Source organism: Vagococcus salmoninarum, assembly GCF_003987495.1.
Lineage (GTDB): Bacteria > Bacillota > Bacilli > Lactobacillales > Vagococcaceae > Vagococcus_D > Vagococcus_D salmoninarum.
Map to the genome: position 1 here is coordinate 1 of NZ_NGJU01000006.1, position 55,012 is coordinate 55,012.

Annotated in this window: 59 protein-coding genes, 25 tRNA genes, 1 rRNA gene, 1 riboswitch and 2 other annotated features; of the genes, 71 read left to right on the top strand and 14 right to left on the bottom strand. The window is 37.6% G+C overall.

Going from position 1 to position 55,012, the window contains the following annotated elements; genetic code table 11:
- Nucleotides 1–142: 142 nt before the first annotated feature.
- From rrf to CBF35_RS04995, 25 genes are all read left to right on the top strand, one after another.
- Nucleotides 143–258: ribosomal RNA gene (rrf, locus tag CBF35_RS04875) — 5S ribosomal RNA — on the top strand.
- Between the two features lie 10 nt (nucleotides 259–268).
- Nucleotides 269–341, top strand: a tRNA-Val gene (locus CBF35_RS04880).
- A gap of 3 nt (nucleotides 342–344) precedes the next feature.
- Nucleotides 345–417: transfer RNA gene (locus tag CBF35_RS04885), tRNA-Lys, on the top strand.
- Between the two features lie 13 nt (nucleotides 418–430).
- Nucleotides 431–512: transfer RNA gene (locus CBF35_RS04890), tRNA-Leu, on the top strand.
- 20 nt (nucleotides 513–532) lie between these two features.
- Nucleotides 533–605: transfer RNA gene (locus CBF35_RS04895), tRNA-Thr, on the top strand.
- Between the two features lie 5 nt (nucleotides 606–610).
- A tRNA-Gly gene (locus CBF35_RS04900) sits at nucleotides 611–682 on the top strand.
- Between the two features lie 40 nt (nucleotides 683–722).
- Nucleotides 723–808, top strand: a tRNA-Leu gene (locus CBF35_RS04905).
- A 12-nt stretch (nucleotides 809–820) separates the two neighbouring features.
- Nucleotides 821–894, top strand: a tRNA-Arg gene (locus tag CBF35_RS04910).
- Between the two features lie 18 nt (nucleotides 895–912).
- Nucleotides 913–986, top strand: a tRNA-Pro gene (locus tag CBF35_RS04915).
- A 15-nt stretch (nucleotides 987–1,001) separates the two neighbouring features.
- Nucleotides 1,002–1,075, top strand: a tRNA-Met gene (locus tag CBF35_RS04920).
- A gap of 19 nt (nucleotides 1,076–1,094) precedes the next feature.
- Nucleotides 1,095–1,168: transfer RNA gene (locus tag CBF35_RS04925), tRNA-Ile, on the top strand.
- Nucleotides 1,169–1,178: 10 nt separating this feature from the next.
- A tRNA-Ser gene (locus tag CBF35_RS04930) sits at nucleotides 1,179–1,268 on the top strand.
- A gap of 21 nt (nucleotides 1,269–1,289) precedes the next feature.
- A tRNA-Met gene (locus CBF35_RS04935) sits at nucleotides 1,290–1,362 on the top strand.
- Nucleotides 1,363–1,411: 49 nt separating this feature from the next.
- Nucleotides 1,412–1,485, top strand: a tRNA-Asp gene (locus tag CBF35_RS04940).
- A 15-nt stretch (nucleotides 1,486–1,500) separates the two neighbouring features.
- A tRNA-Gly gene (locus CBF35_RS04945) sits at nucleotides 1,501–1,571 on the top strand.
- Nucleotides 1,572–1,599: 28 nt separating this feature from the next.
- Nucleotides 1,600–1,673: transfer RNA gene (locus CBF35_RS04950), tRNA-Ile, on the top strand.
- A 14-nt stretch (nucleotides 1,674–1,687) separates the two neighbouring features.
- Nucleotides 1,688–1,775: transfer RNA gene (locus tag CBF35_RS04955), tRNA-Ser, on the top strand.
- 15 nt (nucleotides 1,776–1,790) lie between these two features.
- Nucleotides 1,791–1,862 (top strand) — tRNA-Glu (locus tag CBF35_RS04960).
- Nucleotides 1,863–1,872: 10 nt separating this feature from the next.
- A tRNA-Ser gene (locus CBF35_RS04965) sits at nucleotides 1,873–1,962 on the top strand.
- 21 nt (nucleotides 1,963–1,983) lie between these two features.
- Nucleotides 1,984–2,056, top strand: a tRNA-Met gene (locus tag CBF35_RS04970).
- Between the two features lie 49 nt (nucleotides 2,057–2,105).
- A tRNA-Asp gene (locus tag CBF35_RS04975) sits at nucleotides 2,106–2,179 on the top strand.
- A 26-nt stretch (nucleotides 2,180–2,205) separates the two neighbouring features.
- Nucleotides 2,206–2,278: transfer RNA gene (locus tag CBF35_RS04980), tRNA-Phe, on the top strand.
- 5 nt (nucleotides 2,279–2,283) lie between these two features.
- Nucleotides 2,284–2,354: transfer RNA gene (locus tag CBF35_RS04985), tRNA-Gly, on the top strand.
- Between the two features lie 31 nt (nucleotides 2,355–2,385).
- Nucleotides 2,386–2,459: transfer RNA gene (locus CBF35_RS04990), tRNA-Ile, on the top strand.
- Between the two features lie 18 nt (nucleotides 2,460–2,477).
- Nucleotides 2,478–2,549, top strand: a tRNA-Glu gene (locus tag CBF35_RS04995).
- Between the two features lie 243 nt (nucleotides 2,550–2,792).
- Here CBF35_RS04995 and CBF35_RS05000 read toward each other — a convergent pair.
- Entirely contained in the window at nucleotides 2,793–3,563 is a 771-nt protein-coding gene (locus CBF35_RS05000; protein WP_126778872.1) for a hypothetical protein, read from the bottom strand.
- 119 nt (nucleotides 3,564–3,682) lie between these two features.
- Nucleotides 3,683–3,776: riboswitch (SMK box riboswitch) on the top strand.
- On the opposite strand from CBF35_RS05000, the gene metK reads away from it, so the two are divergent.
- Together metK and CBF35_RS05010 are read left to right on the top strand one after the other, a co-directional pair.
- Nucleotides 3,774–4,961, top strand: coding sequence for a methionine adenosyltransferase (metK, locus tag CBF35_RS05005; RefSeq protein WP_126778873.1), 1,188 nt, complete (start codon nucleotides 3,774–3,776; stop codon nucleotides 4,959–4,961). Its footprint overlaps the riboswitch before it by 3 nt.
- Nucleotides 4,962–5,034: 73 nt before the next feature.
- Nucleotides 5,035–6,513 carry an MDR family MFS transporter gene (locus CBF35_RS05010; RefSeq protein WP_126778874.1) on the top strand — a complete coding sequence of 493 codons (1,479 nt, stop codon included), beginning with the start codon at nucleotides 5,035–5,037 and terminating at the stop codon, nucleotides 6,511–6,513.
- A 38-nt stretch (nucleotides 6,514–6,551) separates the two neighbouring features.
- Here CBF35_RS05010 and mnmM read toward each other — a convergent pair whose 3' ends face one another.
- The 5 genes from mnmM to CBF35_RS05035 all read right to left on the bottom strand — a co-directional run bounded on the left by mnmM (nucleotide 6,552) and on the right by CBF35_RS05035 (nucleotide 10,549).
- Nucleotides 6,552–7,118 (bottom strand): tRNA 5-(aminomethyl)-2-thiouridylate-methyltransferase MnmM, encoded by a 567-nt coding sequence (mnmM, locus tag CBF35_RS05015; protein ID WP_126778875.1) that lies wholly within the window; start codon nucleotides 7,116–7,118, stop codon nucleotides 6,552–6,554.
- A complete protein-coding gene (gene mnmL / locus CBF35_RS05020; protein WP_126778876.1) occupies nucleotides 7,119–8,078 on the bottom strand; it encodes a tRNA modification radical SAM protein MnmL/YtqA in 960 nt (319 codons plus the stop codon).
- A gap of 22 nt (nucleotides 8,079–8,100) precedes the next feature.
- Nucleotides 8,101–8,760 carry a phosphatase PAP2 family protein gene (locus tag CBF35_RS05025; RefSeq protein ID WP_126778877.1) on the bottom strand — a complete coding sequence of 220 codons (660 nt, stop codon included), beginning with the start codon at nucleotides 8,758–8,760 and terminating at the stop codon, nucleotides 8,101–8,103.
- 119 nt (nucleotides 8,761–8,879) lie between these two features.
- A complete protein-coding gene (locus tag CBF35_RS05030; protein WP_170174714.1) occupies nucleotides 8,880–9,926 on the bottom strand; it encodes a DUF4097 family beta strand repeat-containing protein in 1,047 nt (348 codons plus the stop codon).
- Nucleotides 9,926–10,549 (bottom strand): DUF1700 domain-containing protein, encoded by a 624-nt coding sequence (locus CBF35_RS05035; RefSeq protein ID WP_126778879.1) that lies wholly within the window; start codon nucleotides 10,547–10,549, stop codon nucleotides 9,926–9,928. The genes CBF35_RS05030 and CBF35_RS05035 overlap by 1 nt, the downstream gene beginning before the upstream one ends.
- A gap of 311 nt (nucleotides 10,550–10,860) precedes the next feature.
- Here CBF35_RS05035 and CBF35_RS05040 point away from each other — a divergent pair, with 311 nt between their 5' ends.
- The 5 genes from CBF35_RS05040 (at nucleotide 10,861) to pepV (ending at nucleotide 20,055) form a co-directional block, all read left to right on the top strand.
- Entirely contained in the window at nucleotides 10,861–13,092 is a 2,232-nt protein-coding gene (locus CBF35_RS05040; protein WP_126778880.1) for a LysM peptidoglycan-binding domain-containing protein, read from the top strand.
- A gap of 41 nt (nucleotides 13,093–13,133) precedes the next feature.
- Nucleotides 13,134–13,341 (top strand) — a binding site (T-box leader).
- A gap of 96 nt (nucleotides 13,342–13,437) precedes the next feature.
- On the top strand, nucleotides 13,438–15,852 hold the full coding sequence (gene leuS / locus CBF35_RS05045; protein ID WP_126778881.1) for a leucine--tRNA ligase: 2,415 nt from the start codon (nucleotides 13,438–13,440) through the stop codon (nucleotides 15,850–15,852).
- 295 nt (nucleotides 15,853–16,147) lie between these two features.
- Nucleotides 16,148–17,788, top strand: a complete 1,641-nt coding sequence (locus tag CBF35_RS05050; protein ID WP_126778882.1) for a putative polysaccharide biosynthesis protein — start codon at nucleotides 16,148–16,150, stop codon at nucleotides 17,786–17,788.
- Between the two features lie 55 nt (nucleotides 17,789–17,843).
- A complete protein-coding gene (locus CBF35_RS05055; RefSeq protein WP_126778883.1) occupies nucleotides 17,844–18,569 on the top strand; it encodes a 16S rRNA pseudouridine(516) synthase in 726 nt (241 codons plus the stop codon).
- A 73-nt stretch (nucleotides 18,570–18,642) separates the two neighbouring features.
- Nucleotides 18,643–20,055, top strand: a complete 1,413-nt coding sequence (gene pepV, locus CBF35_RS05060) for a dipeptidase PepV (RefSeq protein WP_126778884.1) — start codon at nucleotides 18,643–18,645, stop codon at nucleotides 20,053–20,055.
- A gap of 39 nt (nucleotides 20,056–20,094) precedes the next feature.
- Here pepV and cbpA read toward each other — a convergent pair whose 3' ends face one another.
- Nucleotides 20,095–20,748, bottom strand: a complete 654-nt coding sequence (gene cbpA / locus CBF35_RS05065) for a cyclic di-AMP binding protein CbpA (protein ID WP_126778885.1) — start codon at nucleotides 20,746–20,748, stop codon at nucleotides 20,095–20,097.
- A 194-nt stretch (nucleotides 20,749–20,942) separates the two neighbouring features.
- Between cbpA and rpmG the strand changes: the two genes are divergently transcribed.
- From rpmG to CBF35_RS05090, 5 genes are all read left to right on the top strand, one after another.
- Nucleotides 20,943–21,095: a 50S ribosomal protein L33 gene (gene rpmG, locus CBF35_RS05070; RefSeq protein WP_126778886.1), complete on the top strand. Its 153-nt coding sequence runs from the start codon at nucleotides 20,943–20,945 to the stop codon at nucleotides 21,093–21,095.
- 19 nt (nucleotides 21,096–21,114) lie between these two features.
- Nucleotides 21,115–21,285, top strand: coding sequence for a preprotein translocase subunit SecE (gene secE, locus CBF35_RS05075; protein ID WP_126778887.1), 171 nt, complete (start codon nucleotides 21,115–21,117; stop codon nucleotides 21,283–21,285).
- Nucleotides 21,286–21,449: 164 nt separating this feature from the next.
- Entirely contained in the window at nucleotides 21,450–21,992 is a 543-nt protein-coding gene (nusG, locus tag CBF35_RS05080) for a transcription termination/antitermination protein NusG (RefSeq protein ID WP_126778888.1), read from the top strand.
- Nucleotides 21,993–22,135: 143 nt separating this feature from the next.
- Nucleotides 22,136–23,032, top strand: a complete 897-nt coding sequence (locus CBF35_RS05085) for an alpha/beta fold hydrolase (protein ID WP_126778889.1) — start codon at nucleotides 22,136–22,138, stop codon at nucleotides 23,030–23,032.
- Nucleotides 23,033–23,893, top strand: a complete 861-nt coding sequence (locus CBF35_RS05090; protein ID WP_126778890.1) for an alpha/beta fold hydrolase — start codon at nucleotides 23,033–23,035, stop codon at nucleotides 23,891–23,893.
- 53 nt (nucleotides 23,894–23,946) lie between these two features.
- Here CBF35_RS05090 and sdaAA read toward each other — a convergent pair whose 3' ends face one another.
- From sdaAA to CBF35_RS05105, 3 genes are all read right to left on the bottom strand, one after another.
- Nucleotides 23,947–24,813: an L-serine ammonia-lyase, iron-sulfur-dependent, subunit alpha gene (sdaAA, locus tag CBF35_RS05095; RefSeq protein WP_126778891.1), complete on the bottom strand. Its 867-nt coding sequence runs from the start codon at nucleotides 24,811–24,813 to the stop codon at nucleotides 23,947–23,949.
- A 17-nt stretch (nucleotides 24,814–24,830) separates the two neighbouring features.
- Complete coding sequence (sdaAB, locus tag CBF35_RS05100) at nucleotides 24,831–25,499, bottom strand: L-serine ammonia-lyase, iron-sulfur-dependent subunit beta (RefSeq protein ID WP_126778892.1); 669 nt, start codon at nucleotides 25,497–25,499, stop codon at nucleotides 24,831–24,833.
- 147 nt (nucleotides 25,500–25,646) lie between these two features.
- Nucleotides 25,647–27,113 (bottom strand): AcpB/EbpR/MafR family transcriptional regulator, encoded by a 1,467-nt coding sequence (locus CBF35_RS05105; protein WP_126778893.1) that lies wholly within the window; start codon nucleotides 27,111–27,113, stop codon nucleotides 25,647–25,649.
- A gap of 488 nt (nucleotides 27,114–27,601) precedes the next feature.
- Between CBF35_RS05105 and CBF35_RS05110 the strand changes: the two genes are divergently transcribed.
- The 12 genes from CBF35_RS05110 to rplL all read left to right on the top strand — a co-directional run bounded on the left by CBF35_RS05110 (nucleotide 27,602) and on the right by rplL (nucleotide 39,875).
- Nucleotides 27,602–28,126, top strand: coding sequence for a recombinase family protein (locus CBF35_RS05110; RefSeq protein WP_126778894.1), 525 nt, complete (start codon nucleotides 27,602–27,604; stop codon nucleotides 28,124–28,126).
- A 146-nt stretch (nucleotides 28,127–28,272) separates the two neighbouring features.
- Nucleotides 28,273–32,346 carry a MucBP domain-containing protein gene (locus tag CBF35_RS05115; protein ID WP_126778895.1) on the top strand — a complete coding sequence of 1,358 codons (4,074 nt, stop codon included), beginning with the start codon at nucleotides 28,273–28,275 and terminating at the stop codon, nucleotides 32,344–32,346.
- A 34-nt stretch (nucleotides 32,347–32,380) separates the two neighbouring features.
- Nucleotides 32,381–32,725: an LPXTG cell wall anchor domain-containing protein gene (locus tag CBF35_RS05120; RefSeq protein ID WP_170174715.1), complete on the top strand. Its 345-nt coding sequence runs from the start codon at nucleotides 32,381–32,383 to the stop codon at nucleotides 32,723–32,725.
- 1 nt (nucleotide 32,726) lies between these two features.
- Entirely contained in the window at nucleotides 32,727–33,506 is a 780-nt protein-coding gene (locus tag CBF35_RS05125) for a WxL domain-containing protein (protein WP_126778897.1), read from the top strand.
- A 47-nt stretch (nucleotides 33,507–33,553) separates the two neighbouring features.
- Entirely contained in the window at nucleotides 33,554–34,324 is a 771-nt protein-coding gene (locus CBF35_RS05130) for a WxL domain-containing protein (protein ID WP_126778898.1), read from the top strand.
- A gap of 61 nt (nucleotides 34,325–34,385) precedes the next feature.
- On the top strand, nucleotides 34,386–35,252 hold the full coding sequence (locus CBF35_RS05135; RefSeq protein ID WP_126778899.1) for a WxL domain-containing protein: 867 nt from the start codon (nucleotides 34,386–34,388) through the stop codon (nucleotides 35,250–35,252).
- 145 nt (nucleotides 35,253–35,397) lie between these two features.
- Entirely contained in the window at nucleotides 35,398–36,483 is a 1,086-nt protein-coding gene (locus CBF35_RS05140; protein ID WP_126778900.1) for a WxLIP family cell surface protein, read from the top strand.
- Complete coding sequence (locus CBF35_RS05145; RefSeq protein WP_126778901.1) at nucleotides 36,483–37,043, top strand: hypothetical protein; 561 nt, start codon at nucleotides 36,483–36,485, stop codon at nucleotides 37,041–37,043. Before CBF35_RS05140 ends, CBF35_RS05145 begins: the two co-directional genes overlap by 1 nt.
- 436 nt (nucleotides 37,044–37,479) lie before the next feature.
- Entirely contained in the window at nucleotides 37,480–37,902 is a 423-nt protein-coding gene (gene rplK, locus CBF35_RS05150) for a 50S ribosomal protein L11 (protein ID WP_126778902.1), read from the top strand.
- 127 nt (nucleotides 37,903–38,029) lie between these two features.
- Nucleotides 38,030–38,719, top strand: a complete 690-nt coding sequence (gene rplA, locus CBF35_RS05155) for a 50S ribosomal protein L1 (RefSeq protein ID WP_126778903.1) — start codon at nucleotides 38,030–38,032, stop codon at nucleotides 38,717–38,719.
- A gap of 53 nt (nucleotides 38,720–38,772) precedes the next feature.
- Nucleotides 38,773–38,897 (top strand) — a sequence feature (ribosomal protein L10 leader region).
- Between the two features lie 40 nt (nucleotides 38,898–38,937).
- Complete coding sequence (rplJ, locus tag CBF35_RS05160; RefSeq protein WP_126778904.1) at nucleotides 38,938–39,438, top strand: 50S ribosomal protein L10; 501 nt, start codon at nucleotides 38,938–38,940, stop codon at nucleotides 39,436–39,438.
- 71 nt (nucleotides 39,439–39,509) lie between these two features.
- Nucleotides 39,510–39,875 (top strand): 50S ribosomal protein L7/L12, encoded by a 366-nt coding sequence (gene rplL, locus CBF35_RS05165; protein ID WP_126778905.1) that lies wholly within the window; start codon nucleotides 39,510–39,512, stop codon nucleotides 39,873–39,875.
- Between the two features lie 91 nt (nucleotides 39,876–39,966).
- Here rplL and CBF35_RS05170 read toward each other — a convergent pair whose 3' ends face one another.
- The 3 genes from CBF35_RS05170 to CBF35_RS05180 form a co-directional block, all read right to left on the bottom strand.
- Entirely contained in the window at nucleotides 39,967–41,106 is a 1,140-nt protein-coding gene (locus CBF35_RS05170) for a site-specific integrase (RefSeq protein ID WP_126778906.1), read from the bottom strand.
- A 131-nt stretch (nucleotides 41,107–41,237) separates the two neighbouring features.
- Nucleotides 41,238–41,672 carry a hypothetical protein gene (locus CBF35_RS05175; RefSeq protein ID WP_244922566.1) on the bottom strand — a complete coding sequence of 145 codons (435 nt, stop codon included), beginning with the start codon at nucleotides 41,670–41,672 and terminating at the stop codon, nucleotides 41,238–41,240.
- Nucleotides 41,673–41,692: 20 nt separating this feature from the next.
- Nucleotides 41,693–42,409 carry a S24 family peptidase gene (locus CBF35_RS05180; protein WP_126778907.1) on the bottom strand — a complete coding sequence of 239 codons (717 nt, stop codon included), beginning with the start codon at nucleotides 42,407–42,409 and terminating at the stop codon, nucleotides 41,693–41,695.
- A 197-nt stretch (nucleotides 42,410–42,606) separates the two neighbouring features.
- Here CBF35_RS05180 and CBF35_RS05185 point away from each other — a divergent pair, with 197 nt between their 5' ends.
- From CBF35_RS05185 to CBF35_RS05220, 8 genes are all read left to right on the top strand, one after another.
- Entirely contained in the window at nucleotides 42,607–42,813 is a 207-nt protein-coding gene (locus CBF35_RS05185; protein ID WP_425330181.1) for an XRE family transcriptional regulator, read from the top strand.
- Nucleotides 42,814–42,815: 2 nt separating this feature from the next.
- Nucleotides 42,816–43,595: a phage antirepressor KilAC domain-containing protein gene (locus CBF35_RS05190; protein WP_126778909.1), complete on the top strand. Its 780-nt coding sequence runs from the start codon at nucleotides 42,816–42,818 to the stop codon at nucleotides 43,593–43,595.
- Between the two features lie 12 nt (nucleotides 43,596–43,607).
- Entirely contained in the window at nucleotides 43,608–43,898 is a 291-nt protein-coding gene (locus CBF35_RS05195; protein WP_126778910.1) for a hypothetical protein, read from the top strand.
- A gap of 158 nt (nucleotides 43,899–44,056) precedes the next feature.
- Nucleotides 44,057–44,236 carry a hypothetical protein gene (locus tag CBF35_RS05200; RefSeq protein ID WP_126778911.1) on the top strand — a complete coding sequence of 60 codons (180 nt, stop codon included), beginning with the start codon at nucleotides 44,057–44,059 and terminating at the stop codon, nucleotides 44,234–44,236.
- Nucleotides 44,237–44,573: 337 nt separating this feature from the next.
- Entirely contained in the window at nucleotides 44,574–45,425 is an 852-nt protein-coding gene (locus CBF35_RS05205) for a tyrosine-type recombinase/integrase (RefSeq protein WP_126778912.1), read from the top strand.
- Nucleotides 45,426–45,449: 24 nt separating this feature from the next.
- Nucleotides 45,450–46,397: a phage replisome organizer N-terminal domain-containing protein gene (locus CBF35_RS05210; RefSeq protein ID WP_126778913.1), complete on the top strand. Its 948-nt coding sequence runs from the start codon at nucleotides 45,450–45,452 to the stop codon at nucleotides 46,395–46,397.
- Nucleotides 46,398–46,585: 188 nt separating this feature from the next.
- Nucleotides 46,586–47,398, top strand: a complete 813-nt coding sequence (locus CBF35_RS05215; protein ID WP_126778914.1) for a tyrosine-type recombinase/integrase — start codon at nucleotides 46,586–46,588, stop codon at nucleotides 47,396–47,398.
- Between the two features lie 148 nt (nucleotides 47,399–47,546).
- Nucleotides 47,547–48,281, top strand: coding sequence for a hypothetical protein (locus tag CBF35_RS05220; protein WP_126778915.1), 735 nt, complete (start codon nucleotides 47,547–47,549; stop codon nucleotides 48,279–48,281).
- A 156-nt stretch (nucleotides 48,282–48,437) separates the two neighbouring features.
- On the opposite strand, the gene CBF35_RS05225 is transcribed toward CBF35_RS05220, so the two are convergent.
- Nucleotides 48,438–49,067, bottom strand: a complete 630-nt coding sequence (locus CBF35_RS05225; RefSeq protein ID WP_126778916.1) for a hypothetical protein — start codon at nucleotides 49,065–49,067, stop codon at nucleotides 48,438–48,440.
- Between the two features lie 133 nt (nucleotides 49,068–49,200).
- Between CBF35_RS05225 and CBF35_RS05230 the strand changes: the two genes are divergently transcribed.
- The 14 genes from CBF35_RS05230 (at nucleotide 49,201) to CBF35_RS05285 (ending at nucleotide 54,928) form a co-directional block, all read left to right on the top strand.
- The gene (locus tag CBF35_RS05230) at nucleotides 49,201–49,542 is read left to right on the top strand and encodes a hypothetical protein (RefSeq protein ID WP_126778917.1); all 342 of its coding nucleotides are present in this window, start codon (nucleotides 49,201–49,203) and stop codon (nucleotides 49,540–49,542) included.
- Nucleotides 49,543–49,574: 32 nt separating this feature from the next.
- Nucleotides 49,575–49,829: a hypothetical protein gene (locus CBF35_RS05235; RefSeq protein WP_126778918.1), complete on the top strand. Its 255-nt coding sequence runs from the start codon at nucleotides 49,575–49,577 to the stop codon at nucleotides 49,827–49,829.
- Nucleotides 49,830–49,852: 23 nt separating this feature from the next.
- Nucleotides 49,853–50,029, top strand: a complete 177-nt coding sequence (locus tag CBF35_RS14850) for a hypothetical protein (RefSeq protein ID WP_170174716.1) — start codon at nucleotides 49,853–49,855, stop codon at nucleotides 50,027–50,029.
- A 105-nt stretch (nucleotides 50,030–50,134) separates the two neighbouring features.
- Nucleotides 50,135–50,893, top strand: a complete 759-nt coding sequence (locus tag CBF35_RS05240; RefSeq protein WP_126778919.1) for a DNA-methyltransferase — start codon at nucleotides 50,135–50,137, stop codon at nucleotides 50,891–50,893.
- Nucleotides 50,894–50,902: 9 nt separating this feature from the next.
- Nucleotides 50,903–51,259, top strand: a complete 357-nt coding sequence (locus CBF35_RS05245; RefSeq protein WP_126778920.1) for an HAD hydrolase family protein — start codon at nucleotides 50,903–50,905, stop codon at nucleotides 51,257–51,259.
- A 396-nt stretch (nucleotides 51,260–51,655) separates the two neighbouring features.
- Nucleotides 51,656–51,862 carry a hypothetical protein gene (locus CBF35_RS05250; RefSeq protein ID WP_126778921.1) on the top strand — a complete coding sequence of 69 codons (207 nt, stop codon included), beginning with the start codon at nucleotides 51,656–51,658 and terminating at the stop codon, nucleotides 51,860–51,862.
- A gap of 37 nt (nucleotides 51,863–51,899) precedes the next feature.
- Complete coding sequence (locus tag CBF35_RS05255; RefSeq protein ID WP_126778922.1) at nucleotides 51,900–52,133, top strand: hypothetical protein; 234 nt, start codon at nucleotides 51,900–51,902, stop codon at nucleotides 52,131–52,133.
- A 68-nt stretch (nucleotides 52,134–52,201) separates the two neighbouring features.
- Entirely contained in the window at nucleotides 52,202–52,609 is a 408-nt protein-coding gene (locus CBF35_RS05260) for a hypothetical protein (RefSeq protein ID WP_126778923.1), read from the top strand.
- Entirely contained in the window at nucleotides 52,610–52,870 is a 261-nt protein-coding gene (locus CBF35_RS05265) for a hypothetical protein (protein ID WP_126778924.1), read from the top strand.
- 144 nt (nucleotides 52,871–53,014) lie between these two features.
- Nucleotides 53,015–53,449 carry a hypothetical protein gene (locus CBF35_RS05270; protein WP_126778925.1) on the top strand — a complete coding sequence of 145 codons (435 nt, stop codon included), beginning with the start codon at nucleotides 53,015–53,017 and terminating at the stop codon, nucleotides 53,447–53,449.
- Between the two features lie 307 nt (nucleotides 53,450–53,756).
- Nucleotides 53,757–53,830: transfer RNA gene (locus CBF35_RS05275), tRNA-Ile, on the top strand.
- A 75-nt stretch (nucleotides 53,831–53,905) separates the two neighbouring features.
- Nucleotides 53,906–54,064: a hypothetical protein gene (locus CBF35_RS14855; protein WP_170174717.1), complete on the top strand. Its 159-nt coding sequence runs from the start codon at nucleotides 53,906–53,908 to the stop codon at nucleotides 54,062–54,064.
- Complete coding sequence (locus tag CBF35_RS05280; protein WP_126778926.1) at nucleotides 54,065–54,274, top strand: hypothetical protein; 210 nt, start codon at nucleotides 54,065–54,067, stop codon at nucleotides 54,272–54,274.
- 327 nt (nucleotides 54,275–54,601) lie between these two features.
- Entirely contained in the window at nucleotides 54,602–54,928 is a 327-nt protein-coding gene (locus CBF35_RS05285; protein WP_126778927.1) for an HNH endonuclease, read from the top strand.
- Nucleotides 54,929–55,012 lie beyond the last annotated feature (84 nt).

A 55,012-nucleotide genomic window follows, 5' to 3' on the forward strand; every position in this document is an offset into this window, starting at 1 on the left:
TGTACGGAGCGGACTAGTACTAATCGGTCGAGGACTTAACCAAGATTTACACGTAGGATTCACGATTATGTTTTGATTAACTTCAACATCCAGTTTTGAGTGAGCAAACTTATAGATTGTTTACTTAGTAACACCATATAAGTGTGGTGGCGATAGCAAGAAGGATACACCTGTTCCCATGTCGAACACAGTAGTTAAGCTTCTTAGCGCCGATGGTAGTTGGGGGTTTCCCCCTGTGAGAGTAGGACGTTGCCACGCTTTAATATTTGGAGGTTTAGCTCAGCTGGGAGAGCATCTGCCTTACAAGCAGAGGGTCAGCGGTTCGATCCCGTTAACCTCCATATGATTCGTTAGCTCAGTTGGTAGAGCATCTGACTTTTAATCAGAGGGTCACTGGTTCGAACCCAGTACGAGTCATTAGATAGATCTTGCGGGTGTGGCGGAATTGGCAGACGCACTAGATTTAGGATCTAGCGCTTAACGGCGTGGGGGTTCAAGTCCCTTCACCCGCACTTTCAGAATTTTGAAATTAGCCGGCTTAGCTCAGTTGGTAGAGCATCTGATTTGTAATCAGAGGGTCGAGGGTTCAACTCCTTTAGCCGGCATTTATGCGAAAGTAGTTCAGTGGTAGAACACCACCTTGCCAAGGTGGGGGTCGCGAGTTCGAACCTCGTCTTTCGCTTTTGTTTTATATAAAGCAATAAGAAGTCCAGTTATATTCAGCCGGGGTGGCGGAACTGGCAGACGCACAGGACTTAAAATCCTGCGGTAAGTAATTATCGTGCCGGTTCGATTCCGGCCCTCGGCATAGTCACAAGTAGCACCCATAGCTCAATTGGATAGAGTACCTGACTACGAATCAGGCGGTTAGAGGTTCGACTCCTCTTGGGTGCATGACCGTAAGGTTATTTACGGGAAGTAGCTCAGCTTGGTAGAGCACTTGGTTTGGGACCAAGGGGTCGCAGGTTCGAATCCTGTCTTCCCGATTCATTTTAATACAACGCGGCGTAGCTCAGCTGGCTAGAGCGTCCGGTTCATACCCGGGAGGTCGGGGGTTCGATCCCCTCTGCCGCGATTCTTTTTGCCTAGAACTTGGACCTTTAGCTCAGTTGGTTAGAGCAAACGGCTCATAACCGTTCGGTCGTAGGTTCGAGTCCTACAAGGTCCATTAAGAATTCGGAGGATTACCCAAGTCCGGCTGAAGGGAACGGTCTTGAAAACCGTCAGATGTGTAAAAGCATGCAAGGGTTCGAATCCCTTATCCTCCTTCATTTTCAATTTAATAATATCGCGGGGTGGAGCAGTTGGTAGCTCGTCGGGCTCATAACCCGAAGGTCACAGGTTCAAGTCCTGTCCCCGCAATCACTTTGAGAAATCAAAGTAAGTTTTATGTGACGTATTACATGAAATTGGTTTGGTAGTTCAGTTGGTTAGAATGCCTGCCTGTCACGCAGGAGGTCGCGGGTTCGAGTCCCGTCCAGACCGTTTTAAAATTGTTTTGCGGGTGTAGTTTAGTGGTAAAACCTCAGCCTTCCAAGCTGATGATGTGAGTTCGATTCTCATCACCCGCTTATACATTGTTTAATGTATAAGTTATATGGGCCTATAGCTCAGCTGGTTAGAGCGCACGCCTGATAAGCGTGAGGTCGATGGTTCGAGTCCATTTAGGCCCATTATATTGAAATTTGGGGAAGTACTCAAGTGGCTGAAGAGGCGCCCCTGCTAAGGGTGTAGGTCGCGCAAGCGGCGCGAGGGTTCAAATCCCTCCTTCTCCGTATTTTTAATAGTCAGGCCCGTTGGTCAAGCGGTTAAGACACCGCCCTTTCACGGCGGTATCACGGGTTCGATTCCCGTACGGGTCATAGTATTTCCGGAGGATTACCCAAGTCCGGCTGAAGGGAACGGTCTTGAAAACCGTCAGATGTGTAAAAGCATGCAAGGGTTCGAATCCCTTATCCTCCTTCATTTTTAATTTAATAATATCGCGGGGTGGAGCAGTTGGTAGCTCGTCGGGCTCATAACCCGAAGGTCACAGGTTCAAGTCCTGTCCCCGCAATCACTTTGAGAAATCAAAGTAAGTTTTATGTGACGTATTACATGAAATTGGTTTGGTAGTTCAGTTGGTTAGAATGCCTGCCTGTCACGCAGGAGGTCGCGGGTTCGAGTCCCGTCCAGACCGTTTTAAAGATTTTAAATTAAGTTTTTGGCTTAGTAGCTCAGTTGGTAGAGCAACGGATTGAAGCTCCGTGTGTCGGCAGTTCGATTCTGTCCTGAGCCATTTTAGCGGGTGTAGTTTAGTGGTAAAACCTCAGCCTTCCAAGCTGATGATGTGAGTTCGATTCTCATCACCCGCTCTTTGTTTTTTTTTTGCGAAAAAGCAGACAAGGGCCTATAGCTCAGCTGGTTAGAGCGCACGCCTGATAAGCGTGAGGTCGATGGTTCGAGTCCATTTAGGCCCATATTTACTTATTATATCTGGCCCGTTGGTCAAGCGGTTAAGACACCGCCCTTTCACGGCGGTATCACGGGTTCGATTCCCGTACGGGTCATCCTTAAGAACTAGTTTAGTTCTTTTTTTTTGCTTAAAAATAAGTATGAATGAGAGCCTGTTGTAGTAGGGGCGAGCAGTGGCGTAGATCCTACGACATAATTAATCAATATTAAAAAGAGCAGCCTGATTTGTTAGACAGATAGCAGCAGTTTGAAAGCATTTAGTCGGAAAGGATGAAGTGGTTTTTAGTTTATTACATAAAAATAGGTGTGAATGATAGCCATCCACACCTAAAGAGTCTTTAATTAAAGTAAAACAGTGCCAAATTAATGATAACACTAGCAATCACAACGATCTGTGCTAAAGTGTTATTTTTTTGTTTCCAGTAAAAAGCTAGTAAAGTAGCAATTAAAAAAAGGCCGATCATAATGATTGTCAAGCTGATGTTCAGCTCTTTCTGAATGTTTTTTGTGATTAAGAAAAGGGCAGTCCCTATGAAAGTTGGGACTAAATAGAGGAAGTCGCTTTTTTTAAGAGTGTGTTGATTTTGGCGAATTAATTTTAGTAAAAGAGAACCGGTTAAAATCATTAAAGTACTAAATATATAAGGTTGAAAGTATAAAAGTTGAAAATTATAAGGGTAACTAATGCTAATAATTAAATTAAAGACAATGCCTTTAAATAAAGCATTCATTAGAAAGTATAAAAAGGACTCTTGATAGTTGAATTGGTCAGAAAAAAGTAAGAAGTGAAAGACCTCATAACTAAGTAAAATTAAGCCATATTGATAAGTGAAGGCGTTACTAATTGTGATAATCATGATCATTGAAATGGCAAACTTAACACTAAAAACTTTTAAAGGGAAAGTATGATTAACAAAATCAGGATGAGTCATCATATACTCAAAAATCTGTGACCATAAGAGGTAAAGGATAAACACAAAGAGTCCAAAAGAAAAGGCAACTTTTTGTTCAATTAAGATGATTCCTGGTAATAAAGAAGCAAATGTTTGGAGAGAGACAACGATCAACAAGAGATAAACGGTGCTCGGTATCTTTTTTAAAATATTCAAAATAGGTCAACCTTTCTTTTCTGCTATTAGTCCATGGTATTAAAACTTTCAAGTAAGGTCAAGTTAAGCTTTTGTTACAATAAAAGATGTGCTTTTAGATTTGAAATTTGTTATACTAGGAATGTTGCAAGTTCCCGATAGGATTCAGAAAAAACATCATTTTTTTTGAAAATGCCTTGTAACCGAAAAGATAGAGGGGGAATAGTAGAAATGAAAGAAAAATATTTATTTACATCAGAGTCAGTCTCAGAAGGACATCCGGATAAGATTGCTGATCAAATTAGTGATGCGATTTTAGACGCCTTGCTAGAACAAGATCCAATGGCCCGAGTAGCTTGTGAAACATCAGTTACGACCGGTTTAGTGTTAGTCTTTGGTGAGATTACAACGACGGCTTATGTCGACATTCAAAAGGTTGTTCGGGAAACAATTAAAGGAATAGGTTACACGCGAGCTAAGTTTGGTTTTGACGGCGATACATGCGCGGTGATGGTGGCAATTGACGAGCAATCACCAGATATCGCCCAAGGGGTAAACGAGTCCTTAGAAGCCAGAGAATCAGCTGAAGAGAGTGCAGATATTGGTGCCGGTGACCAAGGCTTAATGTTTGGCTTTGCTTCAAATGAAACGGCGGAATTAATGCCCTTACCGATCTCTTTGAGTCATAAGTTAACAAAACGGTTAGCTGACTTACGAAAATCTGAAGAACTGGCTTATTTACGACCAGATGCTAAGTCTCAAGTAACTGTCGAATACGATGAAGATGGTAAACCATTCCGAGTGGACGCCGTCGTCATTAGTACTCAACATGATGAGTTAGTTTCTTTAGAACAAATTCACAAAGATGTGAAGGAGTTAGTGATTTTCCCAGTGATTCCTGCCGAATTACTTGACGACAAGACGAAGTATTATATTAACCCAACTGGTCGCTTCGTCATTGGTGGACCTCAAGGGGATTCAGGCTTAACTGGTCGGAAAATTATCGTTGATACTTATGGGGGCTATGCCCGTCATGGTGGTGGCGCATTTTCTGGTAAAGATGCGACAAAAGTTGACCGTTCAGCTAGTTACGCAGCCCGTTACATTGCCAAAAACATTGTGGCAGCGAAATTAGCTGACAAATGTGAAGTTCAATTAGCCTATGCTATCGGCGTGGCGCAACCTGTCTCAATTTCGGTTGATACATTTAACACCGGAGCTGTTAGTCAAGAACGACTAATTAAAGCGATCCGGGAAAATTTTGATTTACGTCCAGCAGGAATTATTGAGATGCTTGATTTACGCAAGCCAATCTATCAAAAAACAGCTGCTTATGGACATTTCGGTCGTACAGATGTTGACTTTACATGGGAACGCACAGACAAAGTAGCGGACTTATTAAAAAGTGTAGCAGAGTAATAGAGGCGACTCCTAGAGAAAGCATCTTTCTTTAGGAGTCGCTATTTTTGAAGAAGAAAGTTAGGAGAATAAGATGAATAGAAAAGAAACAAATGTAAAAATAGTTACTTTAACAGTGTTTATCGCAACCTTTATGACTGCGATTGAAGCAACGATCGTTTCCACAGCTATGCCGACGATTGCCGGTGAGTTAAAAGGTGGGGAAATTATGAGTTGGGTATTCTCAATTTATTTATTAACAAACGCAATGATGACTCCTGTCTATGGGAAGTTAGCCGATCGGATTGGGCGCAAGCCAGTCTTTTTATTTGGTATTATTGTCTTTATTATCGGTTCATCTTTATGTGGTGTCTCAGTTAACATGCTCCAGTTAATTATTTTTAGAGCGATTCAAGGAATTGGGGCTGGGGCGATTATGCCAGTAGCTTTAACGATTATTGCTGATATTTATGCCATTGATAAGCGGGCAAAAATCTTAGGTTTGAATAGTGCCTTCTGGGGAATTGCCAGTGTCGTTGGTCCCTTATGTGGTGGCTTTATCGTTGATACGATCGGTTGGCATTGGATTTTCTTTGTCAATGTTCCAATCGGCATTGTCTTATTGTTCTTAATTATGATTTACTTAGTGGAACCGAAAAATGAACGAGCGAAGCAACCGATTGATGTTGCTGGTAGTTTATTATTAATGGCCTTGCTGTTAACCTTACTTTATGGCTTCCAAACGTTAAGTGAAAGTAGTGGTTTAGCATGGCAAACAGTGGTTTGTTTTGGCTTAACGATTACTTTTGGGATTCTCTTTTGGTTTGTTGAAAAACGAGCAAAAGATCCGGTTATTTCACTCGATTTATTTAAAAATAAAACCTTTATGATTGTCAATGTGATTGCGGCTTTAGTTAGTGGCTTCTTAATGGGAATCGATGTTTATATCCCAATGTGGATGCAAGGAGTTCTAGGCTTAAAAGCAGCTCTCGGTGGCATGGCTTTAGCACCACTCTCATTTACTTGGATACTTGGTTCGTTAATTGCTGGAAGTTTATTAGAAAAAACTACTACAAAACGGGCGTTAACAATGGGGCTAATCATCATTATTATTGGTGGAGTCTTATTAGCTAATGCGCCGGCCACAACACCTTTCTGGGCCTTTTGTGTGATTTCTGGATTCACAGGGATCGGTTTAGGAATTACGATTACGGCAACAACAGTGAAAGCTCAAAGTTCAGTACCACAAGAAAATATTGGGGTGGCAACTTCTTTTAATACCTTGTTCCGAACCTTAGGTCAAACTGTGATGGTTTCAGTTTTTGGTGTCGTTTTAAATAGTCATTTAAATAAAGAAATGGCAATCAATGCTAACTTAGGGATTAAACGGGAAATGATTGATCAATTGTCGAATCGCGATACGTTTAGTCAATTGGCAACGGATTTAGTTGCGCCACTTAGAGAAATCCTTTATACCGGTTTACATAGTGTTTACTTTGTCGGTGTGATTTTGTTAATTGTCGCAATTATTTTAAATCAATTCCAAAAGTCAGAACGCTTAGTTCAACAATAATAAAAAGCTTAAAACCTGCAAATTTGAATCAGCAGGTTTTAAGCTTTTTTTTCAATGGCAATTAAGATCGGTGGTGTGTTTCGTTGGTTTATGAATTGATAAGAGAGAACATTAAAGTCTTCTTGGGGAATGCTTTCGACAAAAGCTAAGACCCCTTCTTTTTCAGCTAAGCCGCCATCGTGGCCATAATAAACCACAACGATAATTCGTCCGCAAGGTACTAGTCGACTTAACAAGGCTTGTAATGCTTGAATAGTTGTCGGGCTAGTTGTAATAATTTTTTTATCACTTTTTGGTAAGTAGCCAAGATTGAAAATCCCTGCCTTAATAGGTGTTTCTACGGGAATGGTTTGCTCAATTGTTTCGTGGCCTTGATTAAAAAGAGTCACACGTGCCGTAAGATTAGCAGCTGTGAGCTTTTCCTGGGTGTTAACAAGACCTTGAGCTTGAATATCGTAACCATAAACGTGACCGGTCGAACCGACTAACTCAGCTAAAAAAAGGGTGTCGTGACCATTACCAACGGTGGCATCGACGACGACATCACCTTCAGTAATGATTTCTGCTAACAAGTCATGGCTATAACGTAAAGCGGTTTTTAACATTTAACGACCAACCTTTCTAATGTTTGCACTACCTTGAAAGGTCTCTCGTCTTTTAAGTTCATCGTCAATGGCATTTAAGACTTCCCATTTTTTCAGACTCCACATCGGTCCGATAATGCTATCCCGAGGGGCATCTCCAGTTAAACGGTGAATGATAATTTCTGGTGGAATCAGTTCTAATTGATCACAAATAACTGAGACATACTCTGCTTGGGACATGAGCTCTAAGCGACCTTCTAAGTAATCACTGACCATCTTAGTATTAGTCATTAAATGGAGTAAATGAAGTTTGATTCCTTGGATGTCTGAGTCGAGAATTGTGCGTTTAACATTTTCAATCATCATTTCCGGCGTCTCGCCAGGTAAGCCATTAATTAAATGGGTACAAACATTGATGTTGTGCTGGCGTAGTTTAGCAACACCCTCAAGATAAGTTTGATAATCATGAGCCCGGTTAATTAGCTTACTCGTATGTTCGTAAGTACTTTGTAAACCAAGTTCAACCCATAAGTAATAGCGTTGATTGAGTTCTGCTAAGTATGCAACCACATCATCAGGTAAACAATCTGGCCGGGTACCAATTGAAATTCCGACGACGCCAGGTTGTTGTAAGACTTTCTCAAAGCGTTCCCGAATCACGGCAACTGGTGCGTGGGTATTCGTAAAGTTTTGGAAATAGACTAAGTATTGTTGAACGCCTGGCCACTTAGCATGCATCCGTTTAATTTCTTCTTGAAATTGGCTTTCTAAGGGGGCTGTGGGGGCGAGTATCATGTCGCCAGAACCAGAGACACTACAGAAGGTACAACCTCCTCTAGCGGCTGTTCCGTCCCGATTAGGACAGTCAAAGCCGCCGTCAATCGGAACTTTGAAAATCTTTTCGCCAAATTCTTGCCGAAGGGCGTAATTCCAAGTGTGATACCGTTTATTAGGATCATTTGAGAAGTTAAATTGAGACATGTTAGTCACCTGTTTTCGTAAATTATTTTTGTTGGCCTTTAAAGCGCCAAACGAAGCGTTGCTTAATAAAAGTAGGGTAAGAACCTAAAAGCCAAGCCCCACCTAGTAAATAGCCGCCGAGAATGTCTGTTGGGAAATGAACACCGGCATAAATCCGGCTTAAACCAATCGAGATTATTAGTAGCCCTAAAATAACTTGGCTAATTAAGATAAGTGTTTTATTTTTTAGTAAGAGTGGTAATAGTAAAATTAGTGTCCCATAGAAAAGCAGACTAGCCATGGCATGGCCACTTGGAAAACTATAATGAGTGGCATGGATTAAATGCTCAATCGTCGGACGAGGCCGTTGGAAAGCAAATTTGATGAGCCAATTACCAAAACCACCAATTAAAGCGGTATTAATAGCTAACCAAATCGCTTCAGCTTTAAATTTTTTCAGCCAGAGAAAGGCAGCAACTAGTAAGAGTAACAGGGCAATAGTCGAGCTATTCCCTAATTTTGTGACGTTTAAAAAGAAGGCGGATTTAGTTGTTGTAATCGTATCTCGGAGTAAATGAGTCAAAGGTTCGTCTAAGATGCTCACGGTGGCGACATAAAATTTAACAATATAGCCGAGAATCACGAAAAGCACGAGACAACAGCTGCCTGCAAAGTGCCAATATAATTGTTTACTTGAGTTCATATATGGATTATTCCTTTCTATTCAGCAAAAAAGCAGTTCTTTAGTTTAACTAAAGAACTGCTTATATTGTAACATGTTTTTAGAGTGTGAGTTTTAAGAAAATCGTAAAAACTAAGGCCTTACTCTTCGTAATAATCGTTCTCATCACTGTCGACATTAATGTCACCGTAAAGAGTTGTTAATTCTAGATGAGGAGCATCTGCAGTTTTACTGAAATTCTCAGTTTCTTTACCAAATAATGTCACATTCCCTGTTTTACTTTTACCAGTAATTGAGAGCTTTGTATTTACTTCATGGAGATAAACATAAATATCCCCATTAACGGTCTCAAGTTTCATATCATCTCGGGGTTTGCCAAGATTCCAAGAAATATCACCATTTTTCGTCGTGGCGTTAATTTTTCCAGCAACGGAAGCTAAATTAATATCACCATGATCACTAGTGATCTGGCCATCGCCAATTAAATCGCTAGCAGAGATGTCGTTATTCTTAGTTTTTAAGCTGAAATTGGGTGCTCGGGTATCATTAATTGACAGATAACCGTCATCACTAGTTACGTCTAAGTCTTTTTCAACAGTTGTGTTGTAAACTTCAAAACCGCCGCGTTTGACATCAGCAGTAATTGTTTCAGCATTCACATTGTAGAGATGGACTGTTCCAGTTTGATTATCAAAAGTTAGAGACTTAGCGTTAAGGTCACTAACGTTGATTGATTTATGACCAGAACTATTGTTTGTTTTTAAGTGAATCGTTTCGTAAGACTTAGGAATATTTAAGTTGATGTACTCATAGCGGCCTTCCCAAATATCAAACCCAAAGGTGAAGGTCGATTGTTTCCGTTTTTTACGGTTGAAATCAACAGCTAACGTGGTTTTGCCATCAGCTTCTTGAGGGAGCCAAGTGACTGTCGAGTTTTGATCTTTTGAAAAGGTCTCGCTATTTAAATGAAACTGATCATCATCAGAGCTTGAGATCGCATAAGGGATGTTACCTTGAATCGTTAATTCCAGAGTCGTTGCATTTTTCTCGTTTTTTACTTTAAACGTTTCCCGGGTCGTTGTGCGAATCTCTTTATCAGCTAAGTTGTAATAGTAAGCTGACCCAGCACTGCCTACGACTATCAGTAAAATTCCAAAGACAATTAAGGCAATTATTTTCTTTTTCATTAATGTCTCCCCCTTAAGGTGTTGAAGGTCCATTCAACATACAGTTTATTAAAGCGTAGACTGTATTTGGTCAATGGAATTAAAATGGCTAAACCAATTAACCCAACCCCACAAAAGAGGATACTGAAAAATAGTTGGAAAAGACCAAAGGCACCGCTGGCGGTAATAAAAGCGATAATTCCAGCAATCGGCAGTAGGAGGAAAATAACTGCGACTAGCCAACCTGAAAATAAGACTAAAAATGCCGACAGTAAAATCCAAATCATAAAGAGAAAGTTAAAAAGTAAGACGCCAGTTACTTGGCAAAAGCGGACGAAAAAAGACGTCGGTTTCGGTCTTTCGTAATAACTATGATAGGGGGTCTCATGACGGGGGCTAGTAAATTCTTGCCATTCATCGTAAGGTTGCTTTTCATCAGCATGATCAATGCCGAATTCTTCTAAAATTTGGTTAGCAAGTTCACGTGGATTGCCTAGCTCTTGCGAAATTAAAACTTCAGACATCCCATCTACTAAGAGTTTATCAAATTTATCATTATACATTTTTAATATATAGGCTAGTTGCTGAGGGGGTAAAGCTTTTAAGTGAATTTTTAATTCGGTTAAAAAGTGTTCTTTATTCATAAGTATGACCTCGATTCTCCTTAGGCAGAATGTGAAAAAAATTCTTGTTCTGTCATTACCTTAAATATATAGGCTAAAGCCAGATTTAACAATAGTAAAAGCCAAAAATCGGGCTAAAGTATGAGGGGATATCAGCACAAAGACTGGATAAATTAACAAATATAAAAATGGCGTCCTTAAGAATAAATTGAGTGAGTTAAAATAACAAAAGGAATGAGTGGAGAGTGTTTTAATCCCCTCTTTTTTGTTGTATAATGAAATTACCTATTTTAAAAAACGTGACTAAGGGAAAAAAGAGGAGATTAAGACCTATGAATGAAAAAGATGCTAGGCGAAAAACATTAAAGCTACCGAAGCCCTTACAAAAAGGGGCCTCATTCTTTGGCACGACGATGTTGATATCTTCAACAGTCTTTCCAGCTGCGACAGTCAAAGTTTTAGCGGAAACAGTTCCCGAAACGAAACAAGAAAGTTCAAATAATGAAATTATAGAAAATAGTAGTCAAAATGAGCAAAACCAAGCTTCCACGGAAGGTTCTGGAACTAATGATAGTTTGGATACTGACAACAGTGTTAACGAACAAGTGGAAGAATCGACTGAAGAGTTGCCAATAGCCACCTCAGAAGAAGTTCTGCCAGAAAATTCGACAGCTGAGACCCTAGATGAGAACCTTGATCCGATTGAAGAAGTTGTCACAGAACAAGTGATGCCGCAACTATTTGCAGCTAGAAGTATGCGCAGCATGGCACCGAGTACGTTTATTCAACAAATTAGTAGTCAAGCCAAAACTGTAGCCAATGCCAATGATTTATACGCCTCAGTGATGATCGCCCAAGCTATCTTAGAAAGTAGTTGGGGAAATAGTGCCTTGTCATTGCCACCTAATCATAATTTATTTGGTATCAAAGGTCAGTACAACGGTCAATCAGTTTCTATGAAGACCCAAGAGGAAGTCAATGGGTCGATGATTACGATTACTGCCCAGTTTAGAAAATACCCTTCCTATTCGGAATCTTTGAATGATAATGCCCGGGTCTTAAAAACGACTTCTTTTCAACAAGGGGTCTACTTTTATGCCGGTGCTTGGAAAAGTAACACTAAGTCTTACCGTGATGCAACCGCTTGGTTAACAGGACGTTACGCTACGGATAGTAATTATGCAAGCAAATTAAATAATTTAATTGTCAATTACAACTTAACCCAGTACGACACACCAGGCAGTGGCACTGGTACCTTACCACCTAACTCTGGCGGGAATACAACTCCACCGAGTAATGCTACTACCCATACTGTCGTTTCCGGTGATACCTTATCTGGGATTGCTAGTCGTTATGGTGTCACAGTTGCTAATTTAAAAAGTTGGAATAACTTGAAAAATGATTTGATTATTGTCGGTCAACGCTTGCAAGTCAAGGCGCCAGCCAATCAACCGAGTCAACCAAAACCGCCAACGACACCACCGAGCAACACAACGACTCATACTGTGGTTTCCGGTGATACCTTATCGGGAATTGCTAGTCGTTATAAAGTCACAATTGGGAACTTGAAGTCATGGAACAACTTAAAAAGTGATTTGATTATTGTCGGTCAACGCTTGCAAGTCAAGGCGCCAGCCAATCAACCGAGTCAACCAAAACCGCCAACGACACCGAGTAACACAACGACCCATACTGTGGTTTCCGGTGATACCTTATCAAGGATTGCTAGTCGTTATAAAGTCACAGTTGGGAACTTGAAGTCTTGGAACAACTTGAAAAGTGATTTGATTATTGTCGGTCAACGCTTGCAAGTTAAAGGTACAAGTAGCCCAAGCCAACCGAAACCACCAACGAATGCACCGAGTAACACAACGACCCATACTGTGGTTTCCGGTGATACGTTATCGCGAATTGCTAGTCGTTATAAGGTCACAGTTGGCAACTTAAAATCATGGAACAACTTGAAAAGTGATTTGATTATTGTCGGTCAACGTTTGCAAGTTAAAGGTACAAATAGCCCAAGCCAACCGAAACCACCAACGAATGCACCGAGTAACACAACGACCCATGCTGTAGTATCCGGGGATACGCTATCAGGAATTGCTAGCCGTTATGGTGTGTCCATCGCTAACTTGAAAACATGGAATGGCTTAAAAAGTGATTTAATCTTTGTCGGCCAGCGTCTGACCGTTAAAGGGACGACAGGTGGAGCTAACACGACGCCGAATAAGCCGAATACTAACCAAGGAACAAGTACATACACTGTTATTTCCGGTGACACGCTATCGCGGATTAGTAATCATCATAATGTGAGCGTGGCTAATCTTAAAGCTTGGAATAACTTAAAAAGTGATTTGATTTTTGTCGGTCAAAAATTACAAGTTAAACAAACTTCAACGCCTAATAAACCAGCAGCATCTAATCAAAAAAAATATAAAGTCGTCTCAGGCGATACATTGTGGTCGATTGCTGAAAAAAATAATGTGACAATCAAACAATTGAGCACTTGGAATAAATTATCTGGTACAATCATTTACTCTGGGCAAGTCTTAAGAGTTAAATAAAATTTGCCAATTAAAGGGTTCTTTGTTAAGATAGTCAATAGATAACTACGAAGATCAAGGAGTAGTAAGAAGTTAAGTATTAAAGAGAGCACATGGTGGTGAAAATGTGCATACTGACCTTTTGAACTTACCTTAGAAGTAGCTTAGTTGAGAAGATTAAGCCGGTTCACAACCGTTAAGAAGTGTATGAGGTATTGGGTAATCCAATATAAAATTAGGTGGTACCACGTCATAAACAACGTCCTATAAAGAAAGCTTTGGCTGTCTTTATAGGGCTTTTTATTTTTTAATAGTCAGTTTAACAGTTATCTAACGTAGTTTAATAATGAATTGGAGGAATTTCAAATGGCATATCAACACAAAGAAGTTGAACAGAAATGGCAAAAAAAATGGGCGGCAACAAAGGCTTTTAAAACAACTGAAGATCCTAAGAAAGAAAATTTTTATGCCTTAGACATGTTTCCCTATCCATCAGGACAAGGGCTACACGTGGGACACCCAGAAGGTTATACAGCGACAGATATCTTGTCACGTATGAAACGTAGCCAAGGCTATAACGTCTTACATCCAATGGGATGGGATGCCTTTGGATTACCAGCAGAGCAATATGCCTTAGATACTGGTAATGATCCAGCTGAGTTTACCGCTAAAAATATCGAAGTCTTCCGTCGTCAAATTAATTCACTTGGTTTTAGTTACGATTGGGAGCGGGAAATAAATACGACAGACCCAAGTTATTACAAATGGACCCAATGGATTTTCGTGAAACTTTTTGAAAAAGGTTTAGCTTACGAAGCCGAAGTGCCAGTGAACTGGTGTGCGGCTTTAGGAACCGTCCTTGCCAATGAAGAAGTCATTGATGGCAAGTCAGAACGTGGCGATCACCCTGTTGTTCGCTTACCGATGAAACAATGGATGTTGAAAATTACTGATTACGCGGACCGTTTAATTGATGATTTAGATGACGTTGAGTGGCCAGATAGTATTAAAGAGATGCAAAAAAACTGGATAGGTCGCTCAGAAGGGGCGAACGTTACTTTTAAAATCGCTAAAACTGACAAAGAATTTTCAGTTTTTACTACTCGTCCAGATACTTTATTCGGTGCAACTTATGCCGTTTTAGCACCGGAATTAGCTTTAGTTAAAGAAATCACTTCAGCGGAACAACTGCCAAAAGTGTTAGCTTATATTGAAGCAGCTGGTAAAAAATCTGAACTCGCTCGAACGGACTTAGCGAAAGATAAGTCGGGAGTATTTACGGGAGCCTATGCTATTAACCCAGTTAATGGCAAAGAAATACCAATTTGGATCTCTGACTATGTCTTAGCAACTTACGGTACTGGTGCCATTATGGCAGTCCCTGCTCATGATGAGCGTGACTATGAGTTTGCGAAAACTTTTGAATTAGAGATTGTACCAGTCGTAGCAGGTGGTGATGTGACGAAAGAACCATTTGTTGGGGATGGGCTACACATTAATTCAGATTTCTTAGACGGTCTTGATAAAGACACAGCGATTACTAGGATGAACGAATGGCTAGAAAAAGCAGGTGTCGGTAAAAAAGAAGTCAGTTACCGCTTACGTGACTGGTTATTCTCTCGTCAACGTTATTGGGGTGAACCGATTCCCGTGATTCACTGGGAAGATGGCACGATGACAACTGTCCCTGAAGAAGAATTACCATTAGCTTTACCAGTAACAACGGATATCCATCCAAGTGGCACTGGTGAATCACCATTAGCGAACATTGAAGAATGGGTCAATGTGGTCGATCCTAAGACTGGGATGAAAGGTCGCCGTGAAACGAATACAATGCCACAATGGGCAGGTAGCTCATGGTACTTCTTACGTTTTATCGATCCACATAATACCGAAGCCATTGCTGATCCTGAGAAAATTAAAGCGTGGATGCCAGTTGATATTTATATCGGTGGTGCGGAACATGCGGTCTTACACTTATTGTACGCCCGTTTCTGGCATAAATTCCTTTACGATATCGGTGTTGTCCCTACGAAAGAGCCATTCCAAAAATTATACAACCAAGGCATGATCTTAGGTGGTAACAATGAAAAAATGTCTAAATCAAAAGGCAATGTTGTTAATCCAGATGACGTTGTTGAAAAATTTGGAGCAGATACATTAAGAATGTATGAAATGTTTATGGGACCTTTAGACGCAGCCATTGCTTGGAATGAAAATGGTTTAGAAGGTAGTCGTAAGTTCTTAGATCGAGTCTGGCGTTTAATTTTAGACGAAGACAACAAAATGCGGGATCGCATTACAACAGTTAATGATGGCAAACTTGAAAAAGTTTACCATCAAACAGTTAAGAAAGTCACAGAAGATTATGAAAATCTCCGCTTTAATACGGGAATTTCTCAATTGATGGTCTTTGTTAATGAAGCTAATAAGCAAGAGGCCTTGCCTTTTGAGTATATCGAAGGCTTTATTCAATTATTGGCACCAATTGCGCCGCATATTGGTGAAGAATTGTGGGCGCTAACTGGACATGGGGAAAGTTTAACGAATGTTCCTTGGCCGACTTACGATGAAAGTAAATTAGTCGAAGATGTCGTCGAAGTAGTCATTCAAGTCAATGGTAAAGTTAGAGCGAAACTAGCGATTAGTCGTGACTTATCAAAAGCTGAGTTAGAAACATTAGCTTTAGAAAATCCACAGATCAAAGAGTTACTGGCAGAAGTAACGATTCGTAAAGTCGTTGTTATTCCGAATAAATTAGTTAATATTGTCGCGAATTAAAATAGTAATAAGAAGAAGAATGCCCTAGACCTTTTTAGCTAGAGCATTCCTTTTTCTTGCCTTTTCAAGTATAATAGAAGAAGTGCTGATTTATTTTTAATAATAGAGCTAAAGTTCAAAAAGATAAAAACAACAAAACTTATAGAGCAAGGGCAAGAGTGAAAGAGTCAAAAGGGCGGATCGAGTCCTGAAAATGGCTGAAAAATCCTTCTTATTAAGTTGACAATTGCCGAGATAAAATAAGTACAATTGCTGGTTGTTACTTAAGTATGTATGAGAAAGTTGGACATAACGAATGGAAACGCTAGAACAAAATTTCGAACAAAAAGATTTAGAGTCAAAACAAAAAATGGTTCGTGGTTCGATCTGGATGACAATCGGTAGTGTTGTCTCGAGATTAATGGGAGCAATCTATGTTATTCCTTGGTATGCGTGGATGGGGGAAAACGCTAAAGTTGCTAACAACCTATTTACTAAAGGCTATAATATTTATGCTTTGTTTTTAATGATTGCAACGGCAGGAATTCCGGCAGCTATCGCAAAACAAATCTCTCATTATAATTCTTTGAATGAGTATGGCTTAAGTAAAAAATTATTTAAACAAACGATGTATGTCATGATTGGTTTAGGGGTGGCCTTTGCTGGTATTATGTACTTTGCAGCACCGGTCTTAGCCGCTGGGGAGGAAGAATTGATTCCCGTCATGCGGGCGTTGAGTGTCGCTTTACTAATTTTCCCATGTATGAGTGTTATCCGTGGTTATTTCCAAGGAAACCATAACATGATTCCGTCAGCAGTCTCACAAATCGTTGAGCAGTTTGCCCGAGTCTTTTACATGCTATTAGCAACTTATGTGATTATGCAAGTCAAAAAAGGGAATTATGCCGATGCTGTTACTCAATCGACCTTTGCAGCTTTTATTGGAATGTTGGCTGCTATGGCAGCTTTAGTTTGGTTTTACCAACGTGATGCTAGTCGGATTAAAGAGATGGAAGCAAAAAGTGCTAATAAGTTAGAAATTTCTACCTCAAAACTCTTAAGTGATATGATGGTCGAAGCGTTGCCCTTCATCATTATCGGTTCAGCGATTACGATTTTCAAAATCTTTGACCAATACACTTTCGAAAGAATTATGTCGAGCTTAACGAATTTTACTGACCGTCAAGTCAAAGAATTATTTAGTATTTTTAGTGCTAACCCAGATAAGTTGACGATGATTACGATTTCGATTGCTACGTCGTTATCGATTACTAGTCTACCTTTAGTCACTGAAGCTTTTACGATGAAAAATCGCAAAGGGGTGGCGAAGTTAGTTAGTGATAACTTTCAATTGTTTTTCTTCGTGATGGTGCCAGCCACAGTTGGGATGGTCATTTTAGCGGAACCTTTAAATACGTTGTTCTATGAACATGATTTATTAGGCTCATCAGTCTTAATCCAAGCTTGTTATGTGGGAATTATTCTTGGTTATTACATGTTAGTTTCTTCGACGTTGCAAGGATTATATGAAAATAAAAAAGCGATGATCTTTTTAGGTGTTGGGTTTGTGTTAAAAATCCTCTTACAATACCCATTGATCTGGCTCTTTGAAGTTTACGGTCCCTTGTTAGCAACTGGAATAGCTTTCTTAGTCTCAGCTATTTTAACGACCCGGGAAATTCATAAAATCACAGGGTTTAATTTTAGCTTAACAGCTCGTCGGACCTTGTTAATTATGATTTTAACAACGGTGATGGCCCTCGTCGCGTCCTTAGTGAAATGGCTCATGTACCTAGGTCTAAATCCAGCAAGTAAAAGCCAATCATTTATTATTGTGATGGTTGTGGCTGGTGTTGGCGCCGCTGTCTATGGTTATCTCGGTTTGAAATTACGCTTAGCAGATAAATTATTAGGTGACCGAATTGCCGGTATTCGCCGACGCTTAAAGATAAAATAAATGATGGGGCCGCTGACTAATGTCACGGCCTCTTTTGTTCAAAGGAGGAATTCAAATGCGTTTAGATAAATTTTTAAGTCATACTGGTTTTGGTAGTCGCAAAGAAGTCAAAGAGCTACTGAAAAAAGCCATTGTTGAAGTGAATCAACAACGAATTAAAGATGGGAAATTCGCTGTTAAAGAAACCGTGGATACTGTCACTGTTGATGGGGAAGAATTACACTATCAGCTCTATTATTATTACTTGCTACATAAACCTCAAGGGGTAATCTCAGCCACGGTCGACAAACAACATCGAACAGTCATTGATTTATTAGCGGAACAAGACCATCGGGCTGACCTCTTTCCTGTCGGTCGTTTAGACAAAGATACGACAGGGTTGTTGGTCATTACGAATGATGGGCAATTTTCCCATAGTCTCTTGTCGCCGAAGAAACATGTCCCAAAACGTTATTGGGCTAAAATCCAAGGAATAGTGACTGAGACAGATCAAGCTGAATTTACGAAAGGCATCATGCTCTCAGGAACAGAAGAGTGTAAACCAGCTATCCTAGAAATTATCAAAACAGATTTAGGGACAGAGACATCAGAAATCCGGGTGACGATTACTGAAGGCAAATACCATCAAGTCAAACGGATGTTTGAAGCTGTAGGGAAAGAAGTGTTAGTTCTACACCGTGAGACTATGGGTGGCTTAACGTTAGACCCAGAGTTAAGTGTTGGGGAGTACCGGGAACTAACAGAAGTAGAACGGGAGTTATTACAAAAGAAAGAGGTTTAAAAGAGTTGTCTTTTTCTTTTTAAGCTAAAAATGATATGATAGAAGAGAAACTAATTTGAAGGAGCGGATAGAGATGACAATTGATTGGAAAAAAGAAGTAGAAGCTCGAAAAGATGACTTATTTACAGATCTTTTTGATTTATTAAGTATTCCGAGTGTTCGTGAAGATGATAAGGCGACAGCTGATGCCCCAGTAGGACCTGGCCCGAAAGCAGCCTTACTGCGTTTCTTAGAAATTGGTGAACGTGATGGTTTCGTAACTAAAAACATTGAAAATATTGCTGGCCATTTAGAGTATGGTGCTGGCGACGAAACGATGGGGATTTTTGGTCACGTTGACGTTGTCCCAGTTGGTACTGGTTGGGAAACAGATCCATTTAAACCAGTCATTAAAGATGGTAAATTATATGCTCGTGGTTCAAGTGATGATAAAGGCCCAAGTGTGGCTGCTTATTACGCGTTAAAAATGATTAAAGAATTAGAATTACCAGTGTCTAAACGGGTGCGTTTTATTATTGGAACTGATGAGGAAAGCGGTTGGAGTTGTATGGATCGCTACATGGAAGTTGAAGAAAAACCGGATTTTGGTTTTGCGCCAGATGCTGAATTCCCAATTATTAATGGTGAAAAAGGCATGAATAATATCGACTTACAATTCCCAGGAACGAATGCTGGTGACTATCAGTTAGTTAGCTTTAATTCAGGCTTACGCCCAAACATGGTACCAGAATCTGCGACGGCAGTGATGACTGTTCCTAATGAGGAAGCTGCTGCTAAAATGGAAGTTGCTTTCTTAAACTATGTTGAAAGTAACCCAGTTTCAGGTACGATTGAAAAAGCTGGCACAACTGTGACTGCGACTATTAAAGGAAAATCAGCTCATGGTGCAAGCCCTGAATCTGGGATTAATGGCGGGACTCACTTAGCTGTTTTCTTAGCACCTTTCCCATTTGCTCAAGGAGCCCAAGCTTTCTTAGAGACAGCGGCTAATTATTTACATGAAGAACCAGCTGGTGTGGCTTTTGGAATTGCTCATACAGATGAGGTTATGGGTGAGTTAACGATGAACCCAGGGGTCTTTGTCTTTGCAGCCGATGGCACAGAAAATCTGATTACTTTAAACATTCGCTACCCGAAAGGTGTGACGAAAGCTGGTTTAGTCACAGCTCTAGAAAATAAAGTCGGAGCTGCTGGTGTGACAGTTGTCCCTGGCGTTCACGGTCATACGCCACACTACGTGCCAGCGAATGATCCTTTAGTTGAAACATTATTAGCCGTTTATGAAAAACACACTGGCCTTAAAGGGGCAGAAAAAGTCATTGGTGGCGGAACTTTTGGTCGTTTATTAGACCGTGGCGTGGCCTTTGGCGCAATGTTCCCTCACAGTGTTGATACGATGCACCAAGCCAATGAGTTTATGGCTGTCGATGATATTATCAATGCCACAGTGATTTATGCTGATGCAATCTACTCACTAATTAAATAAGCAAGAAAAAAGAAGCCTTATAAGGCTTCTTTTTTTAGTTTAATTAATTAATCCGGCTGATTTTTGTAAGTCTTCAACTTCAACGACTTTGTAGTCTTTCCGTTCTAACTGTTCAATCACAACTTCAAGGACTTCTTCAGATGTGTCAGCTGGTAAAGTAAATAACATTCTGCGAATAAATTCGTCTTGACCAACATCAAGAGTAATACAACTTGTGATTGGTGAATGTTTTGAAATGATTTTAGAAATAGCGGCTAAATCACCTTGACGACCAATCGAAGCTACCGTTAAGACATAACGTCCTTCATTGACATTCCAAGATTGAGCTAAGATATTTAATAACTTACTATGAGTTAAGATACCGTAGAAGTGTTGATTTTCATCAAGGACTGCAATATAAGGCAACTCTTTAATTGTGAAGAAGATTTTGAAGAATGAAGAGTTTAAATAAATGTATTTTGTCGCATTTTTCAGGAGATGAGTGACCGGTAATTGCATGTCGCCACCTTCTGATTTATGACGGTAAATATGCATCTTATAGATGTTTCCCCGGAAAATTTTGCCAGTCTCATCTAAAATCGGTACACAACGGTAACCTGATTCTTCGAGAATTGCTAAGGCATTCTCTAGGGTACACGTCTCGTCAACTGTTGTTAGATCTCGTTTCTTAATACAAACCTGTTTAATAAGCATATGACAACCTCCAATTATGATTGCTTTGATACTATTATCTTACCATACAATATCTAAAAGCAATAGAAAAAACATTTTGAGTTTTCTGTAAATTACCTAGTAAATCAAGAAAAACGGGAGGGGGAATTGACATGTTTCCCAAATGGTGGTAATGTAGATTAGTAAAAGAGTAGCCAGAATGGAGGAAATGAACATTGGCAACTAAGAAATCATCCCTTGCCTGTTCTGTTTGTGGTTCCCGGAACTATTCTAAAGCTGTGAATGAAGGACAGCGTACAGAGCGCCTAGAAGTAAAAAAATATTGTAAATATTGTAAAGGTCATACTTTACACAGAGAAACTAAGTAATCAGTAGGAGGTCAAATTAATGTTTAAATTTATCGGAAGTGTTCGTGAAGAAATGAAGATTGTGACGTGGCCGACAAACAAACAGCTAAGGAAAGATGTCTCAACAGTCATTCAAACAACGATTTTATTCGCCATTTTCTTTGGCGCAGTAGATGTTGTAATTAATGCAGCAATTAAATTATTCGTTTAATGACGACAAACTCTGAGGGGAAGATAACTTTCTGTTAGAGTTTTTTTCTGTCCAAAATAATAGGGACTAGCCAATTAAGCTGAAGGGTGCTATACTTATTGAAGAGGAAAGACTTCGGATTGTACTGAAGTTTTTTTATTTTACAAGAAAGTAGGATATTAAGAATGGAAACATTTGAAAGACAATGGTTTGTGTTACATACCTATTCTGGTTATGAAAACAAAGTCAAAGCAAATATTGAATCTCGTGCCCAAAGTATGGGAATGGAAGATTTTATTTTCCGCGTCGTTGTACCAGAAGAAGAAGAGCGTGAAGTCAAGAATGGTAAAGAAAAAATCAACATGAAAAAAACTTTCCCAGGTTATGTCTTAGTTGAGATGGTCATGACAGATGATTCTTGGTATGTTGTCCGTAATACACCAGGAGTAACTGGTTTCGTAGGGTCACATGGGGCCGGTAGTAAACCAGCACCGTTGTTAAATGAAGAAATTGAACATATCTTACGTAAACTTGGCTTAAGCAAACGTCATAAAGAATTGGACGTTGAAGTCAGTGAAGTTGTTAAGATCATTGAAGGAGCATTCTCTGGTTTAACAGGTGAGATTGTTGAAATTGATTTAGAACGTCAAAAACTTAAAGTTAATATTGATATGTTTGGCCGTGAAACGTCAACTGAATTAGACTTTGAACAAATTGATAAGTTATAATTATTAGAAACTTTGGTTATCTACTATTAGGTAGGTAGCTGAGGTTTTTTATTTTTTGATAAATTTTAGTTAGAAGTGATTAAATGATAGTCTAATAACCAAAAGTTTGCTATTCTAAGACTAAGAAGAGAGGCTGTGAGTTCATGAAACTGAAGAAATGGTTAATCAGTAGTCTAGTTTTAAGTGCCAGTGTGATTGTTAGTCAAAAGATTTTGAAGCAGTTGAACAAGCAAAGTAAATTTAAACAGTTAAAAAGGAATCACACTCAACATGACCGAATCCCGACTTTGTTAATTCATGGTACAAATGGCACTCGACGGTCATTAGGTGGAATGATTGAGCGTTGGGGAAAACAAGGATTAGCTTATAAAGCTCTAGAAGTTGAAGTGAGTCGTGACGGAGAGTTAACGTTAACAGGTAACTGGCAAGAACTTCATCCTGAGCAGCAACCACTTATTCAAGTTATCTTTAAAGAAGGCAATCCACCAGAATGGCAACAAGGTGAGTGGCTTAAAAATATTTTAGAATTACTTAAACAGGAATTGCAGATTCAAAAAGTTCAAATGTTAGGTCATTCTATGGGTGGAGTAGCGATTCTTCGCTATTTAGTGGACTATGGTCAAGATAATACGTTACCAAAGGTTAGTAAAGTTGTCGCACTTGGTACGCCTTTTAATAGTGAAGAAGTCAGTAGTTCTGGAAAGACGAAGTATGATTTAGGAACAGCAGGCCCACTAACGGAATATCCGACTTATCGCTACTTGAAAGCTTATTATCAAAACTTACCTCGTGAGTTGTCACTTTTAAATATCTACGGTGATTTAAAAAATGGCAGTCGTAGCGATGGCTTTGTGTCAGTTGACAGTGCTAAAGCGATCCGTTTTTTAATTAAAGGTTGGATCGAAACTTATTCGGAACGACAAGTACTGGGAGTGAGAGCGCAACATAGTTTACTCCATGAGAATAAGCAAGTTGATCGTTTAGCGGCTAATTTTTTATGGGGGCATCAACACTTACATTTTAAAAAGGGAGGTCATTAAATGGCGAAAAATAAGCTTAGTAAATTAGTTTTAGTCGGTTTTGTTTGTAGTCTAGCTTTAGTTGTTTATGGTACGAAAAAGCATAAAACAGCGACCTTAAGTAAACCGAAGGAACAATTTGAAAAAACATTGACTAAAAGTAAGCGCCCGAATTTGTTTTTTCATGGCTACAAAGGCAGTTTGATTTCTTTTGGGACCATGATACATCGGCTGAACCGGAATGAACTAGGTACTCGTTCGGTGACTTTAACAGTTAGCCCCCAAGGTGAAATTAAAGAAGATGGCAATTGGAGTGCCAGTGATAATCCCTTGATTCAAGTCGTCTTCGAAGATAATACGAATCAAGAGTGGCAACAAGCTGAGTGGATTCAACAAGTCTTAAACTATTTACGTGAAAGTTATCAAACCCAAGAAGTGAATGTAATTGGTCATTCCATGGGTGGTGTGAGCATTATGCGCTACTTAGCTAACTATGGGAGCCAAGGCTCAGAAGTTAAAATCAATAAAGTTGTTACTATTGGCTCGCCTTTCAATGATTTTAATGAAGATGAACGTTCTTATCAAGAAATTTTAACCTTTGGTCCGACGATTAGTGCTCCGCGCTTTGTTGAGTATGACAATAATTTTGGAAATATTCCCGAAGAAATCACATTCTTAAGCATTGCAGGTGATATTGAAGGGGACAATGGCAGTGATGGCACAGTCCCAGTAGCAAGTGTCGTTGCTTTGAATTATTTGTTTGAAAAATATGACTTAAGTTACGAGTTTGAAAAAGTTCAAGGGAAAGGGGCGCAACATAGTGCCCTCCATGAAAACCGCAAAGTCGATAAGTTAGTTGCCGAATTTTTATGGCAAAATTAAATTGAAAAACAGAAAAGCCGAAAAACGTGAACCCTTCACGTTTTTCGGCTTTTTTAATCTTTAAAGAGTTCTTTTGCTAAGCGGCGGCCAGTTGGGGTATCGGCGAGGCCGCCTTCAGCTGTTTCTTTGAAAATCGTCGGCATTTGGCGACCGACTTTCCCCATGGCAATCACCACTTCATCTGGGGGAATGACACTGCGAATTCCTGCTAGAGCCATATCCGCAGAAATATAAGCTTGGGAAGCACCTAAGGCATTGCGTTTGACACATGGGACTTCCACCAGACCAGCTACCGGATCACAAATTAGCCCCATCATATTTTTTAAGGTGATCGCTACGGCTTGGGCAGATTGGTCGGGAGTGCCACCAACTGCCTCGACTAAAGCGGCACTGGCCATAGCACTAGCCGAGCCAATCTCAGCTTGGCAACCACCTTCTGCCCCACTAATCGAGGCGTTGTTAGCGATGACTAAACCAAAGGCCCCAGCTGTAAATAAGAAGTTTAATTGTTGCTCTTCTGTTAAGTTCAAGTCCTCAGTAGCAGAACCTAAAACGCCAGCGGCAACTCCAGCACTGCCAGCAGTGGGGTTGGCACAAATTAAGCCCATTTTAGCATTGACTTCGTTAACGGCAATAGCGTTGCGAACGGCTCGTAAAATCGTGTCGCCACTTAAAAACTTCCCAGAATCCAAGTAATCATTCATACGTTTGGCGTCGCCACCTGTTAGTTTTGTGACAGATTCTACTCCGGCGACTCCTTGTTGAATCGATTTTAGCATGACTTCTTTATTTTTAGTCATATGGGCAATGATTTCACTCCGGGAAGCGCCAAAAGAAGCCATCTCCACTTGAATCATTGCTTCAGAAACAGAACCCCACTGATTAGCTAAGGCGACTAATTCGTCAATTGTTTTAAACATTTCTAAACCTCCGGATTTTATTTAAAGAAAGAGACATTGTGGATATTAAGAATTTTTTTTAATTCCAGAAGACTATCTTCAGCGTGACGTTCATCAACTTCGATAATCATAATCGCATTATCCCCTTTAGCTTCACGAGTCACAGTCATTGTACCGATATTAATAGCTTGGCGCTCAAACACTTTTGTGACTTTGGCAATCATCCCGGGAACATCTTGATGAACGATCACGAAAGTCGGCACTCCCATACTAAGATTGATGCGAAAACCATTTAACTCAGAGATTTGAATATTACCGCCACCGATTGACAGGCCTGTGACACTCATCGAGCGACCGGCTTTTTTTACTTTTAAAGTAACTTGATTAGGGTGTTCAGCTTTCTCTTTTTTAGGGACAAAAGCGACTTCCATCCCTGCTTCATGGGCTAATCTTAAAGATTCAGCGAGCCGTTCATCGTCAGGTTCCATGCCTAAAAGTCCACCAACTAAAGCAATGTCAGTGCCGTGTCCGCGATAAGTTTTGGCGAAGGATTCATAAAGCCAAATATCGACTTCGTCAGGTAATTCCCCGAAAATATTGCGGACGATTTTCCCTATCCGAGCTGCACCAGCTGTGTGAGAGCTGCTCGGTCCGATCATAATTGGTCCAATTAAATCGAAAACACTTTTAAATTGTCCAGTAGACATGTCTAAATCCTCTTTTCTATGATTGTTTTGTATGGGCTAATAATAACATAAATAAGGTAAAAAAAAAATCTTTGAAACTAGCTAAAGAAGTGTGTCAAAATATATCAAAAAAGAACCGTCATTTCAAGGTGAGGGTTCTTTAAAGTATTACTGATTTTTTTTTATCATATCGGCAAGTGCTACCCAGTCTCTTTTTCGTGGAATCGGCGGAAAATAAAGAATATTTGGGTGGTCTAAGATTAATTTGTCAGAATTACAAATAATGATGTCGTATGCCTTTGATTCATCGATAAACTGCTGGAAAGTCGTACCAACAGAAATATCACAATTAATGTGTAAATTTGGACGAGCGACTATCATTTCTTTAATGATATGAGCGTGGCCAATTTCATAAGTGCAAGCTAATAAGACCTTCAATGGTTTGGCGATAGCAATAGCTTGAGGAATCAAATGTTTCCAGTTAGTCACGATAATGAAAATAGATTCGTTTAATGAATCCGAGTCCCATTTGAATGTTGGGGTAAAAGAAAAATCGTGAATCTTATCAACGATTACGCGAGTAAGTCTGGGGTAATCAGTCGAAAGGTTAGCGAGCATTTCTTTTCGAGGGTTAAATAAAATATGATTCTCACCAATAAACAATGGGTAGTGATTTATTAAAGTCAAAGTGATTTTCTCAAGGGAGTCGCATGTAATACCGAGTTCTTGACTAATGTTATCAATTAGAACCGCAATGTCATCGATTTGTTTTTGAAGTTTCGGATCGTTTTGTGCTGCTTTTTGAAGAGAAGAAAAATGTTGAAAATAGTGAATATTTAAAAATGGTGCCGATAACTGTTCAATGATCCGTGGATCCCAAATTAGTTTAGTTGTTCGTGCAAAATAAGCCCCGTACTCCTTATGAGCGGTTAATAAATGGAAAATCGGATTGTTTAAAGCGGTATGGTCAGTTAAATCACGGCTAAATCCGGCTTTTTCTCTCGTGATGACAACGACGAAAATTTGCGAAAGCAGTTCGAGTTCAGCGTAGGGCCGTTGCAAGTTAGTGTATGAAAGAACATCGTTCAACATGTTTTGGTAAGCCAAGATTTGTTCAAAAGGAAAAGGCGATGTTTGCAAACTGTATTTTTCCTTTAAGTATTGATACATCGTATTTCTAATAGCTAATTCATTCCCAATCAATTGATGATTAAAGTTAGTTATTTTGATATCTAAGTTTTTCTCTTTAAACACGGTATTAATCGCTTTAATTGCACGATTGACAGTTGCGGGACTAATAAATAGTAGGTCAGACAGCTGTTCAGTTGAGATAGCATTATTAAAAAAGACAGCCTCTAAAACGGAAAACTCGTGGGAGTTGTCAAATATTTTTTCGTAAACATATTCAAATCCTAAATATTGAGGCATGAATAATTTATAGCCTAATGAGCTGTGATGTTGAATAGTGAAGGGGTGAAATTGCTCATTTAAAATCGGAATAAGGTGTTGAATGGTACGAATTGGGAAATTAGTTAGATTGGCTAGCTGAGAAAGGGTTAGCCAATCCTCAGTCTCGTAGAGTGTTTCTAAAATAGTAAGTTGACGACTCGTTGTAGTTCTTAATAATCTTTGCATAAAAAATTCATCTCCTGTTCATTTTTTAAACCAAGTAAATCCTATCATAAAGGAAGAGTAAATAAACTGTCAAATAAAGTAATTAAAAAACGTTCAAAAATTACAATTTTAATGAAATTGAAAGGAGTATAATCTGTGAAAAAACAAGCTTGCTGAAAACTTTCAAGAAAAACTAAGTATAATTGTCGTGCAAAAAATGGGCTTACCATGCAAAAAATGACGAGTTTGGTAAATATATCTGTGATAATATAATCTATACATCAGGCGTTCAACAAAAAAAGTACGCTTTAAATCGCAAGTTTGACGTTGTTAGTGAAGTTTAAAATAACGCGCGTTTCTAGTGTGAGTGTTTTTTTAAAAAATAGTTCATTATGTTTTTTGAAAACATAAATAAAAAGTAACTAATTTGCTATTCACAAAGATTTGCGAGTGAGAAACGTTAATAAATTAGCAAAAAAATAACTAGTTATATAAAAGGAGGGTAAAATATGACGACACTAGCATATATTAGATCAAACATGCCAATTGCGACCTTTGATCAAGTAAGTCAGATGATGGATTATCAAGTGACTGAAATGTACGTTGAAGATAAGTTAGTCTCAGAGTCTCGGGAGTTTATGAAGTTGATTGAACATGCAGCTGAAAATGATGTGATTATTGTCTATAGTTTAATCTCGATTTGGCAAATTAAAGGAATTTATACTTATCTTCAATTGTTAAAGCAAAAAAATGTCAGATTAATTGCGATTAATGAAGAAATCGACACAGATAACTACAAAGACTTTTATGATCAAATGTTATTCTTCTTCGATGTCTCAAAGCGGTCAAGGTCAGCCACGACGAGAAGAGCCTTAAATGCGAGGCGTGAAAAAGGCCAAAGCTTAGGGCGTCCCAAAATTAATGAGACGACAATTAATAAAATTAAAGATTTAAGGGAACAGCGTTATTCATTAAGGGAAATCGCGGTGAAATGCGATGTTTCATTGGGAACCGTTCATAAGTATCTACATTAAATTTAACGAGGTATCAACCGTAAAGGTTATATATATGAAGTGCCGACAGTCTCCTTTGCTAAGAGTAGGGAGGAGTTTGAAAGGAGTGTTGGTCAAGAGAAGAGAAGGAAGAGGCTGCAATAATTTTTGTTTAGAAAGGAGCTAAAATGAAAAAAATCACATTTAAAAAAGCGCTAGTTGCTTTAATGGTCTGTACAAATCTGTTATCGCCAGTGACATCAATCGCAGCGACAACGATTGATTCAAGTCAGACTATGAATTCTATAGAAGAAACAATGGAGTCAAGCAATGTGCCAGAAAATAGTGACAGTCAAGTCGAAACGAATGTGCCGGCTAATAGCGAGTCAAGTGAACAACAAATAGATAATTTATCATTAACATTCGCTGGAACGACATTTTATAAAGACAAAGACTTCGAAATTAAGATTAAAGGGGTAGCGTTTAAACAAACATTTGTGCTGAGAGCACCAAATAAATTGGCTATTCAAGAAGATGAGACTTTAAAAAGAAATCAAGGAAGCATAAAAGCGTTGAGTAAAACGGAAAAAGACGGTATGACAGAGTGGGAATTTCAATTACTAAAATCAGAAGTTGATTTATCTGTAATTGCTCAAGTTAATGACGTAGGAGTTCTCGATGTTGAAATTGAATCGAATAATTCAAGCGCTATTGATGACATCTTGATTGTCAATCGGCCGCAAATTAGTTTGCCTAATTTCCCTGAATTAAAACCCTCAACAGACGATGAAACACGTCTCTTTGATTATAAGTTACTTGACGAAAAGGGCGATCGGGATGGTTTCAAGAAGCAATCAATCAATACGCCGGTTAAAATACCTTTTGCAAGACAAGATGAGAAAGATACACGAGATTATTACATGTATTTCGGGTCAGTCAAAAAATTTGACAAAACAAAAAACTTCGTATCAAGAAAGAATGTTGATCCGGAGTATCCACCATCGGATCCAACAAACGATAAAACTGGTTCCACTGTCGGATTAAAAATTAATGGAGATTTGATTCCGGTGACTTCGCCACAAGTTATCGCAGTGCCAAACGATCAAAATGGATCTGTTATTTCGTATTCATTTGCACAAGAACTTGGAGGATACGGTGGCCGTGCGACATTCGATTTAGCAAGTGTAAATAGCAATATGGAAATTTTAAGTGGTGTTCAACAAGGTGGGGCTGGTAGTGACCCACGAATAGGATCCCACATAGAAGAATTGTACACTGACGAGAAGAACGGTAAAATTATGGCTTACGGTAAACTAGAGGGCTACGGTTATGAGCAGGGCATGAATGAAACAGTCTATTATGTTCGTGTCTTAGGGGCACCGGTAAACAACTCTACGGGTCGTATCCGTTACAGCATGAAATATTATAATGCAACTCCTAATTCTTTAGACGTTGTGCCAAGTTTTGGGGTACATATGGATATCCAAGGGTTGCACGACAAAAGTTTAATGTACTCACTTGGGGATCGTAAAGGTATTTACTTTAAAGAAGATGGCGAGAAGGGGAGAGCTGTTGGTGATGGGTTGCCTTATTATGTGTTCTTTTATCGAGACGGTTATGGCAATGGGGCTAATCCACCAGCGAAGTATAAAGGTAACGATGATGCTGAGTACACGTTAAAAGGTAATTTCCGTGAAGAGACTAGCTTGAATATCAGCGAAGAAAAAGACCCTGGAAAAGATAATACGTACCCTTACTACAGCCATCCAGGTTGGATTTATCTTTGGAATAAAAAGACAATCCCTTCAAAAGGCATCGATCAAATTGATATGGATATTTCCGTTGGGACAGTTGGTCCCGATAAAATTCCAGTCACTGTTAATTATCTCAATGAAGATGGCGATGCTATTTCTGCAGAGAAATCCTACATTATTGACGAAGGAAAATCCTACAGTGAGAAACCTAAAAAAATTAATGGTTTTGAATATGATCGAGTTGAAGGTAGTAAAGAAAGTGGTATCGTCAAAGAGGGCGATGTCATTGAAATTAATTACTTCTATACGAGTGAACAGTTTGAATTAAGTCAAGAAGTTACCCATTTAGATGGCACTACTGCTGATGCAGGCAATGTTAAAACAGGTGAAGAGCTGATTTACACAGTTAACTTAACATCAAATATTAAAAGTGAACTATTAACACCACTTTATAATAAATTTGAAATTAAAAATGTTTTAGATGAAAATCTAGAAGATGTTAAAGATGTTACTTTAGTTAATAGTAGTGGTAAGAATGTAGGGACAGCTAAGTATGATACAGGGTCTAAAGCAGTGGTTGGTAGTCTTAAGTTACTAGACAATGTTAAGTCAAGTGAAAGTCTAGTCTTGTCTTATCACGCCACAGTCAAAAATGATGCGCCTGGCGGTAGTAAAATTAAAGAACAAGCCACTGCAGGTGGAACGTATTCGGGGATTCCTGAAATTCCTGCCCGTGAGCAAACATCCAACGAAGTTGAGTCGACAGTTGTTAATAGTGCCAGTGTGCTTGTGAAATATGTCAATGAAGACGGCGTGGAAATTCACGAACGCAAAGCATACGAACTAGCTGAAGATGGCAAGTACGATGAAAAAGAAATTGACATTGATGGCTTTGTCTTTGATCATGCGGAAGGAGCAACTTCTGGAACTGCCCAAGCTGGTGAAGTGGTTGAAATTATTTTCCACTATAAGAGTGAGCAATTTGAAATCATTCAGAAGGTCTCTCGCTTAGATGGCAGCTCGGCTGACATTGTCAAAAATGAAGAAGAACTAATTTATACAGTCGAACTTAACTCTAAGTTGAAAGAAGGAACGATTTTATACAACGACTTTACAATTGTTGAAGAAATTGACCTATCTTTAGAAGACATTAAAGAGGTTACTTTCGTTGATAGTAAAGGTAAAACTGTGGGAACTGCTGCGTATGATAGTGGCACGAATACAGTAACAGCCACTTTAAGTGCAGCGGACGCTGTTCCAAGCACAGAAAGTCTAGTCTTAAGTTACCATGGGAAAGTCAAAGCTGATGCCCCAGAAGGCACAATCATTAAGGAGCAAGCAACAGCAGGAGGGTCCTATGTCGGAACCCCAGAAATTCCTGCTCGAGAGCAAGTTTCTAATGAAGTTGAGTCGAAAATTATGAATTCAGCGACAGTGTTAGTGAAATATGTCAATGAAGACGGAGTTGAGATTTCAGAAAGTAAATCTTATGAACTAGATGAAGATGGCAACTATGAAGAACATGAAATTGAAATTGATGGTTTTATCTTCGATCATGCAGAAGGAACTACTTCTGGAACGGCTCAACCGGGAGAGAACGTTATTATTATCTTCCATTATAAGAGCAATCAATTTGAAATTACTCAAGAAGTTTCTCGTCTTGATGGAAGTTCGGCAAACGCTGTGAAAAATGAAGAAGAGCTCATTTATACAGTCAAAGTTACGTCTAAACTTCAAACTGAGACAAGTCTTTACAATGAATTCGTAATTAATGAACCAATTGATCCTTCACTAGAGAACATCAAAGATGTGACCTTAGTTGATGGGGCGGGACAACCTGTTGGTAAAGCAACTTTTGATAGTGCTAAACAAGCAGTTGTCGCAACATTGGCTGCAGCGGATAAAGTAAAAGGGACTGAAAACTTAGTCTTAAGTTATCACGCCACAGTCAAAAAAGAAACAGCCGCACCACAAGGGACAGAAATTAAAGAGCAAGCCACGGCGGGCGGTTCTTATGTCGGAACACCAGAAATCCCTGCGAGAGAACAAACCTCAAATGAAGTGATTTCAGTCATTATTGGTGGGGAACTGATTTTTGAGTCAGCGCCAGACACTCTAGACTTCGGACAAGATTTAAAAATCTCTTTACGTGAAGAAACGTATCCTGTAATCACGAAAGATAATCCGTTAACCGTGATTGATACACGGGGTAAAGGTGAAGTGTGGTCAATGACAGCTAAAATGACAAAACTAATGGTCAATGGTGAGCATACATTGGCAGAGTCAATGCACTATATCATGAACGGTAAAAGCCAATTAATGACATTGGAAACATCAGCAAATGTCTATGATAAAGTTACGGATTCTGATGACGCCGTAGTGATTTCAGATGAATGGCTTGAAACGACAGAAGGTCCAGTTCTTAAAGTTGGTAAAAACGAAGCTCAACTTGGTAATTATCAAGGTATTATTCAATGGACGTTGCAAGATGTTCCGTTGAGTGAATAATAAGATGAAAAACCAGAGAAAGGAGCTGAGACATATGAAAAAAAGATTAGTGGTTAGTCTGTTTTATTTTCTGAGTTTGCTGCTTGTTGGTGGCTTGTTAGTCACCGCTCACGCGGAGGAAACTGATTATGAGAAAGAGTATGACAGTAATGGCGCAGTTGGCTTTTACGGAAAGTACGTTTTCCCTTCAGAAAAACCTGATGAGGAGACCCCTCATCCAGGTATTGTTAAACCGGAACCAAAACCAAAGCCAGGTATAACTCTGCCACAAACAGGGGAAATGGCGACATTTTCCTTGTCGGCAGGTGGTTTGCTAGTTGTTACAGCAGCTAGCATTATATATGTAGTAAAAAAAAAGAGAGTAGAAGAGGAGAATTAACATGAAAATGAAAACATTAAGTGCCTTATTATTAAGTACATTAGTATTAAGCAACGTCGCAGTATCAGCTGCAGAAGGTGAAGAAACAAGAGTATACGGTTCAAACGGAGTTGTTGAATTTATCGCTAACGATGAGCCAACTGACCCAGTAGATCCAGAAAATCCAGATCCATCAAATCCAGTAGAGCCAATTGATCCAACGGATCCAGAAGGACCAAACCCAGGAACTGATGGCCCTCTAAGTATCGATTACGCTTCAAGCCTACACTTTGGTGTTAATAAAATTACCAATGCAGATCAAACTTACTATGCAGATGCGCAAGAGTTTAACGGCGAATTAGCTGGTAGCTCTCGTGGTAACTACGTTCAAATCTCTGATCACCGTGGAACAGTTGCTGGTTGGACATTAACAGTTGCTCAAACAGGTGGTCAATTTGAAAGTAAAACAGCGAAACAATTTAAAGTCTTAACAGGCTCACTAATTACATTTGCAGATGCTAAACCAGATTCAAATGCTAAAGATGCACCAGCACCAACAGCTGTTGAATCATTTGAATTAGATTCAGAAGGTGCCTCAAGCTTAGTAATGTCTGCTAAAGACGGCCAAGGAGCTGGTACATGGGTTGATTACTTTGGTGAATCAGAAGTGATGACAATTAATGGTCAAGAAGTTAACAAAAACAAAGCTGTAACATTAGATGTTCCAGGATCAACACCAAAAGAAGCAACAGTTTACAAAACATCATTAACTTGGACATTAACAGACGCACCAGGTCAATAATAAAAAAGAGATAATAAAAAAACAACACAATTAGAGGAGAAAAAGACATGAAAAAAACAGTATTAAGTACACTTTTAGTTAGCACAATTATTTTAGGTTCATCAGTAGCAATGGCTGCTACAGAAGGCGCAACACCTGGTAACCCAGCAAAACGTATCACTGACGGTTTAGTATCATTTATCGAAAATGATGAGCCAACAAATCCAGTAGATCCGACAGATCCAGGAACACCAGTAGATCCGATCGATCCGATTGATCCAGAAAACCCAATTGAGCCAGGAACAAAAGGTCCTCTAAGTTTAGATTACGCGTCATCATTTAACTTTGGTGAGCACAAAATCACTTCACAAGATGAAACTTATTTCGCAGCGCACCAAGTAGTAAAAATTGGTGAAGTATTGAAAGATGTACCATTGTACGCTCAAGTAACTGACGGACGTGGCGAATACACTGGTTGGTCTTTAGGTGTTAAACAAAATGGTCAATTTAAAACTGAAAAAGGCGATATTTTAGAAGGTGCCCAAATCAAGTTCTTAAACGCTGAAGCAGTAAATGAAGAAGGCGGAAATGCGGTTGCTCCATCTAAAGTGTCTGGAACTGTTGATATCGTTGCAGACGGTACGACAACTCACGACTTAATGGAAGCAAAAGTAGATGAAGGTCAAGGAACATGGGTTTACCGTATGGGAGATTTAACAACTATGGACGAAAGTGTTGCCCTTGAAGTTCCAGGTGCCACAACTAAGAAAAAAGCTGAATACAAAACAACATTAACATGGATTTTAAATGCAACACCAACGATTGAAGAAGGCGAATAATTAATTCGACTAAAGAGTCAAAGAAAACAACTAAAAACAGATACATAGAGGAGAAAAAAACATGAAAAATATGAAATTTGCTGCTTTAAGCACATTATTAGTAAGTACAGTTCTTTTAGGGTCATCAGTTGCTTTTGCAGCGAAAGATGGTGCGACAGCAGATAACCCAGCAACACGCGACACAAAAGCTGTTGTAACATTCTTAGAAAATACTGACCCAGTAGATCCAGTAGATCCAATTGATCCAGAAATTCCAGTAGATCCGATTGATCCAGTAGACCCAGAAGTGCCAGTAGAGCCCGGAACAGGTGGCCCGTTAAGTTTAGATTACGCGTCATCACTAAACTTTGGTAAACACAAAATCAGCACTAAAAACGAAGTATATTACGCTAACTCACAAAAAGTAACAGACAAAGAAACAGGTGCTACAACTGAAAAACCATTATACGCACAATTAACAGATAAGCGTGCTAAAAATGATTTAATGGGTTGGACATTATCAGTTACACAAAATGGTCAATTTAAAACAGCTGCAGGCGACATTTTAACAGGTGCTGAAATTGCTTTTGCCCAAGCAGAAGCAGTAACTGTAGCTGGTAACGAAAAGAACGCTCCAAGTGAAGTAATTTCAGATCAAAAATTAACTCCAGGAACTGATCACAAATTAATGTTTGCTGCTAAAGGCGAAGGTTCAGGAACTTGGGTTTACCGTTTAGGAAATGAAAGCTCAATTAAAATGAAAACAGAAGAAACTGTTAATGAAGCTGGCGAAGTTGTCTCAACAGAAGTTTCTAAAGATGAAGCTGTTACATTATCTGTCCCTGGTTCAACGACAAAAGTTAAAGATGAGGTTTATCAAACAACATTAACTTGGAAATTGTCAACCGTTGCTAGCGACGATGAAGGCGAAGAGCCTGGCGGCAAATAAGCCCCCAACTAAGTAAGTGAATTGAACAAGTCTCAGAAGTAACATTGATCCGTTTAAAGTCAATGTTACTTCTGTTATTAATTAATGAAATAAAGAGATGGAACGGGATTAGAGAAAATCCGCTGTTAAGAAAGGAACTATTATAATGAAAAAATATTGCAAAATGATAATAACAAGTTTAGTGATGTTAATGTTAATGTTAATGTTAGTTGGAGGGCAGGCTTTAGCTTCAGAATTGAATTTTGGAGTCGTACCAACAATTCCTGATTTTCAAGTAGACAAAGAAAAAACGTATTTTGATATTAAAGTCAATAAAGGTGATGAGCAAGAGCTAGAAGTTACTTTGAAAAACCACACTAAAAAAGCTGTGGTTGTCCAAACAACGTTTAATCGTGCAACGACTAACGTTAATGGGATTGTCGAGTATGGCATTGGCAAGTTCAAAGAAGATTCAACGTTGATTCATAACATAGAAGACATTGTGACTATCGATAAACCAGAAGTCAAACTCGAACCGAATGTTGATCAAGTAGTTAAATTTAAGATTAACGCACCAAAAGAAGAGTTTCCAGGGATTTTAGCTTCAGGAATTACTTTTAAAGAAAAATCTGTCGATGAAGAAACTGAAAAAGGTCAAGGGATGGCCATCAAAAATGAGTATGCGTATGTTATCGCCCTAGTGATGCACGGTAATGTAGAACAAAAAGACATTCCTTCTGATTTGTTATTAAATAAAGTAGAAGCTGGGCAAGTGAATGTTCGTAACGTAATTTTTGCTAATTTGCAAAATCCCAAATCTAAATATTTAAACAAACTAGCAATTGATGCAAAAATCTACAAAAAAAATTCTGATAAAGTCGTTTATTCAAATGAGAAAGAGCAGTTGCAAATGGCTCCAAATTCAAACTTTGACTACCCGATACACTTAGAAGGTAAAAAGTTAGAAGCAGGTAAGTATACGCTTAAATTACATGCCACATCAAAAGATGATAAGTGGGATTTAGAAAAAGACTTTACGATTACTAAAGAAGAAGCTAAAAAGTATAATAAGCAAGATGTTACTATTAAAGAAGACTATACTTGGTGGTATGTTGCTGGCGGAATTATCGCATTATTATTATTACAGTTAATTATTTTCTTAATTATGAAGAAACGTAAAAAAGACAAAGAAAAGAAAAAAGACAAAGAAAAGAAAAAAGATAAAGAAAAGAAAAAAGTTAGGAAAGACTAATGGTGGCCAATGAGCTCCAATGTTTAAAGGATCAATACGCTGATAAGTGGCTTGATTTAAAACATTTAAAAGACTCATTACAAGCTGAAACTGAGGAAGGAATCGATCAACTATTAACAATCCAGACGTTATTGGAATTATATCTGACTTACTCAGCAGCAACGTATAAATTATTATTTGATAACGAAGGGACTCAAGGTTTTATTCCGGTGTTTAGAGCAACCTTTGAAAGTTTCTTAAATGTTAAATACTTCTTGTGGAATGACGGAATTTCCAAAGAAAAAAAAGCCAAAGCTTATCGGTTTTGTGAAGCCAAAAACTTTTTAAATACAACAGACTACCTATACTATAGTGGGAAAAATCAGTTGACTGATAAGTTAGAATCAAATCTTTTAGGTGAGTCCTTAAAAAAAATTGAGGAAGAACGAGTCAGACGGTTAGTCTATTTAGAAGAGCGCCGTGGCAGCTCAGAAGCCGTTGAATTTAAGCGTCTAGGTGATTGGCAGCAAAGCAAACGTAAAATTTCCTGGTATACGTTGTTACCGGAAATTTTAGTTTAAAAGAGTTAAGCAAATATGTAGGCATGTCAGAATTCTATCAGTATTTCTACACATATCTATCAATTACGTCTCACGGGGTAGGGCTTTTTAAAAGTGAGACAGAGACAGTTGGAGAGGTCGTCCAATTAGGGATCCTGAGATACTTGGATTATTTTATGGGGCATGTTTTAGCAGGCTTAAGGGCTTAAGTAATCATATAATAGAAAAAGGTCTGGCTTAGCTAGGCCTTTTTCTATTAGTTAAGGTAAGGGCTTTTTGGTGAAAAAATTCATTTTTAATCATTGAAATGAATGGAAAAGCCTTGAAAAACATAACTAAAAGATGTATAATAAACAAATGCGCAAACGTGCGCTGTTTTTTGGTTAGCCCAAAAAACGTGGGAGGAGAAATCTTAATCTCCACATAACCACATCACGGACTTAAGGAGGTATGTCTCGTGGCAAAAAAAGTAGAAAAATTAGTTAAATTGCAAATACCTGCAGGAAAAGCAACTCCAGCACCGCCAGTAGGACCTGCATTAGGACAAGCCGGTATTAACATCATGGGATTCACTAAAGAATTCAATGCTCGTACAGCTGATCAAGCTGGATTAATCATTCCAGTAGTAATCTCAGTATACGAAGACCGTTCGTTCACATTCGTAACAAAAACACCACCAGCAGCAGTTCTTTTAAAGAAAGCAGCTAACGTGGATAAAGGTTCAGGCGAACCAAACAAAAATAAAGTTGCCAACGTAACTAGCGATCAAGTTAGAGAAATTGCAACACTTAAATTAGAAGACCTAAACGCAACTGACGTTGAAGCAGCAATGCGCATGGTTGAAGGTACTGCACGAAGCATGGGGATTACAGTAGGATAAATCTTTAAACTGATTTATTAGTTAATACCTGTAACCACCGGAAGTAGCTTCTCAGTCGTTTCATATTTAAAGATATGAATTACGTGGGAGGTTCTACCGTTATAACCACATTCAAGGAGGAAACAAAATGGCTAAAAAAGGCAAAAAAATGCAAGATGCATTAAAAAAAGTTGATACAACAAAAGTATACGCAGTAGCTGACGCTGTTGCATTAGCGAAAGATACAAACATTGCGAAATTTGACGCAACTGTTGAAGTAGCTTACCGTTTAAGCGTTGACCCTAAGAAAGCTGACCAACAAATTCGTGGAGCAGTTGTACTGCCAAACGGAACTGGTAAAACTCAAACTGTTTTAGTATTCGCGAAAGGCGAAAAAGCAAAAGAAGCATTAGCTGCTGGCGCTGACTTCGTTGGCGATGCTGACATGGTTGAGAAGATCCAAAAAGGTTGGTTTGAGTTTGACGTAGTAGTAGCAACTCCAGACATGATGGCTGAAGTTGGTAAACTAGGACGTGTTTTAGGACCTAAAGGCTTAATGCCAAACCCTAAAACAGGAACTGTTACTATGGACGTAACTAAAGCTGTTAACGAAGTTAAAGCCGGTAAAGTGACTTACCGTGTTGATAAAGCTGGAAACATTCATGTTCCAATTGGTAAAGTATCATTTGATGATGCTAAACTAATCGAAAACTTCCAAACTATCCACGATGTAATGCTTAAAGCTAAACCAGCTGCAACTAAAGGTACTTACATTAAAAACTTAGTAGTAACTACAACTTTTGGCCCTGGTGTTAAAGTTGACGTTGCATCTATCTAAATTTTAAAAAGATTCTTGACCTAGTAGCTTTGCTATGATAAAGTTATTAGGTTAAGATATTTATATCTGTACCGAAGACAGTAGGAGGGCTTGCCCTTAATAACCTACCGAGGACGCTTATTGAGTAATCAATGGTCCCTCTATGTCACCGGTGGCATGGAGTTATTTGCTTTTAAACAAATCATTCCACCATCAACAAACCAGGAGGTGAAAATTAAATGAGCGAATTAGCAATCACTAAAAAAGCCCAAGCAGTTGAAGAAGTAGCAGCTAAATTTTCAGCAGCAACATCTGTCGTAGTCGTTGACTACCGTGGATTAACTGTTGAACAAGTAACTGAATTACGTAAAGAATTGCGTGCGGCTAACGTAGAGATGAAAGTCATCAAAAACTCAATTCTATCTCGTGCCGCTGTTAAAGCTGGCTTAGAAGGTATGGAAGACGTTTTTGTTGGACCAACAGCTATTGCATTCAGTAACGATGACGTTATTGCACCAGCTAAAATTATGAACGAATTTGCTGCTAAAGCAGAAGCGTTAGAAATTAAAGGTGGTGTCATTGAAGGTAAAGTATCTTCAGTAGACGAAATCGTATCACTAGCAAAACTTCCAAACCGCGAAGGTATGCTATCTATGTTACTATCTGTATTACAAGCTCCTGTCCGCAACGTGGCTTACGCCATCAATGCAGTGGTAGAAGCAAAAGACGAAGTTGCTTAATTGCAGCCTAAGCTTTTAGCAAGATAATTTTCACAAAAAAATAATAAAACATATAATGGAGGAATTTCAAAATGTCATTAAACATTGAACAAATCGTAGCCGATTTAAAAGAATCTAGTATCTTAGAATTAAACGACTTAGTAAAAGCAATTGAAGAAGAATTTGGTGTATCTGCTGCTGCTCCTGTAGCTGCTGCTGGTGCTGGTGTTGCCGCTGCTGAAGAACAAACTGAATTCACTGTAGAATTAACTGCAGCTGGAGACCAAAAAGTTAAAGTTATCAAAGCAGTTCGTGAAGCAACTGGTCTTGGCTTAAAAGAAGCTAAAGCTGTTGTAGATGGCGCTCCTGGTGCTGTTAAAGAAGGCGTATCTAAAGAAGAAGCTGAAGCATTAAAAGCTACTTTAGAAGAAGTTGGCGCTACTATTACATTAAAATAGTTTTCAGATTATTTAAGAGACTGAAACCCTTGATACATAAGGGTTTTGGTCTTTTTTTATTTCTTTGACCATACTTTTGACCATACTATTTTTAAAAGTTGACAAAGTTTGCAAACTTTTCAGCAGATAATTCTTTCTGTTTTTCAGTGACATGAGTATAGATATTCATCGTTGTATGGATATCAGAATGGCCTAAACGATCTTGTACGTCTTTAATAGAAAGTCCTGCTTCAAACAATATACTGCAGTGAGTATGTCTAAATCCATGGATTGTTATGTCATTCATACCTGATTTCTTGCATATCCTTGTAAGTACCGTATTTAATCTGTTTAGACTTAAATAATTATTATTTTCAGATGGAAAGATAATTTGATGGATTGAATTAGCATTAGTGCCATGTTGTAAAAGGTAACTTTTTTGCAATTGTCGCCAGTCTCTAAGTATTTTTACCGTGACGTTATCTAAAGAAATTACTCTGTCTGAAGAACTAGTTTTGGGCGGATTGGTTTTAAGCTGATTGTTTGCATCACTAACTAAAGTCTTAGAAATTTTTAAAGTTTTGTTGAAGAAATCTATGTCTGTCCACTCCAAAGCAAGCAATTCTCCTTTTCTGATTCCAGTAAATGCAAGTAATCTAAATGCTGGCAAGCTAATTACGAAGCTGTCCTTTTTACAAAGTTCTAAGAAATCTTTTAATTCATACTTATCAAAGTACTTAATTTTATTTTTTTTAGGTGAAGCATTACCTTTTGAAAAATTGACCTGGTCCATCGGGTTTGTAGAAATTATATTTAACTGTTTAGCGTAGTTAAAGACTTGTGAAGTATAAGATTTTAAAGCCCGGTGAGTTGCATATTTGTTTTTCCAAGAGTTCGCAACTTCTTGACAATATGCAACATTATAGGAGTCGATTTGTTTGTTGGAAAACGCAAGCAAAATATGTTTGTCAAATAAGTAATTAACAGTAATGAATGTACTTTCTCTGACAGTTTCTTTATATTGTAGCAGCCACATATCCTTAACTTCTGCAAAACTGTATTTCTTTTCTGTTGTTAATGTTCCATCTTTAGCAGATAGTTCAAGTCTAGAAAGTGCTATTTTTGCCTCTTTCTTAGTTCTGAAACCTCTACGAGTGGTGTACTTTCTCTTTCTGGTTACAGGATCAATTCCTAAATATGCTTTAAAATACCACCATTTACTTCCATCCTTTTTGTTATATTGCCTTATCATATACTCGTTCTCCTTCCTCTTCAAATAAAGTATGTCATGCAAAAGCTATTTTCGTGACATATATGTAGCAAAAAGTAGCCTAGTGATAGGTGTGATTTATGTTAAGCGTTGTAAATATAGAAGCACTGATGTTAGTCGTTAAGAGGGACGTCAATTATTTTGCTGGTATCATAATTAGAATACAAATATAGTACTTTATAATGCTCATCATCAGTTTTACTATAAAGAAATGTTAATTTATATACTTTGTCCTGATATGTAAATTCGGTGATCCCGTTAATAACATTTTTATAGACTTCACCTGTTTCAGAATTTACCTCGTCTGGACTACCATAAACTTTTAAAATATCAGGATTCGTATTCAGTTTTAAATTGTCAATTTGATAAAGTTCTTTTATATGTTTTTCGGCAAGAGTTATAAATTCGCCTTTACTATCTTTTTCAATAGTGAAGGTGTTTCTAGTCTTGTCATCTTTTTTTTTGTCTCGGCTATTTGATTTATCGCTACATGCTGATGTTACTAAGCAAAAACTCAACAAAATAGCTACTAGTAATTTTTTCTTCACAAGATCACCCCTACTCATTTTCATAAAACCACTCTACCGTATACACTAATTTCATTACTACCGTTTGCGATAATATCTTCATATAGCCTGTTTAAAGACACTAGTCGTAATTTATCTCCTTCAACATACATCTTTTTGATAAACGCCTCACCGTCTATTAGAACAACCCCAATTTGACCGTTGCGCACATCTTCATCTTTAACCACAAAAACTATTTCCCCATCTTGGAACATAGGTTCCATCGAATCCCCTTGGACTCTAAATGCTGTATCGTATTTATTCGGAATGAAACCGTTATATGATATTCGTTCGGTGTGATTGGCATCTAAGTCTACAACGCCTGTACCTGCTGAAACGCTTGATTGAATATCAACGTCACGATATTCTCTTAGATCAATGATGTTGTTTTCTTGGTCATTCAATTCTTTTTTTGCCATTTCGTAAACTTTCTTTTTTCTCTCTGTTTCAAGTCTTTTTATAATGTCGTTTAGATTGTCAATAATAGTTTGATCTTCATCATATATCATGATATTTTCTCTATCCAATTTAAGAAAATCTTTTGGGTCCATGTTCAAACCTTCGGCAATTTTTATAACGTTCTCAACTTTCGAATTTAATACACCACGTTCTAAGATAGAGCGAACTGTAGTGTACGGTAGTTCAATTTCTTCCGAGAAATATTTAATATTTCCAAATCTATTTTCAATTAATTCTTTAATGCCTTTTTCAACTGTCATCTTATTATACCTCCCTGAACTTTAATCACATCATACCATACGAAAAATCGTATATCAATACATATTTGTAAATGAATACGAATTTTAGTGTTGACTAGTTACGAATTTTCGTATATAGTAATGTCATAGGAAAGAAAAACAAGCGCAACAACACGACAGGATACGAAAATTCGTATCTAATGTAAAGGAGGAAGATCATGTTAAATATAGACGAAGTAAGAAGACAAAAAAAAGTAACGCTAGTTGATATGGGGGACTTGTTAGGTGTTAAGTATCAAACTATTTCAGAAAAGATTGACGGTAAGTCAGATTTCAAGTTTGGCGAAGCGTTAATAATACAAGAAAATTTTTTTCCAGAGTATGAGCTTAAGTTTTTATTCTCAAAAAAAAAACAGGAGGCGTAACTATGAAACTACAAGTAATCAACGAACAAGAATTACTCGGTCAAGATTTTAAAGTTTATGGCGATTTAGAAAATCCGTTGTTTTTAGCTAAAGATGTTGCGAGATGGATTGATTACGATATTTCAAACGTTTCTAAAATGGTTAAAAACGTAGATGACGACGAGAAGGTAATCACTCGTACTAATAATACGAGCGCGACATTCCTGACGGAAGACGGACTATACGAAGTTTTAATGCAATCCCGAAAACCGATTGCTAAGAAGTTTAAAAAAGCTGTAAAACAAATTTTAAAGGATATCCGCAAACACGGTATGTATGCAAAAGATGAATTGCTAGAAAATCCAGATTTGTTGATTGAAGTCGCTACTAAGTATAAAGAAGAACGGAACAAACGGATTGAATTAGAGCAAGAGAAAGTATTACTTGAGAGTACTATTGCTGAGTACGAGCCTAAAATAAGCTATCTAGACATGATACTTAATTCAGAAGATACAGTTACGGTCACACAAATAGCTCAGGATTATGGTATGACGGCTAACCAGTTCAACAAGATTTTAGTTGAGTTGAAGGTTCAGTGGAAAGTAAACGGTCAATGGGTTCTAACTAGAATTTACAAAGGTCAAGGGTATGTTAAATCAAAAACAGCTGAAGTCCCTCGGAAGAATGGTAGCTTAAAAATAGTAATGAATACACGCTGGACACAAAAAGGTCGGGTTATGTTGTATGAGTTGCTAAAAGCAGAAGGTTATTATCCAGAATTTGATCTAAAAGAAATCGCATAGGAGGAATAAACAATGCAAATAACAATACCGGATAATGTTATTGAAAAGGAACTTGCAGAAAAGTTAGTTTTTATAGTATTAAAAGAAGTTGATTCAAGGCTGAAACTGCTAAATCAGACAGTTGAACTTCCGCCGTATCCCAATAAATCACAAGTGAAAGAGGTCTTAGGGATTGGTGATGATAAGTTAAGCGATTGGTTAGCCAGAGGTCTTAAGTGTCAAATATGGAGTAAGCAAGATATTCGCATCGAAAGAGGGGAACTGCAAGAGTTCTTAAAAAAAATGGAAGTAAAAGAGGTTTAGGAGGCGTTATCACATCGAGCAGCGGGCTAAAGAAATGTTAATAAAGTTTATTGCATTAACTGGCGGCAGATCATATTCAGAAGTAAATCAAATGATGGGCCATTTGCCAACTAAAAGTATTGAAAAAATGGCTTTTGTAATGAAAGGGGTGAAATCACATGAAATACAAGGTTAGACGATTTATTTTTCTAGTAATAATTTTGTCACTAGGTGCGTACTTGGGTAGCAAAGACCTGAGCATTACATTAGCAGGGATTGGCGGTGTCTTAGTTGGGTACCTAGCCAAAGCTGAAGACAATCAATACGAGCGCACAAAGGAGCATAGAGCCTATGAATAGAGAGGAACTATTAGTTAAGGGAGAACACCAAGCGAAATGTTGGTGGTACCTAGGCGGCAAACAAAAAGTTTTTAAAGCACAAAAAAAGACCAACCAGGACGGCAATCCTCGTTAGTCATAAATAAACATTTGTATAAACATCTAAATAAAAGATACCACGAAACGAGCAAAAAGGCAATCTGTGAAACATTTTAGGGGTCAAAAGTATTATTTTACTGAAAGACAGTTAAAGCGTTGATACATATAGCTTATAAGCGTTAGTAGTTACTTGTGATTATATAGACTAAAGGCAACTAAACGCAAGTGTTTTAGTGGGATATTAGAGGAGGATGTTTGCATGTTATTGAAGGTAGAAGAATACAAAACATATTTAAAAGATGGTGAAAAAGCAGATAACACAATTAGAGATTATGTAACGACTTTAAAACAGTTAGAAGATTATCTTAATTTTCATCAGATAACGGAAATAACGAAAACGGTTATGACTGACTACAAGGAATATCTCACGATGCTAGAATTTCAAAAAGGTGACACGAAGAAAAATTATGAAATTAGTTCGATTAATCAAACAATCACCAAATTAAATGTGTATTTTAACTGGATATACAACGTTGATGATGGCGGGAAAAATCCTTTGAGTTTAAAACAGCATAACACTCAAATTAAAGCTCACAGGAAGTCTATAGATGACACGGACTATAAGAGGATGTTAAAGAATGCTCATTCCAGAGAGACTTACCAATTCATGCTTGTAATCGCTAATACAGGTATGAGGATTACTGAGGTTCTTAAACTTAAAGTTTCTGATCTGGATAAAAAAATTATTAGAATAAGCAATAAAGGAAAATTTAAAACAGTGTCATTACCATTATGGTTGAGGCGGGAGTTAAAGAAATATGTAATTGATGCCCTCTGGGGTAATGAAGACAGCTTTATTTTTCCTAAGTCCAAAACAAGTTATAGAAATTACATTAAAAAAACTGCTGGTAAAGCAAAAGTGAACTCGGAGAAAGCTTATCCACATTCATTTAGACACTATTTTGCTAAACAATATATTCTCAAGCACAACGGGAATATATCAGATTTACAGCAATTGTTAGGCCATTCAAATATTCAAACGACTGCAATCTATACACATTTAAGTGTAGAAGAACTCGCAGCCATTCAGCGTAAAGTCAAGAATATCTAAATTGTTTTAAGGAGGTAAAAATAATTGTCTGATAATAAAAAATACTATTATCTTAAATTAAAAGATAATTTTTTTGAAGATGAAGCAATGATTATATTGGAAGGTATGCAAGACGGATATAAATACTCCAATATATTGCTGAAAATGTATCTAAGAAGCTTGAAGAACGAAGGGAAGTTAATGTTCAATGATGTAATCCCTTATACACCGTCTGTTTTGTCACAAATAGTCAGGCATAGCGTAGGCGATGTAGAAAAAGCAATTGAAATGTTTCAGAGTTTAGGTTTAATCGAAAAATTAGATAGTGGTGCGATTTATATCACTAACATTCAAAATTTTATTGGTAAATCATCAAGTGAAGCAGATCGGAAAAGAGAGTACAGAGCGAGAATCGATTCGGAAAAACACCTAGAAATCAACGATTCAAACAGTGGAGGACAAACGTCCGGACAAACGTCAGACAAAACTCCACCAGAGTTAGAGATAGAGATAGAGTTAGAGAGAGAGTTAAAGAAAGATAAAGATGATATAACCTCTGTCGAGGAATCTTCGTCAAAATGGTTGGCTATGGAACTTTATCAACAAAATTTCGGTTTCCCAAACATGGTTGTACAAGAAGATATGAAGGCATTGACCAAAGAGGTTACTGATGAAGTACTTGCTCATGCTATTAGAGAAACTGCTAAAAGAGAAATTCGAGGTTCAGGAGTATGGGCCTATGTTGAAAAAATTGTAGCTAATTGGAAGAGATTAAATCTGAAAACAGTGGAAGCTATTACTGATTACCAGGAGCGTTGGGAACGTGAACAAGCAGATAGAATAAAAAAACCAAGTAAAGGCAGGCATGCTAGAAAAGAAACCGTTCCTGAGTTATTTAATCAAGAAGTAATAGAAACACCAGTGTCAGCAGCCGAAGAGGAAGAATTCAGAAAAATGCTAGCTGATTCACGGAAAAAGGTCAGTGATGAATAAGTATTTTGTTACAGACGAGGAAGGGGACTCATATTATTTTCATTCATTTATTGAAATAGCCAAATTCTTGGGTGTTAATAAATCAGTTGTGATCCATGCTTTTAATACTGGGAAGCTAATTCAAAGTTATGCGATAGACGAATTAATTTAGTTAATACTTTGCGAATAAACTATTAGGAGTGAAGAAAATGATTAATTTAAACGATTATAAAAACTACTTACTAAGAAAAGAATCTGCTGACAGCACAATTAAGGGATATTTAGGCGATTTGAAGCAGCTCAACGAGTTTGCAAAGGTAAATCATCATGAAGCTCTTAGTTTTGAGCTGATGAGGGATTATAAACGTTACATGATTAGCGTGATGAATTATAAGACAAGCACAATCAATCATAAAATTATTGTTTTTAGTACATTCTTTAATTATTTGGAAAAAGTTAATACAAGTATCAGAGCAAGTGATTACAAGGTAAAACGAGTAAACGTTCAAAATAGCAATGGGCGAGAGTACCTAGTTGAAGATGAATACAATTCACTGTTAATGGTTTGTCATCATCCTGAAACTAGAATGCTCATGAAGTTAATCGCTCGAACTGGGCTTCGTATAAGCGAAGCGCTGGCCTTGACTAAGGAATCCATAAGTCCTATAGAAATTTTAATCACCAACAAGGGAAAAACTAGAGTAATTGGCATGTCTGATGATTTGAAAGATGAGTTAAGAGAATTTTTCATTCAGAGGGGCGAAACGGAACGGATGTTCAGTTTTTCTCAAACAACATACAGAAATCACATGAAAAAAGCAGCTAGAGTTTGTGAGGTTAAGGAAGATAAAGTGTATCCTCACGCGTTTAGGCATTACTTTGCAAAGTCGTTCCTCAAAAATTCAAAAGACGAGAGAGCATTGAGCATGCTCCAGGCTATTTTGGGGCATAGTGATATAAAAACAACAATGTTATACCTCCAATTTAATAATTCAGAATTAGCTGAAATTATGATGGTATAACATTTGAATATGTAGAGTAATAACAACCGATTATAAAACGATTTAAGACGTTTTAAACATTAAATATATGAATGGTCGAGTTAGATGTTAAAACTAGTCTATCAAGAGTAAAAGTAGGTATAAAACGAAAATAGGAGGTAAGAAGAAAATGACAATTGAAAAAAATATTGAAAAAACAGTAAGTGAATTTCTAAAAGGTGGCAATATTGAGGTAAAGGTTGAAGAAAAATTAGGTGAAGCAATTGATAAAGCGCTAAACGATTTATTTGGATATGGTGGCGATTTAAAAAAATTATTAGAAAACCAAATCAACGCTGCAATAGTGCCAGCTATAGAACGTCATGATTTCTCTGAATATGTAACCAAGCTTGAGCCTGTACTAATTAAGATTCTTCAGGAAACTACTTTTGAAAACAATAAAGTACTTGAAAACTTCAAAGGTTTAGCTATTGCTGATGTTCCAAAAGATATTAAAATCTCTGAAATTTTTGCGGAGTGGTGTAAATACGTTGCGAAAGAAGTTAATACAGATGGTTTGGAAGTGGAATATGACGATGAACCCCGTTATGAGTATGTTGCTTGTAGGTTTGAATCAGTGCTTGAGGACGGTCGATCATGGTCAAATTTCGAACACGGGATTGTTAGATTCGAATGTGAGAAGGACGAGAGCTTGAATGTGGAGTTTAACATATCTAAATATCGTGGTGATAATTGGGACATAAATCTAAACAGAGTTGATAATCTTTCATCGTTACAAGTGCTTAATGATTTTGATGTGTACATGATGAATTTAAGTAACAAGAGAACAAAGTTGATTTTGGATTGTGAGTATGAGGAAGAAGAAGTATTACCAGATGCTGAACCAGAGGCTAGTTTTAGTTAAATAACTTGCTATTAGATTTAGTAATCGAAAGGAGGAATAAATTTTGTCAAAAGACAAGGAATGTATGATTTGTGGGGAAAAAGCAACTCTTGAACTTGAGAACAACCAGAATATCTGTGAGACATGCGCTCAAGTTCAAGGAGAGTTAAGTAAAGACTAAACTTGGTTCCAAATATGCAATAAAAATTCAGCATCAGTTTCTAACTCAAGAACATCTTCTGATACTATCGGACCTGACTCAATGAGCTTACCATTTTGAAAGTTAAGTACAGCATACTTCGCAGACTGATCAGCAGTAAAATCTTTTTCAGATAATTGCATCAGAGTAAGTGTGGACTTGATATTTCTTTTATCGATTTTATTGACAGCATTTCTTTTTTTGTAATAATTTTTAACATAATATTTTTGGCCGTCTACAATTAAACCAAGTTCTGGTGAGGTGTTTATATGTAATTCACCTCTTAACGACCAAAAAGATTTTCCTACTTGGAAATATTCTACATTATGTTTATTTACAAATCGAATGTAAGTGTTGATTGCTTGACGATAATTCACTAATTTCTTTTCATCCACCTGATTCAAATCTACCAAGTATCTTAAGTTTTCGATAGGTAAACCATGTTCGTGAATTCTTTTTATTTCGTCACGTAAAGCTTTCCAGTAGTCAAACGCTGGATGATAGTCAGTTGCGTTCTTGATATCTTTTCGGACGTATGCGATTTTAGCGCCAGTATTGATTTTTGTTGAAAAAGTGGTGAATTGCGTTAGAGATACGTTTACGCTCATTGTTTCACCTCGCTTTCTTATTTTGTTCAGCGGACCACTCGCTGACACGTTAAGTATATCAAAACGAGGTGTAAACAGACAGATACATCACTATTAGGTTTAATAATAACAATTAAAGAAAAGAGGAATAGAAATGATAGAAAATGCAATTGTTACTAGTTCATTTTTAGGTCGAGAAGACCACGGAATATTGACTTTTTACTTAACATTAAAAGGTAAAGGTTGGGGAGTGAGTGTAGGCGGCTATGCCTTAGATGAATACTCTCAAGAATTAAAAGTACGTGTACCTGTGCAGAAGGGGTTTCAAGCGATTGCTGAAATACTGAAAGTTATTGGTGTAGACAGTTGGGAAAAGATACCAGGAACAAGCATTAGGTGCGAAACTACAGGGCTTGGCGGGACAGTATTTAAAATCGGTAATTTAATTGAAGATAATTGGATTGACTTTAAATCATTTTTTGCAACTTGTGATTAGCTATTGAAATAACAACTAGGAGGAAAGATTAAATGAAATTAAGAGTTTGGAACGCTGTGAATATTGGTTCAGGAGTAGTGCATAAGTTTGATGTTTCTTCGCCTGACGAAGCAATAGCAGTAATAAATGCATTAGCAAAATATCAAAGAACTTTGCCTGATAACGTGTTATCAAGTAACACGTTCGGGTTACAAGAGTTTGATCAAGAAGAAAACGAGTGGCTGGAATGGTATTCCAAAGACGGAATGAACATTGACGAATATGAAGATAGCCTAGCTATTACTTAAAATAATCGAAAGGCGGTATCGAAATGAAATTATATGTTGTGGCAATAACAAGTGGGCCACACATGATGGCTGAAGACAACAATAAAATTTACAAAAGGAAAAGCGCTGCAATCAAAAGATGTGAGGAGTTAAATAGCGACTTGCAAAACAAACCGTACAAAGTCTTAGTTGCTGACAATTGGCACGAAGAAATGAATTAGTGATTACCTAGAAAAATCACAAGAAAGGAGCCGTTTTATGGCTAAAAAGAAAAATTTAAATAGACCACCAAAGACTAAAGAAACATTCACGGTTGTGGTTAAACGATGAGTGTTAAATTTGAACTTTACAACGATCATTTCCAAAATTATAAACGATATAACATACCTAAAGCTCAGCTTGTAATTGCTGATATCCCCTACAACTTGGGAAAAAATGCCTACGCTTCTAGTTTAGAGTGGTATGTAGACGGCGATAATCAAAAAGGCGAATCTAGCAAGGCTAATAAGGCATTTTTTGATACAGACGAAAACTTTAAGGTGCCAGAGTTCATGCACTTTTGCTCAAAAATGTTAGTCAAGGAACCTAAAGAAACTGGCAAGGCACCAGCAATGATTGTATTTTGTGCCTTTCAACAGTTACAAATGGTGATTGACCAAGCGAAAAAGTATGGTTTTAACGGCCATATCCCTATCGTGTTTATTAAAAAGAGTTCGGCGCAAGTATTAAAAGCAAATATGAAAGTTGTCGGGGCCACAGAGTACGCTTTGATTCTATATCGAGATAAATTACCTAAGTTTAATAATAATGGTCGCATGATTAAAAATTGGTTTAACTGGGAGGTTGATAACAGCTATCCAAAGATCCATCCGACTCAAAAGCCTATTCCAATTTTAAAGGAATTGATTGAAATTTTTACAGACCCGGGGGACGTTGTGATTGATCCTTGTGCTGGCAGCGGTTCAACAATTAGAGCAGCAGTAGAGCTAAATAGAAACGGCTTTGGTTTTGAAATAAAAAAAGATACGTTTAAGTTAGCTAATGATGAAATGTTGTCAAACATACCGCTAACACTAATGTTATGAGGTGAGCAAATGAAAACAATAGCAATTGATTTTGACAACACTATCACCAATTCAAATGATTACCCTCAAATTGGCAAATTAAGAACCAATGCGCGGCTAACAATTAATAAAATTATCGAATCTGGCCATGAAGTCATAATCTGGTCATGTCGTGAAGCTTCGGAGATAGAGCGGTATTTGTATGAGCAAGGTATTAAATTTACGACGATCAATGAGAACACGCCTCACTTAATTAAAAAGTGGGGCAACGATCCAAGGAAAGTTGGTGCAGATTATTTTATCGATGATAAAAATCTAATGTGTCCCTTAGTTAACTGGCTACATATTTACGGCGAGCTGGCTATGAGAGGGATAATTAAAGATTAGTTGTGATTATTTACGATAGTAAGAGGCGAAACATCAGCAGTAAACAGATTGCCATGATGATAATGAGAGTAACGGATATGGCAGAAAAACGCCCTTCCTTTTTTACTGTAAATACCATTGCGGGAGCTAAAAAACATATTAATAGAAATAGTATGAAAATCAAGAGAACACCTCCAAAAGGTTTTTCTTAAGAGTAACAAAATAAACATAAAAGTCCAATAAAATGAACGATTATCATGGATAATAAAAAGGCTCCTTACCGATTACTCAGTAAGAAGCTGGGTTTGTAGGTCACCATGGACATAGCGACCTTCAAATTGAATTATATTACATTTTTAATTAAATAACAAATGAAAAGTAATTATTATCTTGGGTAATCGAAAGGGGAAATGAGTAATGAGTTTAAAAGTAGCTAAGAAGCCGAGTATCAAGTGGAAGAAAGAATACGACCAGTTATTCAGAAAGTATCGTAAAGCTGTTGAGGCTGCTAATAACAATAGTAATTCGCTAACCAAAATGCGAAAAGACCGTGATAAATATAAACATGCCTATGATCAATTGTTAAAAGATGTTTCCGGGTATGTTAATTCGATACCTGAATAATTGAGCGATTATAACATGTAGTCGAAAGGAGGACAAAATGGGTACTTATAGTTATAAAATCATTGCAATGTTAACCGATGGCCAAGAAGTATCATTCAACTTAGAGAGCAACGAAGAAATAGAAGAAGTGACCGAATTTTATAGAAAGCAATTAGCTGAGGGAGCTTTATCTGTGGTTGGATCAAGTGAATGTTTCGTATTTCCCACTGACAAAATTATAAACTTGGCGATAAGAAATATAAATAGTTGTCGGCGAAGATGGGGATGTTAAAGCTGTCACTGAATTTATTAATAAATACGTTGGTAGCGATTATACGGAAGAATAGAAAGGTAGCGCCTATGACAAAGATTATATTTGAAACTGAAGAAGAGTATCAAGTGTTTATGAATAGAATAAATGGCGTATTCACTCCTGAACGAAGTAAAGAGTTAGAACAAACTAAATTGAGAGTATCAAAGGCAATGAAAGAACTCCAAGGCAATGAAAGATTAGGAGTAGAGACTGAGCTGATTGTTTTTGATGAAATGTATCAGTGGTATCCATTCCAGACAGAAGCACTAAGAATGGCTATAAAAGCAATGAGCAGATGTGGTTTGGAAGCTGCATCTCATGCTTGGCGCTTAACATCATTCGAGAGATTAACAAGTGACGAGAAAAAGAAGGGAAACAAACGAAATGGGACTTTTGATAGACAACAAGCTTTTGGAAATATCAAGAATTTAAAGAAACAGAAGGGGGAAATTTAGTTGAGTAAGTATCAACGATCAGGTATGAAAATTGAAGTCCATGTTCCAAATGAGCTAATTCAATTCCTAAAAAGCAATGCACCTTATGATAATCGAGATTTAGAAAACTTCTTTGAGTTTGATTTAAGAAGAAACGAATTAGCAGTTGAAACAAACTATGCAACTCACGCATGGGCCAACGCGCATAAAGGTCATATTGCAGAAATCATTGAAAGGTTGCAGCTAAATAGTGAGCCTTTAGTTAAACCGAAAGAACGATAAAAATAGTATTTAAAACAGGCAAAAGTATTATTTTTTAAAACAGCACTCAAAGCATTGAGCCAGTAAGCGTTCAAGAGTTTAAAGATACTTGTGATTATGCAAGGTAAACAACAGTAATAGCAACACATAGAAAGTGGGAAAAAAATGAGTAAGAAAAACGATAAATTGATGAATGAATTAGAAAATAGATTTTCAGATTATAAAAATATCCCAAACAATATTAATAAGCAAAAAATGTCATTACAAGCTTCTAGATACCAAGAAGAAGATGAAAATGTGGGTGGTAGTCGTGGCAGTAGGATTTCAAACCCAACAGAGCGTGTAGCGTTAATGTATTTAGATGATCCCTATATAATGCAACAAGAAAAGGATAAAAAGGCAATTAGAGAAACTTTAGATGAATTAGGAAAAATTGAAAGTAGCTTAATTGAGCGTAAGTATTGGGGAGATTGTTCTTGGATGACGTGGAAAGAATTTTCTAAAGAAGTCCACTATTCGTCCAGTAGTATCTCAAGATTAAAACAAAAGACACTTATGATATTCGGTAGGAAAATTAACCGTCTCGGAAGTTGGGACTAAAACAACTACTATCCCACCTTAAATCATTGTAATATTGTATTATCAGATAAACAGATAAAATATGATTTGTGTCATTAACTACTGTTTATCGAGCTGACACTAAAAATAAAAAATAAGGATGTGAAAGTCAAACTCCTTAATATTATTTCCTAAATAGTGTCAGTAAAATTCTAGGTTGATTGCGGAAACGATTAGCCTAGTTAAGCGCCACAAATATACAAGAGCACGCTACGGAAATAGTGTCGCTCGAAGCTGCCTAGTACAGTGTACATAATGAGCTTGCATGCTAGGGTGTAAGTTTAAACAAGGACCTTTAGCTCAGTAGGTAAGAGCTAACGGCTCATAACCGTTCGGTCGTAGGTTCGAGTCCTACAAGGTCCATAAAAACAAACGTAACGTCATACTTAACTGTATGACGTTTTTATTATGTCTCATACACTTTATAGGAGGACGAAAATGGGAAACAGTAGATATAACCATAAACATTACCTTGACCTAACGGCAAAAATAGCAATGGATAATATTGATAAACATCAAAGGCAAGGATTTAAAGTTCAGGATCAATTAGACAAAAAGACGATTAATAAGATTAAGCGGATGAAGGGGGCGGAGTAAATGTTATATATTTTATATATCAGTGGTGGCGTGACTGGCGCTTCACTACATTCTATTTCAGATAGCCACGAAAAAGCAAAGGAACATGTAAAGGGTTTTACAACAGAACCTTATAGTGATAACCCGCCAGTTAACACTTGGTGGATATGCAAGATGCCACAAAATAGTAAACTAACTGACTCTGTAGAAGTGGAGCGTGGGAACCTATGAGTATCAAACGAATTAAAATATTATCAATCACAGCATTAATATTGGTCGGACTTATTACATTCACATTAATGTATATTGATTTATCTTATAGTAAGGTACCTGATAATAAGCTATATCATAAGTCGTATGTAATTAAAGATGTAGGCAACTACCACGCTGTTTATACAAACATGATGATAAGTGACACGAGTGATCAACACTTTGAGTTAAGTACTTATAAGCAAGGCGATGATTTGTACGTTTACACATTAGCTCACAGCACGACAGTAGACGAGCAGGAGAGATTCGGCAAATGGCTCCTAAGCTTCTATGGGGCAGAGGTAACTTATGAAACAAACTAAACCCTTTTATAAAAACAAACGTTGGATTAACAAGAGAAATATTATTTTAAGAAGAGACGAGTATACATGCCAAGAGTCAAAGAGGTATGGGCCAGGAATCCAAGGCGATACAGTTCATCACATATTCCCACTAGATACATATCCAGATCTCGCCTATGTCAATTGGAACCTTATTTGTATGTCTAATAAATATCATAACAAGATGCACGACAGACTGACAAATGAGATAACAGCATTGGGAGAAAAATGGCAAAAAAGGCGTGAAACAGAATTTAAAAATAAATTTGGAAGCCCCCCCACCTATAAGTTTTAAAAAATAACGTTTAGGGTACCGGGGAAGGGAGCTTTTTCCAAGTGCGGGAGGATTTTGAAAAAATATTTCCATAAAGAAAGAAGG

Excerpts from the sequence above, each read along its gene's own strand:
- CBF35_RS05090 (WP_126778890.1), top strand. The coding sequence starts at position 23,033 with ATGGCGAAAAATAAGCTTAGTAAATTAGTTTTAGTCGGTTTTGTTTGT.
- secE (WP_126778887.1), top strand. The coding sequence starts at position 21,115 with ATGTTTAAATTTATCGGAAGTGTTCGTGAAGAAATGAAGATTGTGACG.
- CBF35_RS05030 (WP_170174714.1), bottom strand. The coding sequence starts at position 9,926 with ATGAAAAAGAAAATAATTGCCTTAATTGTCTTTGGAATTTTACTGATA.
- CBF35_RS14850 (WP_170174716.1), top strand. The coding sequence starts at position 49,853 with ATGAAATTATATGTTGTGGCAATAACAAGTGGGCCACACATGATGGCT.
- CBF35_RS05215 (WP_126778914.1), top strand. The coding sequence starts at position 46,586 with ATGATTAATTTAAACGATTATAAAAACTACTTACTAAGAAAAGAATCT.
- rplJ (WP_126778904.1), top strand. The coding sequence starts at position 38,938 with ATGAGCGAATTAGCAATCACTAAAAAAGCCCAAGCAGTTGAAGAAGTA.
- rplA (WP_126778903.1), top strand. The coding sequence starts at position 38,030 with ATGGCTAAAAAAGGCAAAAAAATGCAAGATGCATTAAAAAAAGTTGAT.
- CBF35_RS05135 (WP_126778899.1), top strand. The coding sequence starts at position 34,386 with ATGAAAAATATGAAATTTGCTGCTTTAAGCACATTATTAGTAAGTACA.
- CBF35_RS05170 (WP_126778906.1), bottom strand. The coding sequence starts at position 41,106 with ATGATAAGGCAATATAACAAAAAGGATGGAAGTAAATGGTGGTATTTT.
- CBF35_RS05010 (WP_126778874.1), top strand. The coding sequence starts at position 5,035 with ATGAATAGAAAAGAAACAAATGTAAAAATAGTTACTTTAACAGTGTTT.
- pepV (WP_126778884.1), top strand. The coding sequence starts at position 18,643 with ATGACAATTGATTGGAAAAAAGAAGTAGAAGCTCGAAAAGATGACTTA.
- CBF35_RS05145 (WP_126778901.1), top strand. The coding sequence starts at position 36,483 with ATGGTGGCCAATGAGCTCCAATGTTTAAAGGATCAATACGCTGATAAG.
- CBF35_RS05185 (WP_425330181.1), top strand. The coding sequence starts at position 42,607 with ATGTTAAATATAGACGAAGTAAGAAGACAAAAAAAAGTAACGCTAGTT.
- CBF35_RS14855 (WP_170174717.1), top strand. The coding sequence starts at position 53,906 with ATGGGAAACAGTAGATATAACCATAAACATTACCTTGACCTAACGGCA.
- leuS (WP_126778881.1), top strand. The coding sequence starts at position 13,438 with ATGGCATATCAACACAAAGAAGTTGAACAGAAATGGCAAAAAAAATGG.
- CBF35_RS05035 (WP_126778879.1), bottom strand. The coding sequence starts at position 10,549 with ATGAATAAAGAACACTTTTTAACCGAATTAAAAATTCACTTAAAAGCT.
- CBF35_RS05245 (WP_126778920.1), top strand. The coding sequence starts at position 50,903 with ATGAAAACAATAGCAATTGATTTTGACAACACTATCACCAATTCAAAT.
- CBF35_RS05130 (WP_126778898.1), top strand. The coding sequence starts at position 33,554 with ATGAAAAAAACAGTATTAAGTACACTTTTAGTTAGCACAATTATTTTA.
- CBF35_RS05120 (WP_170174715.1), top strand. The coding sequence starts at position 32,381 with ATGAAAAAAAGATTAGTGGTTAGTCTGTTTTATTTTCTGAGTTTGCTG.
- CBF35_RS05025 (WP_126778877.1), bottom strand. The coding sequence starts at position 8,760 with ATGAACTCAAGTAAACAATTATATTGGCACTTTGCAGGCAGCTGTTGT.
- mnmL (WP_126778876.1), bottom strand. The coding sequence starts at position 8,078 with ATGTCTCAATTTAACTTCTCAAATGATCCTAATAAACGGTATCACACT.
- CBF35_RS05105 (WP_126778893.1), bottom strand. The coding sequence starts at position 27,113 with ATGCAAAGATTATTAAGAACTACAACGAGTCGTCAACTTACTATTTTA.
- CBF35_RS05125 (WP_126778897.1), top strand. The coding sequence starts at position 32,727 with ATGAAAATGAAAACATTAAGTGCCTTATTATTAAGTACATTAGTATTA.
- CBF35_RS05115 (WP_126778895.1), top strand. The coding sequence starts at position 28,273 with ATGAAAAAAATCACATTTAAAAAAGCGCTAGTTGCTTTAATGGTCTGT.
- CBF35_RS05200 (WP_126778911.1), top strand. The coding sequence starts at position 44,057 with ATGAAATACAAGGTTAGACGATTTATTTTTCTAGTAATAATTTTGTCA.
- CBF35_RS05195 (WP_126778910.1), top strand. The coding sequence starts at position 43,608 with ATGCAAATAACAATACCGGATAATGTTATTGAAAAGGAACTTGCAGAA.
- nusG (WP_126778888.1), top strand. The coding sequence starts at position 21,450 with ATGGAAACATTTGAAAGACAATGGTTTGTGTTACATACCTATTCTGGT.
- mnmM (WP_126778875.1), bottom strand. The coding sequence starts at position 7,118 with ATGTTAAAAACCGCTTTACGTTATAGCCATGACTTGTTAGCAGAAATC.
- CBF35_RS05240 (WP_126778919.1), top strand. The coding sequence starts at position 50,135 with ATGAGTGTTAAATTTGAACTTTACAACGATCATTTCCAAAATTATAAA.
- CBF35_RS05250 (WP_126778921.1), top strand. The coding sequence starts at position 51,656 with ATGAGTTTAAAAGTAGCTAAGAAGCCGAGTATCAAGTGGAAGAAAGAA.
- CBF35_RS05220 (WP_126778915.1), top strand. The coding sequence starts at position 47,547 with ATGACAATTGAAAAAAATATTGAAAAAACAGTAAGTGAATTTCTAAAA.
- CBF35_RS05285 (WP_126778927.1), top strand. The coding sequence starts at position 54,602 with ATGAAACAAACTAAACCCTTTTATAAAAACAAACGTTGGATTAACAAG.
- CBF35_RS05085 (WP_126778889.1), top strand. The coding sequence starts at position 22,136 with ATGAAACTGAAGAAATGGTTAATCAGTAGTCTAGTTTTAAGTGCCAGT.
- CBF35_RS05055 (WP_126778883.1), top strand. The coding sequence starts at position 17,844 with ATGCGTTTAGATAAATTTTTAAGTCATACTGGTTTTGGTAGTCGCAAA.
- CBF35_RS05260 (WP_126778923.1), top strand. The coding sequence starts at position 52,202 with ATGACAAAGATTATATTTGAAACTGAAGAAGAGTATCAAGTGTTTATG.
- CBF35_RS05110 (WP_126778894.1), top strand. The coding sequence starts at position 27,602 with ATGACGACACTAGCATATATTAGATCAAACATGCCAATTGCGACCTTT.
- metK (WP_126778873.1), top strand. The coding sequence starts at position 3,774 with ATGAAAGAAAAATATTTATTTACATCAGAGTCAGTCTCAGAAGGACAT.
- CBF35_RS05280 (WP_126778926.1), top strand. The coding sequence starts at position 54,065 with ATGTTATATATTTTATATATCAGTGGTGGCGTGACTGGCGCTTCACTA.
- CBF35_RS05040 (WP_126778880.1), top strand. The coding sequence starts at position 10,861 with ATGAATGAAAAAGATGCTAGGCGAAAAACATTAAAGCTACCGAAGCCC.
- sdaAA (WP_126778891.1), bottom strand. The coding sequence starts at position 24,813 with ATGTTTAAAACAATTGACGAATTAGTCGCCTTAGCTAATCAGTGGGGT.
- cbpA (WP_126778885.1), bottom strand. The coding sequence starts at position 20,748 with ATGCTTATTAAACAGGTTTGTATTAAGAAACGAGATCTAACAACAGTT.
- rplL (WP_126778905.1), top strand. The coding sequence starts at position 39,510 with ATGTCATTAAACATTGAACAAATCGTAGCCGATTTAAAAGAATCTAGT.
- CBF35_RS05205 (WP_126778912.1), top strand. The coding sequence starts at position 44,574 with ATGTTATTGAAGGTAGAAGAATACAAAACATATTTAAAAGATGGTGAA.
- CBF35_RS05225 (WP_126778916.1), bottom strand. The coding sequence starts at position 49,067 with ATGAGCGTAAACGTATCTCTAACGCAATTCACCACTTTTTCAACAAAA.
- CBF35_RS05255 (WP_126778922.1), top strand. The coding sequence starts at position 51,900 with ATGGGTACTTATAGTTATAAAATCATTGCAATGTTAACCGATGGCCAA.
- CBF35_RS05270 (WP_126778925.1), top strand. The coding sequence starts at position 53,015 with ATGAGTAAGAAAAACGATAAATTGATGAATGAATTAGAAAATAGATTT.
- CBF35_RS05050 (WP_126778882.1), top strand. The coding sequence starts at position 16,148 with ATGGAAACGCTAGAACAAAATTTCGAACAAAAAGATTTAGAGTCAAAA.
- CBF35_RS05235 (WP_126778918.1), top strand. The coding sequence starts at position 49,575 with ATGAAATTAAGAGTTTGGAACGCTGTGAATATTGGTTCAGGAGTAGTG.
- CBF35_RS05180 (WP_126778907.1), bottom strand. The coding sequence starts at position 42,409 with ATGACAGTTGAAAAAGGCATTAAAGAATTAATTGAAAATAGATTTGGA.
- CBF35_RS05190 (WP_126778909.1), top strand. The coding sequence starts at position 42,816 with ATGAAACTACAAGTAATCAACGAACAAGAATTACTCGGTCAAGATTTT.
- sdaAB (WP_126778892.1), bottom strand. The coding sequence starts at position 25,499 with ATGTCTACTGGACAATTTAAAAGTGTTTTCGATTTAATTGGACCAATT.
- CBF35_RS05230 (WP_126778917.1), top strand. The coding sequence starts at position 49,201 with ATGATAGAAAATGCAATTGTTACTAGTTCATTTTTAGGTCGAGAAGAC.
- CBF35_RS05140 (WP_126778900.1), top strand. The coding sequence starts at position 35,398 with ATGAAAAAATATTGCAAAATGATAATAACAAGTTTAGTGATGTTAATG.